Below are 57,671 nucleotides of genomic sequence, written 5' to 3' on the forward strand. Positions count from 1 at the left end.
CGGGCCGTCCGACAGCCCCTGGCCGCCGGTGGGTCCGTCCGGCAGAGCGCCCGAGGGCGGGCCCCCGCACCGGCTCGCCGCGCCAGCACGCCCGCACCGCCTCCCCCGCACCGGCCCGCGGCAGCACGACGCCGCCCCTCCGTGCCGCCGCGGACGGGCGGCGGCAGCGGAAGAGGCGGCGGGGCGGCGGGCGCCGTGACGGCGGCACCCGACGGGTGTGCGGGCGTGCACTGCACGCAGGGCGTGGGGCGGGCGCTGCACGCGTGACGTGTGGGCGTGCACTGCGCGCGTGAGGTGCAGAAGTGCACTGCCTGCGGGGCGGCGGACGCCCGGCGGCCGGACGCCGTCCGGTCAGGACTTCGGCGACTCCGCGGACTCCGGCGCGTCCAGCGGCTCCGGGGACTCCAGAGTGATGCGCTGGCCGGGCAGGATCAGGTCGGGGTCACTGCCGACCACCGACTCGTTGGTCGCGTAGAGGGCACGCCAGCCGCCGTCCACGGCGTGCTGGACGGCGATCGCGGTGAGCGACTCGCCCTTGGCGACCACGTGGTCGCCGCCCGCCGGCGCGGTCCGCTCGGCGCCACGGCCCGCGCCGCGCTCGGCCGTCTCCCGCTCGTCCTGCTGCGCACCGGTACCGCGGTCCTGGCCCACGGACCGCTCCCCGGACGTGCGTCCGCCGTCGGAGTCGCGGCTGGCGGCGTCCCCGCCAGCCGAGGGGTCGGCGGCGGCGCCGGCCGCCGGGCTGCCGGTGGCGCTGGAGGGCACCTCGCCGGGCGAGCTGCTGGCCTGCGGCCGGGGCGAACGGTCGCCGGTGCCCGTGCCGCCGGAGTCGGAGTCGAGGGGGGTGGGAACAGCCGACGCGCCGGGCACGTCACCGGGGTCGACGTCCGGGACCGCGGTCGGGTCCTCGTGCAGTCCGCTGGTGACGGCGCAGCCGGGCCACGCGTCGGGGCCCTCGGTGGTGAGGATCTGCTCGGCGACGGCTATCTGCTGGCTGCGACTTGCCAGGTCGGGCCGTTCCGCGTAGGCGGTGCCGCCGAACTTCTTCCAGGTGCTGAGCGTCAACTGGAGGCCGCCGTAGTAGCCGTTGTTGGCGTTGGCACTCCACATACCGCCGCTCTCGCACTCGGCCACGCGGTCCCAGGTGGCGGTCTCCGCGGCCGACGCGCCGGAGGCGGCCAGCAGGGGCATCGCGAAGCCGGCTCCGGTCACCCCCGCGGTGACGAAGACGGCAGGGGCCTGACGGGGTCGACGGTGTCGGCCTGTCCCGGAGAGCATGCAGTTGCCTTTCTTATGGCAGTCCTGTGGCGGTGGTTCTGCTGCCGCTGCCTGGCGGGCGGCGGCAGCTGCCCTGACTGACGGCTGAACGTAGCCTCGAACAGCCGTCCATCACAACCCAGTGTCGTGCAGATCACGTAAAGGTCACGGGCGTGAATCGCACCGGCAGTGTTCGCAGTCCGCGCATGATCAGGCCGCCCCGCCAGCGCAGATCAGCCGGATCACCCGCGGCGCTCAGATCCGGCAGCCGGGTCAGCAGTGTGCCCAGCGCGGTCTGCGCCTCCAGCCGCGCCAGCGGCGCCCCCAGGCAGTAGTGGATACCGTGCCCGTAGCCGAGGTGCTGGTTGTCGCGGCGGGCGAGGTCGACGGTGTCGGGACGGTCGAACTTCGCCGGGTCGCGGTCGGCGGCGGCCAGCACCACCAGCACCGGGTCACCCGGCGCGATGTCCTGGCCGCCCAACGTCAGCGGCCTGGTCGCGAACCGCCAGGTGGCCATCTCCACCGGGCCGTCGTAGCGCAGCAGTTCCTCCACGCCGGTGGCGAGCAGCCCGGTGTCCCCGGCTGCCAGCGCGGCCTGGAGCCGCTCGCGCTGGTCCGGGGTGCGCAGCAGGGTGTGCACCCCGTTGCCGATGAGGTTCACCGTCGTCTCGAACCCGGCGAAGAGCAGGATGAAGGCCATGGCTGCGGCCTCGTTCTCGCTCAGGTGCTCCCCGTGGTCGCTGGCCCGGATGAGCCCGGAGATGAGGTCGTCACCGGGCGCGTCCCGCTTGCGGTGGATCAGGTCGGCCAGGTAGCCGCGCATCTTCTTCACCGCCCGGCCCACACCGCCGCGCGGCCCGCCGCCGTGCCGGATCATCATGCCGGCCCAGTCCCGGAAGTCCTCCTGGTCCTCCGCGGGCACGCCGAGCAGGTCGCAGATCGCGTAGATGGGGAGCGGGAACGCGAACTCGTGGATGAGGTCGGCCTCCCCGCGGCCCGCGAAGTCGTCGATGAGCCGGTCCGTCAGCTCCTGGACCCGCGGCGCGAACTCCGCGACGCGGCGCGGGGTGAACGCCTGCGAGACCAGGCGGCGCAGCCGGGTGTGGTCCGGCGGGTCGATGTTGAGCAGGTGGGTCATCAGGTTGGCGCTGCGCTCGCCGGGGATGCCCACTTTGCCCTTGCCGTGCGCCCGTTCGCTGTGGTGGCCCGGGTTCTTGCTGAGCCGCTGGTCGGCGAGCGCCTGCCGGGCGTCGGCGTAGCGGGTGACGAGCCAGGCGTCGACGCCGCTGGGCAGCGTGGTGCGGTGCACGGGTGCGTGCTCGCGCAGCCAGGCGTAGGCGGGGTAGGGGTCGGCGGCGAACTCCCAGTCGAAGAGCGTCGGCGCCGGCGGGCGGGCGGCCGGGCAGGCGGGCGCGGTGTCGTTCACCCTCCGAAGCTAACCCGGCCGCGGCCCGGCTCCCGACCGCGGCCGGGCCCGGGGCGGGCTCAGGCCGTCGCCGCGTCCGCGGCGGCCAGGTCGAGCCAGCCGGTGGTGATGAGGTACTGGCCGAGCAGGTAGCCGGCCATGATCAGCGTCTCCTGCGAGGGGAAGGCCAGGCCCGCCTGCTGGAGGCCGATCAGCAGGTCCGAGCCGAGGAACGCGGCGGCTCCCGCGCCGACGGCGCCGCCCACGCCTAGCGCGGCGACGCCCATCACGGTCAACGCCAGGCTGTACCCGGCGACCGGGAGCCGCAGCTGCCTGTCGAGGGCCGGGCTGAGGGCCGCGTTCACGGCCGCCCAGCCGGCCAGGCAGCCCGCAGCGGCCAGCGGTCGGCGGCGCAGGCCGTCGAGCGCGCCCAGCCGCAGGTAGCCGGCGGTGTAGCTGAGCTGGGTGCCGAGGAAGGCGGCCATACCGAGCAGGAACGCCGGCCGGTGGCGGTCGGCGAGCAGCGCGGTGTCGCCGACGGTGGCGCAGGCCAGCCCGGCGAGCAGCGGCTTGGGGGCCCGCGGGTCGCGGCGGAGCGCGTGCACGGCGAGCGCGGGCATGAGCAGCGGTTTGGCCGCCCGCCGCAGACCGCGCGGGCTGCCTGGACCGCGCGAGCCACGCGGGCCGGCGGCGGTGGCGAGCAGGTCGGCGGCGGCGAGCGCGCCGAATGCGGCAAGTGCGCCGCGGCCGTGTCCGTCGGTGCGGGTCAGCCGTCCGGCTGCCGCCCGCAGCATGGAGCGCGTGCCGCGCCCGGTGATCACCATGCCGGGCAGTCTCGCGACCGGGCGTCCCCCCGTCAATGGCGCTTCTCACGCCGGCGCCGCACCGCCGCGGGGGGATGCGGCGGTGCGGCGGTGCGGGCGGCCTCTCGGCCGACCCGCTGGGGGCTGCTGCGGGAGCCCGGTCCGGGTCAGGTCAGGTCACGTCAGTGGCCTGGGTCGCGCCGCTCGGGCATGCCCTCGCCCGCGGAGCCGTGGTCCCCCAGACCGTGGGGCGAGCGGCGCTGGCCGTCCCGGGGCACCTCGACGTCGTCGGTGGGCCCGGTCTCGTAGCCGACGGGCCGGGACGGGGGCGGGTCGGCGGCCGGGCGGCTGATCCGCCGGCCGCGCCTGACCTGCCGTACACCGAGCCACACGGCAAGGATGAGGACCGTGACCACGCCGATACCGGCGAGGAACGGGCCGATGCCGACGAGCAGGTCTCGCTCCTGCGCAAGGATCTCGTTCATGTCCTCCGGGTACCCGGAAGCGCCCCGCTCAGTCAGCCCGGCCCCTGACCTTTTGGTCCGCCTTGCCCGGTTCACCCCGCGCGAGTCCGTCCGTTCCACCGCACGGGCACGTCCGTTCCGCCCCCACGGGCCCGTCGGTCAGGTGTGTTCGGCGAGGCGTATGGCGTCCCGGTAGCCGCGGGCGGCGGCGCGCAGCGCGGTCTCGGGGTCGACGCCCTCGGCCTCGGCCCGGACGGCGAGGTCCAGCAGCGCGTAGCCGACACCTTCTCCGGCCGGCAGCGGCACGTCCAACCCGGCGGTCCTGGCCCGGCCGGCGAGCTTCGCGGCGAGCGCCAGCGCGGGCTGGCCCAGCGGCACGCCCTCGGTGACGGAGTCCCGCTGCTTCTCCTCGGCCTTGGTGCGCAGCCAGTGCGCCTTCACGTCCTCGGCGGTCTCGGCGGCCTCGTCGCCGAAGACGTGCGGGTGGCGGTGGATGAGCTTGGCGACGATGCCCGCGGCCACGTCGTCCACCGAGAACGGCTCCTCGGCGTCGTCCTCGGCGATGCGGGAGTGGAACACGACCTGGAGCAGCACGTCGCCCAGTTCCTCGCGCAGCGCCTGCCGGTCGCCCTCCTCGATGGCCTCGACCAGTTCGTACGCCTCCTCCAGCCCGTACTTGACCAGGTCGGCGCTGGTCCGCTCCCGGCTCCACGGGCATGCCAGGCGGATGCGGTCCATGACCTGGACCAGGTCGAGCAGACGGGCGCCGGGCAGGTCGTACGAACCGGGCAGCAGTTCCAGGTCGGGCATCTGCTCGCGGCCCGACCCGGCCAGCCGGGCCAGCTGGTCGGTGAGCCGCGGCTCACCCTCGGCACCGGCGACGACCACCGCGGTACGGCCGCCGGCGCAGGCGTCCACCAGGGCGCGCGCCTCGCGCTCCCCCACGCTCACTTCCACGCCGGCCTCCCGCAGGTACGGCAGCTGCGGGTGCCGGGCGTCGCCGCACAGGACCAGGTCCGCGCCGCGCAGGGCCTGCCACGCGGGCCAGCTGAGCAGGCCGGGCGCCACCCGGTGCGTGGTGGTGAGCAGGACGAGGCGGCCGGGGCCGCCGGCGGGCTGGGATGCGGTCACGGGACGAATGTAACGCGACCGGTCCCCGGCTCCTTCGGCGGCCGGACGGGCTGCCCGGGAACGGCCGGCTGCGGACGGGGACGGAACAGCCACGGCAGCCGCGGGTGCACCACCGGGCGGACGAGCCGTCGCACCGGCGGCGCCCCCAGAACCGCCGCCAGCGCCACGGCCAGCAGGACCAGCGCGATCTGCTCGTACCAGGACCGCACCCAGTCGGTGCCGCCGTGGAAGAGGAACAGCCGCAGCACCAGCGGGTGCATCAGGTAGATGGTCAGGCCGCCCGCGCCGAGGGCGGTGAGCACCGGCAGGTGCGTGCGCGGCACGAGGCGCAGGAAGGCCAGCGCGATGACCATGCCGCAGGCCAGCACCGCGCCGCGCACCGCCCAGCCGGCGACCGGGCCGTAGGGCACCTCGTCGCCGTACGGCTCCCGCATGGACAGCCAGGTCAGGTGCACGTCGTGCCGGAACACCCAGGTCGCCGCGCAGGTGGCCGCCAGCACCCCGGCGGCGGCCGGTGCGGTCCAGCGTGCCCGCAGCAGCCCGCGGCCGGTGCCCTGGCCGAGTTTCCAGCCGAGCAGGAAGAACGGCAGGAACGTGACCGTGCGGGAGGCGGAGAAGGCGGAGCCGAACTCCTCGAAGTAGCCGACGGCGAGCGCCGCCGCCACCGACAGCAGCAGCGGGTACCGCAGCGCCGCCAGGTAGGGCAGCGCGACGCGCCAGGCGAGCAGCGACAGCAGGAACCACATCGCCCAGGGCGGCTCGCCGGCGAAGAACGTCCAGTCGCCGTACAGCCAGCGCAGCTGGAGGGTGTGCAGCAGGCCGACCAGCAGGTAGGGCAGTGCGATGGACTCGGTCAGCCGCCGCACCTCGCGGGCGTCCAGCGGGCCCGCGGAGCTGAAGTAGCCCGCGACCATGACGAAGACCGGCACCCGCAGCGCCCAGCTCGCCACGTAGAGCCAGCGCAGGCCGTTGAGTTCGCTGAGCGACTCGATGGTGTGGCCGACCACCACCAGCGCGCCCGAGAGGAACCGCACGTTGTCCCAGTGCGGGTCCCGGGAGGCTGCCCGGCCCTTGCGGGCCTGCGGGTGATCGCCTTCGCGGCCCTGCCGCCGCTGTGCCTCGGGCACCGCCACTGGGTTCGCTCCCCGGGATCGTGATCAGCAACCCGGGGGACGGTAGTGACGGCGGTGCCGGGCCCGGCGTCCACCGGGAGAAGCCGGGGTGAACGCCGGGCGGCGACTCGGGGTCGGCTCACTCCCGGCAGGATCGGGCCGGCGGGCTCACTCCCGGCAGGAGAGCGGGATCAGGCGGGCTGCTGCTCCTCCGGGGCGGCCTTGAGCCACGGCTCCTGCGAACCGGTGAGCGAGACCTGCTCGTTGCTCCACTCGCCGAACCGCGGGCTGATGTCGATGCCCATGTCCTCGGCCGTGGCGACGAAGGTCCGGTCCATGACCTCGCCCGCGTCCGGGCTGTTGAGGTCCACGCCCAGCGACTCGGCGATCTTGAGCACCATCAGGTCCATCCGCAGCACCTCGTCGATCTGGCCGGGGGCGACGGCACGCTCCTGGAGCATGCGGGCGCGGAACGACGCCGGATCGCCCGCCTCCTTGACGCGCTCGGCGCGGAACTCCTGCACGTCGCGGCGGGTCACGCGCACGCCCTCCTCCTCGGCGGCGCGCTCGACGACCTTCTGCCGGATCATGCCGTTGAGCGTGTAGCGGGCCAGCGGGCCGGTGCTCTGGATCAGCTGGGCGCTCTCCGGCTCGGCACGCTGGGCGTCGCGGACCTCCTCCGCCCGGGACTGCACCTGGCCGACCGTGATCCGCTGCCCGTCGACGACGGCCGCCGCTCCCGGGTGGGCCGCCTCACCGCAGCCGGTGAGCAGCGGTGCGCCCAGCAGCAGTGCGGCGACGGCGGAGACGGAGAGCGCGGACCTGTGGCGGTGCATGGGGCCTCCCGGCGGCGGCGAGGGTCGCGCGGCGGTGCAGCGACCTGGCGGTGTTCGATCTTAGGCAGAGCCCCCTGCGGTCTCCACCACTTCGGCACCATCGATTCGCCCCGTCGGCCACCGCGGGCCGGGACTCGCAGGGCCGCGGGTGAGGTGGCGGGACGGCCCACGTGGCCGCTCACGGGCCCTCGCGACGACTCGGCGAGGCCGCCGCGACGGCTCGACGAGGCCGCCGACGGGGAGTTGGCCCGCTGTTACCGCGCCGTACACCCGGTTGCCCCAGAGTGTGCGCCGTGTCCCACGAAGCAGCCGTGCACCCTCCGCATCCGCAGCCGCCCGGCGGTGGCGCCGACACCTCGGCCCGTCCCGCCGGACGCGCCGCGCCCCCGGACGGCACCCCCGCCGGTGCCGCGCCGCCGGACGCGGGCGCCGCTGCGCCCGTGGCGAGCGGCCCGCCGCCGTCCGAGCGGGCCGTGCCGCGCAGGGAGCACCGGTACGACATCGACCTGATGCGGCTGATCTGCTCCTGCGCGGTGATGCTCGGGCACGTGGGCGCGGTGTTCATCGGCGCGGTGGAGCGCGCGGAGAGCGCCGGTCCGGCCGTCTACTGGGTGGGTCATGTCGCCGACTCCGCAAACGAGTTCGCGGTGCCGATGTACTTCGCGATGGCCGGCTGGGCGGTGCTGGTCGGCGCGCCGCCGCGGGACAGCGCGCAGATATGGCAGCGCATCGTCCGCAACGGCGTGCCGCTGTTCCTGTGGACGGGCGCCTACCTCGCCTGGGCCCGGCTGCGGTCCCGCACCGAGGGCCCGGTCAGCTCGCTGGCGCTGGACGCGGTGTTCGGCTCGGTGCGCCCGGCCTACCACCTGTGGTTCATGTACGCCTACATCCCGATCATCGCGGTGCTGGCCGTCGCCGTCCTGGTGCGTGCCGGGCAGCGGCCCTGGGGCCTGGCCGCGGCACTGCTGGCGGTGGCCTGCGCGCCCAGCGCGCTGAAGACCGCGGGCGCGCTCACCGGCTGGGACACCCCGGACGTCGGCTGGGGCTTCGGCACCTACTCCCTGGTCTACGCCGTCGTCGGGGCCATGCTGTTCGCGCTGCCCGGACTGGCGCCGGGGCGGCGGTGGTGGCTGGTGCCGGTGCTGCTCGCCGCGTTCGCCGGGTGCCTCTGGTACAACACGCAGGTCCGGTACGTGATCCCGAACGCCCACCTGTTCGTCGCCGCGATGACGGGGTGCGTGCTGCTGGCGGTGAGCCGGCTGCGGGTCCCGGAGCGGCTGCGTCCGCTGGTCGCGAAGCTGGCCGGCGCGGCGCTCGGCGCGTACATGGTGCACGTCTTCTTCGTGGAGGAACTGGTCCGGCCCCTGGTCACGCCGGGCCTGAGTGCCCCGGCCGCCGCGCTGCTGCTGGTGCTGCTGCTGGCGTTGACGGTGGTTCTGTCCTACGCGGCCAGCCTGCTGTGGGGACGGCTCCGGCTCCGCCGCTGGCTGGGCTGACCCGGGGGCGTCCCGCCGGGGTCAGCCGGTCCCGCCGGTCCGGGTGGCGGAGGACGCGGGCGTCAGCGGTCGGCGGGTGGAGTCGCGGCCGGGCGGGGAGTGGGCAGGTCGCCGGTGGGGGCCGGGGCGGTGCCGACGGCCTGCGCCAGCAGGCCGAGGTTGCGCCGCGTGAGGTCCCACAGCAGCTGCTGCCGGCCGTGCACGTCGGCGACGGCGGCCTCGTGGTCGTCGAGCAGCGCCACGGCCCGCTCGGCGAGTGTGTCGCCCAGGTGCGGGTCGTGCACCGGGACACCCCAGTCGGGGCGTTCGATGTCGGCGAGGAAGTACGCCAGTTTGGGGTGGGACACCAGGCTCAGGATGGGCGTGCCGCACCCGAACGGGATCATGCCGGCGTGCCCGCGCATGCCGATCACCAGGCGGGTCCGCCGGTAGACGTCGCGGATCGAGTCGTTGGACAGGTCGTACAGCGGCTCCACCGGCAGGGTGAGGCCGTGCTCGCGGCGCAGGTCGTGCACCACCTGCTCGTCGGCGGGCGTGTGGGCGGCGCAGCGCACCTCGGTGTGCTTGCGCAGCACCCGTGTCGCGCGGGCCAGTTCGGCGAGGAAGTGGCCGTACCCCTGGCCGAAGCGCAGCGCCGCCCGGTCGTAGGCGCAGTTGAGCAGCACGGTGTCGTCGCGCCGTACCGGGTCCTGCCAGCCGGGCGTGATGTGCCGGGTGACGGTGGTGGGGCAGGGCTGGTGGATCACCCGGTCGCGCAGCTCGGCCGGGAGCAGGTCCCGGACGCGTGCGACGGAGCCGCGGTTGCGCAGCCCGAAGAACGCCGACCGCTCCACCAGCGTTCGCAGCGCGGCGGTGAACCGGTCGCGTTCGTAGCCCTGACCGGCGAAGACGTTGTAGCCGACGGCGAAGACGGCCAGTGGCACGCTGATCCGGCGCAGGGCCGCGTCGGGCACGTTCCACTGCCAGCCGCTGTTGCCGTTGGGCCAGGTGTCCGGCAGGAACAGCCCGCCGCCGCCGACGACGAGCGCACGGCGGCTGTTGACCTGCTCCAGCGCGGCGTCGTCGAACAGCCGGTGCACGGGGACGGCGTGCCAGCGCCCGGAGTCGGGCGGGCCGCCCGCCTGCTCCGCCAGGCAGGCCCGCACCGCCTCCGGCAGCACCTTGTCCCCGGCGTTCTCCTGCCCGCTCGCGTACAGCGCGACGTGCGCCCACTGCTCCCCCGGCGCCACGGCCGCCGCCGCGTCCGCTTCCGGGGCCTGCTCGGCGGCCAGGTGCAGGGTGCGGCAGGTGCGGTTGACGGGTTCGGCGTCGAGGCCGAGGCCGGCCCTGACGCGGGAGGTCTCCTCGTCGCCGCGCAGCCAGGCCAGCCGGGCGAGGCGGCTGAACGCCTTGGCCGCGACCTGCGGGGAGGCGGTGGCCAGCAGCAGGTGGGTCTCGGCCTCGTCGTAGCGGGACACCGCCATCAGGGCGCTGCCCAGCGTCTCGTGGAAGCGCGGCTGGTCGGCCCGCGCGGTGACCGAGGTGAGGACGCGCACCGCCTCGCGGTAGCGGCCCTGCGCGCTGTGCACCAGGCCGACGGCCCGCGCCAGGTCCACGGTGGGCCGTCGTTCCAGCAGCGGGACGGCGAGGTGCAGCAGCAGGTCGGGGTGCTTGTCGCCGGGCAGTGCGCAGTACGCGGAGCGGAACTCGTCGTCGGTGAGCCGGTGGCGCTCGACGGCGGCCCGGTTCGGTTCACGCTGCACGGCGAGGCCGGGCAGGACCAGCCACCCGGGTTCCAGGGTGATCACCGAGCGGTACCCGGCGGTCGGGCCGCCGCCGTCACCCTCGGCGTCGCCCTCGCCGCCGCCGTCGCCGGGGAGCGGGTGGTCGTGCAGGCGCGGGTGGAGGCGGCGGGCGGCGGCCAGCACGTCGGCGGGCAACCCGCCCTGGGGGTTGCCGCCGGGGCCGCCGGGCGGGCCGCCGTGCAACAGGAGGAAGTCCTCGCAGACGGCCGGGTTGCTGAGGGCGAGGCTGCGCAGCAGCGTCAGCAGGGCCGGCCCGTCGTCTGCGGCGGCCCGGCACACGAAGGCGGTCCGCGGCGGCCCGACGACGGGGGACGCGGCGGGCTGGTCGGCGGCAGGCTCCGCAGGCCGGGCGGCGGGGGTGCGGGGAGCGGTCATCGCAGCGCGGTCCTCGTCTCGGTGCTGTGCGTCGCGCGGGAGGTGACCCAGTCCCGCTCCGCCGGGCGCAGCGCCGCGAAGCCGAAGAGGTCGATGCGGGGGTTGACGTCGAGGAAGTCGAGCAGCCGCAGCACGGTGAACACGGTGGTGGCGGAGCCGGTCCCGGTCTCGCCGAGCAGCGCGGGGTCGGTGAGCGGGCGGCGCAGCGAGTCGTCGCCCAGGTACTCCTGCGCGCCGGGCACGGCCTGGCGGACCGCCCGCAGCCACCGCTCGGCGGGGTCGCCGAAGACCAGGCGCACCGGCACGCGGTGCTGCCGTCCGGCGGTGGTCCCGGCGGTGTGGGCGTGCACGTCGGCGCGTTCCCCCGCGCGGAACGCGTCGCAGCGCACCACCAGTTCGTAGCCGTCGAGTGCGCCGGAGGGGGCCCGGCCGTGCACGACGCAGGCCGTCCTCCCGGCGATCCGGTTGCGCAGGTCCCACACGCCGAGCGGGACGACGCCGCCCAGCAGCGGGTCGGGCAGCGGGGGCTGGTCCTGCTCGCGGCAGTGGTCGGCGTACAGCTCGGCGAGCCGGCAGACCCGCGGGTCGGCCGCGCCCGGGTCGCGCAGCGCTGCGGTGACGTGGGCGGTGAAGGCGGCCCGCACCTGCTGCGGCGGGTGCTCGGCGGTGACGGCGGTGGCGAACGCGCGGGCGGTGTCGGTGTCGGCGGGCAGCAGGGCGGCGGCCTCGGTCAGCCGGCCGCGCACCTGGCGGAGCCGGGCCGGCAGCAGCGCGGCGGCCTCGTCGCCGCCGGCCAGTTCGGCGTGCCTCCCGGCGGCCTCGGCGGCGGACGCGGCGCGGCCCAGGCCGTGCAGGGCGAGGGCGCGCAGCCGCCAGGCACCGCGCGAGTTGCGGCGCACTTCCAGTCCGCCGTCTGCGAGGGACAGGGCCAGTTCCAGTTCGGCGGGGCCGCCCAGCTCGACGGCGGCGTTCCCGGCGGCGAGCAGCGCGTCGAACAGCTCCCGGCCGACCGGTCCGGGACGGCCGGAACGGCCGGGGTGCGCGGAGTACGCGGTGTGTGCGGTGAGCAGCGCACCCAGGGCGGCGACGAGCCGCTGACGCGCGGGCTCGGGACGGGTGCCGCCGAGCCCTCCCGTGACGACCGGCCCGACCGGCCCGTCCGGGTACGCGTCCAGCCCCGCCAGGTACGCGGCGCAGTGCCGTACGCGGTCAGTGAGCGGACCAGCGGGTTCCGCTCTGAAGGGCCACTTCGTCATTGAGACTCCACGGTTGGGCGTCGACAGGCGCACGGTGCCCGCGTCACGGGGGGCCGCGGTGGCGGCCGGGGGCCGCTCGGGTGAACTCCGCGGGAAGTGTCAGCGCAGCCTGCGTTTCACCCGTCGGGCCGCCCGGAGCGCGGCGGTGCTGCCTGGCAGCCGCCGGACCACCCCGGGCGTGAAACCGCCGGGGAGTTGCAGCGCGGTGAGGCGGCGCCGCCGGAAGTAGCGCTGGGTCTGCTCGTCCAGGTGCGCGGTGAGCCACTGCTCGGCCTCGGCGCGCAGTTCCGGGTGCCGGGCGGACTGCATGCAGTAGCCGACGGCCCGCACCAGCGGCGCCACCCGCGCCACCGCGTCCGGCTGCTCGGTGACGACCTGCCCGCCGGACTCCACCGGCGGCACCAGGGCGTCCACCACGGTCAGCGGCACCCGGTTGCTGTTCTGGTAGGGCGTCAGGCGGGCCATGACCTCCTCGGTGCCGACCCGGGCGATGGGGATGCCGTAGCAGGCGGCGGCGGTGAGCATCGCGGTGGAGAAGCAGCCGACGACCAGGGTCGGCCGCAGCCGCTCGAAGACGGTCTCCGCGAGCATCGGCCGGTCCAGCACGGTCAGCGTGACGCCCAGGTCGGCGGCGGCCTTGTCGAGCACCTTGGAGTACCGGGCGGGCGCGGTCGGGTGCGGCTTGAACAGCACCGCGCGGTGCCCGGCGGCGGCGGCCCCGCGCAGCATGCGCGCGTGCAGGGCCTCCTCCTCGTCGACGGTGAGGATGTTCAGCGCGGCCAGGTACTGGCCGAGCAGGACCGCGGTCGGGCGGGGCTCGACGACCAGCTCCTCACCGCGGGCCAGCTCCTCCAGCACCGCGCGGAACGCGGCGGTCGGCACGAGTTCGCCGGGCACCTCGTACTCCGACAGCAGCAGCGGGCGCAGCCCCGGCACCAGGTCCAGGTGCAGCAGCCGCTGGATGCGGCAGGCGACGGCCTGCGGCAGCTTCTCCCGGGTGGGGCCGTAGCTCATCAGGCCGTCCGCGTAGACGTGCACCGAGGCGTCCGCGAAGATCGTGCACAGCGCGCGGGCCGGACTGACGTGGACGGACTCCACCACCAGGTCGATCGGCCCGGAACCCAGTCCCCAGGCGGCGCGGAACATGCGCTGCCACAGCGGGCTGTCGGCGGCGGCGGGCGTCCAGCCGCTGGGGTGGTGCGGGCGGATGGTGTGGTTCCAGTCGACGACCGCGTCGAAGCGGGACGCGACGCGGGCCCAGCCGGACATGTCCTGGAGGCGGGCGGCGGTCTCCGGTGTGCCGGAGTTGCCGGACACCAGCAGCACCCGGTGCGCGTCGGCGGCGGGGCCGAACTGCCCGGCGTCCAGCGACGCGGCGAGCGTGGCGGCGCCGTAGAGGGTGGAGACCTCGAAGATCTGCGCCCGGGTCCGGACGCCGGTGTGCTCTCCCATGGGTCAGGCCGCCTTCCGTGCCCCGCCCAGCAACCGGCGCAGCACCTTTCTGCGTTCGTGGTCGAGTTCGGAGAGGGTCCGCTCCAGCGCCTCCGGCGGCATGCGGCGCAGTGCCGCCGCCGAGTCGCGCTTCAACAGGCGTGCGGCGGACGGCTCGTAGCGATCCGCGCCGGCCGCGTGGAAGGCGAGCATCGCGCAGTAGGTGCGGACGATCTTGGGCAGGAAGCGCTCGGCCTCACGGTCGGCCACCACCTCCGCCAGCACCCGGTCGTGGGCGGGGATGAAGTCCAGCTGGCGTGCGTCGCGGATCTGCGTGAGCGAGGTGGTGACACCTCGACGGTAGAACACACCGAGCAGGCCCACCGTCGCGAACGACTGTGCCCGCAGGTGGAGTTGCCAGGTGAGCACCCGGTCCTCGGCGGTGCGCAGCTCGGTGGCGAAGCGCAGCGGCGGCGGGCCGGCGGCCGGGTCCGCGGCCTCGCCGGGCGCGCCGAACAGCTCCCTGCGGTAGATGCCGGCCCAGACGAAGGGGTAGTCCACCATCGTCTCCATGGACGCCGGGGCGATGGCGTCCCGCGGGTCGAGCACCGCGTCCCGGCGGCGGGCGGGCGCGCGCCGCACCACCCGGTCGGTGCCGGTGGCCTGGACGTGGTCGGTGCGCACGAAGTCGCACCCCAGGTCCTCGGCGGTCGCCGCCAGTTCGTCCAGGTAGCCCGGCGCGTACCAGTCGTCGCCGTCGAGAAAGGTCAGGTACTCGCCTGTCGCCGCGTCGATACCGGTGTTGCGCGCCTGCGAGATGCCCAGGTTGCGCTCGTGCCGCAGCACCCGCGCCCCGGGCACCAGGTCGCGCGCCGCCCGGTCGAGCAGTTCACCCGTGCCGTCCGTCGAGCAGTCGTCGACGAGCAGGAACTCCGTCCCCGGGCCCGCGTTCAGCGCGAGACTGCGCAGCGTGTCGGGCACGAACTGCCGCACGTTGTGGCAGGGGACGATGACAGAGAGCTTGGGCACGTGGTTTCCAGACGCCGACGACACATCGGAGGACCAGCCCGGCACCAGGCCCCTGACCAGGAGCGTAATCAGCGGGCGGTGAGCGCGGATGCCCACCCGGGGACGCCCGGGTGAACTTCACGCGTACGGTCGGCGAACCGGCGTGCGTCCCCTTGCCCGTCCACTGCCGTCACGCCCGCGCCTCGCGTCTCACCTGCCTTCGGTCTGCAGGCTCACGAACCACTCCACGCTCTTCGGCGCCCTGACCCGGATCGGCCCGCTCCCAGCGGAGGCAGCACCCAGCTGGTGCTGGCTGTATCCGGCCTCCTCGCTCGGGCAGGTCGCGGTGAACGATCCGGCGTCGTACACCACCGTCAGCGAGGGTGTGCCCGAGTCGGCCATGCAGCTCACCAGCAGCCAGGGCGCTTCTGACGTCGAGGGCCCCGGGTCGAACGTCCCGTCGCCCCGCCGGGGACCGAGCCAGGCGATCTCGCGGTGACCGGTGAGGACTTCGGGGCCGGCGAGCACCGGCTCGGGGTCCGGGGCGGGGGACACCAGGGTCGCGCCGGACGTCGGTTCGGCCCCCCGCCCGTCACCGCCACCCCCGGTGCACGCCGCAGCCGCCAGGGCCAGCAGCACCACCACCGGTACCGCCCGCAGGCGGTACCTCCGCTCTCCGCACATGCGCTGCGGCACGCTTCCCCCTACCGGTCAGCACCACGGCGATACCGGCCGCCCGTCGGCGCCGTCCGCCCGTCCCTCGCACCGTACGTGCCCGCGGCCCTCGTCGCAGCCGGTTCAGCGGCCGGCGAGGCGGGCGCGGCAGAACGCCTCGTCCTCCCGCAGTTGCAGCACCGACGGGTCGTACGGGCCGAGTTCGGCGGCCAGTTCCTGGAGCAGCCGGCTGATCTCGGGCAGCGCCCTGGCGTACTGCCCGGTGTCCACCAACGTGGAGGCGTACTGCCGCCGCAGGGTGCGCACCACCGGCGAGCCCTCGCCGTGCTCGGCGATGGCGGCCGGCAGCGCCTGGCCCAGCAGGTCGGCGACCTGCGTGTACTGCCCGGCCTCCAGCAGCCGGCGGACCTGCGCGAGCTTGCCCGGCAGCGACGGCGGCGAGGACGCGCCCGGGTACGGACGCGGCGGCACACCGGGCGGCGGCCCGTATCCGGCCGGCCCGGCCAGGGGCGGCGGCCACGGCAAGGGCCCCGGGGCGGGCGAGCGGGCCGGGCGGCGCGGCGGCCAGGGGGCCAGCGGCTCCCGGAACGGGCGGGTCGGGTCCATGGGCAGCTCCGGGCCGGAGCGGCCGACGGGGCTGGGCAGCAGCGGGGCGAGCGCCGCGTGCACCTCGTGGGCGTCCGCCGGGCGGGCGGCGACGTCCTTGTCCATCAGCGCGTGCACCAGCGCGGCGAGCGGGACGGGGGTTTCCGGGCGGAGCACCGCGATCGGGTCGGGCTGCTCGTGCAGCTTCATGTAGAGCAGCCCGGCGGGCTCGGGTGCGGTGAACGGCGGGCGTCCGGCGAGGAGTTCGTAGAGCACCACACCCAGCGCGTACAGGTCGGCCGCCGGACCGACGGGCGTGCCGCCCAGTGCCTGCTCGGGCGCCATGTAGACGGGCGTGCCGATCAGCGCGCCGGTGCGGGTGAGGCGGCTGGTGTCGCCCACCGAGCCGACGGCGGCGATGCCGAGGTCCACCACGACGACCCGGCCGTCGGGCCGGACCATGATGTTGCCCGGCTTGAGGTCCCGGTGGACGATGCGGGCGCTGTGCACCGCGGCCAGCGCCGAGCACAGCTGCGCCGCGACGGACACCGCCCAGCGCATCGGGTAGGGGCGGTGCGCGGCCAGGTGGTCGCTGAGGTCGGTGCCGTCCACGCGCTGCATGACGAGGAACAGTTCCCGGTCGTCCTGCCCGGCGTCGAAGACGGTGACCAGGCCCGGGTGGTCGATCTGCGCGGTGACCCGGCACTCCCGCTCGAACCGCTCCCGCAGCTCGTCCGCGGGTGAGCTGTCCGACAGGCCGGCCATGGAGGCCACCCGGCCCGGGTGCATGAGCTTCACGGCGACCGGCCGTCCGCCCAGCCCGCGGTCGTGGCCGCCCCACACCTGGCCCATCGCGCCCTTGCCGAGCTGCTCGGCCAGTTCGTACCGGCCCGCCACGAGGCGGCCTCTCACTCCTTCTCCCGCTTGCGCAGCAGGGCGTCCAGCTCGTCCAGCTCGGAGGCGACCCGCCGCATGCGCGGGGAGCCGGGCTGCTGCCCGGCGCCGGCCTGCCCGCCGGGCCCGTACGGTCCTGCGGGCGCGCCACCGGCGTAGGGGCCGGCCGGGGCACCCCCGGGCGCCTGAGGGTGCGGCCCCGCCTGCGGCTGCCCCCAGGCGGGGCCGGCGGCACCGGGGCCGGCGGGTCCGTGCGGGACTGCGTACGCGCCGGGCGGGCCCGCCGGCCAGCCGCTGCGCCGTTCGCGGGGGAAGCGGTCGCCGAGGAACCCGTACACGGTCGCCGCCACGCCGTACACCAGCATGTAGAAGATGGCCCTGTTGGTCTCAGGACTGTTGTCGTCCGGGGCGTCCGCCGGAATCTCCAACAGCAGCCAGCAGAAGCCCAGCGTCAGTCCCACGCTGAGGAAGAACAGCCACCAGTCGAGCGAACGGCGGCGCAGCACGGCGAAGCGCAGCAGCGGAACCCAGGCCAGCAGCGTGAGGGAGAGCAGCGGCAGCAGGGCGAAGAACGTGCGCACGATCAGCGCCCAGGTACCCGGGCCGTGCTGCGGGGCCCGGGACGGGGGTGGCGTGGCCGGGCCGTACATCGGCTCTCCCTCATCGGCGAAACGTCTGCGGTCAGGCACGGCCTGCGCGCAGCGTGGGTGCCTGCAGCGTGGGTGCCCGGTGGGGGGAGCGTATCCAGTCGTGTCGGACGGCGCCCCCGCGACCGGCGAACAGCAGGGTACCCAACAGGTCTTGTCTGTTGCGTGTCCGCGGACGGACGGCCGGCCGGTTCGGCTGCCCGGCCGGTCGTCCGCGGCCTGCCGTCCGCGGTCCGTCAGGAACCGACGACGGTGGCGAGGAACTCGCCCGTCCAGGCCAGCAGGTCCCGGCCCACCACCGGCTTGCCGCCGATGCCGCCGGGCTTGGGACGCGGCACCAGCACCTGGCGTGCGTTCTGCTTGATCTGCGAGCCGGGGTAGACCCGCATCAGGCGCAGCTCCTGCGACTCGCGCAGCTCCACCGGCCCGAAGCGCACCTTGCCGCCCTGGAGGGTGATGTCGGTGACGCCGCAGGCACGGGCCAGCATGCGCAGCCCTGCGACCAGCAGCAGGTTCTCCACCGGCTCGGGCAGCTTGCCGTAGCGGTCGACCAGTTCCTCGCGGACCGCCTTGACGTCCTGCTCGGTGCTGGCCGAGGCGATGGCCCGGTACGCCTGGAGCCGCAGCTGCTCGGCAGGTGCGAAGTCGTGCGGCACGTGGGCGTCCACCGGCAGCTCGATCTTCACCTCCAGCGGGGCCGCCTCCTCGCTGCCGCCGCCGTCCAGCGCGGCCCGGTAGTCGGCGACGGCCTCGCCGACCATGCGGATGTACAGGTCGAAGCCGACACCGGCGATGTGCCCGGACTGCTCGCCGCCCAGCAGGTTGCCCGCGCCGCGGATCTCCAGGTCCTTCATCGCCACGTACATGCCCGCGCCCATCTCGGTGTGCTGCGCGATGGTCGCCAGCCGCTCGTGCGCGGTCTCGGTGAGCGGCTTCTCCGGCGGGTACAGGAAGTACGCGTAGCCGCGGTCCCGGCCGCGCCCCACCCGGCCGCGCAGCTGGTGCAGCTGGGACAGCCCGAAGTTGTCGCCGCGCTCCACGATCAGGGTGTTGGCGTTGGAGATGTCGATGCCGGACTCGACGATGGTGGTGGACACCAGCACGTCGAACTTCTTCTCCCAGAAGTCGACGACGACCTGCTCCAGCGCGCTCTCGCCCATCTGCCCGTGCGCGGTGGCGATGCGCGCCTCGGGCACGATCTCGCGCAGCCGGGCCGTCGCCCGGTCGATGGACTCCACCCGGTTGTGGATGTAGAACACCTGGCCCTCGCGCAGCAGTTCACGGCGGATCGCCGCACCGATCTGCCGCTGGTCGTAGGGGCCGACGAAGGTCAGCACCGGGTGCCGCTCCTCGGGCGGGGTGGTGATGGTGGACATCTCGCGGATGCCGGTGACGGCCATCTCCAGGGTGCGCGGGATCGGCGTCGCCGACATCGTCAGCACGTCCACGTTGGCCCGCAGCTTCTTCAGCTGCTCCTTGTGCTCGACGCCGAAGCGCTGCTCCTCGTCGACGATGACCAGGCCGAGGTCCTTGAACTTCGTCTGCGAGGAGAACAGCCGGTGGGTGCCGATGACGATGTCCACCGAGCCCTCGCGCAGGCCCTCCAGGACGTCCTGCGCCTCGCTCTCGCTCTGGAACCGCGACAGCGCCCGCACCTTCACCGGGAACTGGCCGTACCGCTCGGTGAACGTGCCGAAGTGCTGCTGCACCAGCAGCGTGGTGGGCACCAGCACCGCGACCTGCTTGCCGTCCTGCACCGCCTTGAACGCGGCACGCACGGCGATCTCCGTCTTGCCGTAGCCGACGTCGCCGCAGACCAGGCGGTCCATGGGGACGGACTTCTCCATGTCCTCCTTGACCTCGGCGATCGTCGTCAGCTGGTCGGGCGTCTCCACGTACGGGAAGGCGTCCTCCAGCTCGCGCTGCCAGGGGCTGTCCGGGCCGAAGGCGTGGCCGGGCGCGGCCATGCGGGCCGAGTACAGCTTGATCAGGTCGGCGGCGATCTCCTTGACGGCCTTCTTGGCGCGGGCCTTCGTCTTCGTCCAGTCCGCGCCGCCCAGGCGGTGCAGCGACGGCTGCTCGCCGCCGACGTACTTGGTGACCTGCTCCAGCTGGTCGGTGGGCACGAACAGCCGGTCGCCGGGCTGGCCGCGCTTGGCCGGGGCGTACTCCACGAGCAGGTACTCGCGGGTGGCACCCTGCACGGTGCGCTGCACCATCTCCACGTACCGGCCGACGCCGTGCTGCTCGTGCACGATGTAGTCGCCCGGCTGGAGCGTCAGCGGGTCGATGGTCTTGCGGCGGCGGGCGGGCATGCGCGCCGCGTCCCGCCCGGCGGCCTTCTGCCCGGACAGGTCGGTCTCGGTGAGCACCGCCAGGTTCAGCCCCGGCGCGACGAAGCCGTGGTCGAGCGAGCCGCAGGACACCTGGACCACCGACGGTTCCAGCGCGGTCAGCTCGCCGTCGAGCCGCGCGGCGATGTTCTCGCCGCCCAGCACCTCGACGGTCCGGGCCGCCGGGCCGTGCCCCTCGGTGAGGTAGACGCAGTTCCAGCCGCCGGACAGCCACCCGCGGGTGTCGGCCAGTGCCCGGGCGGTGTCGCCCCGGTAGGACTCGGCGGCGTGCAGGCCGAGCCGCAGCGTGTCGGCGTCCCGCGCCACCGCGTCGTCCGCGCCGGGCGCGTCGTCGGCACCGGGCGCGTCGTCGGCGAGGTTCCCGCCGTCGTCGAGGGCGTCCGCCGCGAAGGGGCTGACCGACCACCACAGCATGTCCAGCTCGCGGGCCCGCTCACGCACCTCGGCCAGCCGGCGCAGCGAGGCGGCGCCCACGTCGATGGGGGCGTCGCCGCCGCCCGCGCTGGCGGCCCAGGATGCCTGCAGGAACTCCTGGCTGGTCGCCACCAGGTCCGCGGCCCTGGTCCGCACCCGCTCCGGGTCGCACACCACCGTCATGGTGCCGGCCGGCAGCACGTCGAGCAGCAGTTCCATCTCGTCCACCAGCACCGGAGCCAGGGACTCCATGCCCTCCACGGCGATGCCCTCGGCGATCTTGCCGAGCAGTTCGTCCAGCTCGGGGTGGTCCGCGGCCAGCTCGGCGGCCCGCGCCCGCACCTCGTCGGTGAGCAGCAGCTCCCGGCAGGGCGGCGCCCACAGGCCGTGCTCGGCGACCTCCAGGGACCGCTGGTCGGCGACCTTGAAGTAGCGGACCTCCTCGACCTCGTCGCCCCAGAACTCCACCCGCAGCGGGTGCTCCTCGGTGGGCGGGAACACGTCGAGGATGCCGCCGCGCACGGCGAACTCGCCGCGCTTCTCCACCAGCTCCACGCGGGCGTAGGCGGCTGCCGCGAGGCCGTCCACGACCTCGTCCAGCTCAGCCGTCTCCCCGCTGCGCAGGCTCACCGGTTCCAGCTCGCCCAGCCCCTTGACCTGCGGCTGGAGCACGGACCTGACAGGCGCGACGACCACCCGCACCGGCCCGGCGGACGGGTCGTCGGCCCGGGGGTGGGTGAGGCGGCGCAGCACGGCCAGCCGACGGCCGACAGTGTCGCTGCGCGGCGACAGCCGCTCGTGCGGCAGCGTCTCCCAGGCCGGGTACTCCACGACCGTGTCGTCCTGCCCGGCGGGCATCAGCGAGCGCAGCGCGGCGGCGAGGTCCTCGGCCTCCCTGCCGGTGGCGGTCACCGCCAGCACCGTGCGGCCGGCGTCCCGGGCGAGCGCGGCGAGCGCGAGCGGACGGGCGGCGGGCGGGCCGACGAGGTCGACGTGGTGCCGGTTGCCGTCGGAGGCGGCCCGGACAGCCTCGGCCAGGGCCGGGTCCCGTACGACGGCGTCGAGCAGACCGGTCAGACTCATGGGGGTTTTCCGTCTCCGCAGCAGCAGCGTGGACAACACGAACGGCCCGACAGGCGAGCCGACCGGGGTTCTCCAGCGTACGCCGTCCGTCCGACACCGCCCGGCCACCGGCGCGGGGCGGTCGAGCGGAGGGTGCCGCGCCACGGGTCCTCAGCGTTGTGGGGCGCGCGTGACGGTGATCAGGAGCGGCGTTCGCACCCCGAGGCGGGCGGCGGAGTCGGCGATCACCTCGCCGAGCCAGCCGACCACGTCCACCGTCCACCGTCCACTGTTGATGTCGACCTCCACCCGGGTCCCTGCTACCGGGGCGCAGTGCGCGAACCAGTCCACGCTGAGCATCGCAGGTAGCTGGTCGCGGTTCTCTCGTAACAGGTGGCAATGCTGGACCGCTGCTTCGTCGGCCGCCGACTGCGGCCCGTGCCACCCCGGCAGCGACTCGTGAGGGGGAAGGTGCTCAGGGGGTCGTCGTCCCCTGTGCTGAGGGCGCTGGTGAGGCTGTCCACGTGTCGATCGTGCCCTCCCCTGACGCTGCGGTGGCCGTGTCCGGGCTGCGGGTGTGCGCGACGAGGGCGTGGGCGGCGGTGGGGTGGGCGGGTAGCAGGGTGCTGAGGCCGGTGAGTTCCAGCAGCCGCTCCACGCGGTCGGGGACGGCGGCGAGGACCAGGGTGCCGTCGGCGGTCTTGGCGCAGCGGTAGATGCCGATGAGGGCGTTGAGGCCGGAGGAGTCGCAGAAGGTGACGGCTGCGAGGTCGAGGATCAGATGGCGGTGGCCCTGTTCGATGAGGGCCAGTGCCTGGGTGCGCAGGTGGGGGGCGGTGGCTAGGTCGAGGTCGCCGGCGATGTCGGCCAGGGCGAGGTCGCCGTCGGTGTGCTGTGCGGTGAGACGGAAGTCGGTCACGGTCGGCTCCCCGGCGTCCCGCCGGCGGGGGCGATGGTGTGGGCGGTGGCGGTCGCGGTGAGGCCGTCTGTGGCGTCGGCAAGGGGGACGGACAGGGCCAGCAGGGCGACGTCGTCACCGGCCCCCTGGGGTGTGGCGTCGATGAGGTCGACGGTGTCCCCTATGACCGCGGTCGCACCGCTGGGCCCGGTGCGTGCGGAGAGGAAGCGGGTCAGGCCCTCTTCTCCGATCATTTCTCCGCCCAGGGTGCGGGCCTCGGTCAGTCCGTCGGTGTAGAAAAGCAGTCCTTCGCCCGGGGCGAGGTGGATGGTGTGGGAGGCGAAGCGCGCCTCGGCGAGGGCGCCGATGAGCATGCCGCCCTTGGGGCGCACCGCTTCCAGCGTCCCCTGCCCGCGCAGGTGGTAGGCCGGGGGGTGCCCGCCGGTGGCCACCGTGACAGTGAACCCGTCCTTCTCGTGGGGTTCCAGGGTGCCGAAGACGGCGGTGCAGAACCGGGTACCGACGGCCGGGTCGAGGAGCAGCACCGTGTTCAGGGAGGTGAGGACCTTGTCGGGGTCGGGGTCGATCAGGGCGGCGGCGCGCAGGGTGTAGCGGGTCAGGGAGGTGACGGCGGCCGCTTCGGGACCCTTGCCGCACACGTCTCCGAGGAAGAACGCCCACCTCGTGCCGTCGAGGGGGAAGACGTCGTAGAAGTCCCCGCCCACGTCCTGCGGGGAGGCGGTGGCGTAGTGGCAGGCCAGTTCCAGCCCCGGTACCACGGGCAGTGCCGGCGGGAGCAGGGTGCGCTGGAGAGTGGAGGCGAACGCCTGGATGGCGGCCGTGTCGCGCTCCGCGCGCTCGCGGGCCTCCTCCTGCTCGATGCGCCGCTCCTGCTCGGTGCGCAGGGCGGCCAAGGCCGCAAGGCGCATCTCCAGCTCATCGAGCACGATCGCGGCCAGGTCCGTGAGGGTGGCGGTGTCGTCCTCGGTGATCAGGCGCGGTTTGGTGTCGAGGATGTTGACGGTGCCCAGCCGGTGCCCGTCTCCGGTGATGATCGGGGCGGCGGCGTAGAAACGGACCGCCATCGGTCCGGCGACCAGGCCGTTGCTGACGGCGACGGGGTCGGTGAGAGTGTCCGGGATCACCAGCGCCTCGTCGGAGAGAATCGCCGAACCGCATAGGCCCGGCTCCCGGCTGATCTCGCTTACGCCCTCCAGGCCGTACGCGGCCTTGAACCAGATCCGGTCCTCGTCCACGATCGTCACGCTCGCCACCGGCACCTTGAACAGCCGGGCCGCCATCGCCGCAACACGGTCGAACGCGCCGTCGGGCGGGGTGTCGAGGATGTTGTAGCGTCGCACCGCGTCCATCCGGGCCGCTTCTTCCACCGCGCTGAGCGTTCGCCGGCCTGGCGTGCCCACCGGGCCGGTCGCGTGTCGCGCTTGCGGCATCGTCTGCCTTCCTTTGCCGCGCCAGCCTCGGTGGCCAACGACTGTCGCAGCCTAGACCGGCCTCCCGGCGTCAAGAAACCAACGTTCTCTGAGGATCGGCCGCCGATCACCGAGAGTGGCTCCAGGTGGTGAAGTCGGCCCGGGGCGCGGTGGGCGGAAGAAGCGCCTTCGTAGCGGCAGTCACCCCGGCACGGAGGGTCCCAGCGGGCCGTCGGGACGCCGGACGCACGCACCCTCCCGGGCCGGTGACTGCCCCGGCCCCTCCACCGCACCGCACCGCACGAACGCGCCCCGCCCCCGGCGGACCGGGGGCGGGGCGGGTGACGGGCGGGCGGGGGTGGGCGGCCGGGAAGGCCGCCCACCCGCGGCCACCCCGGCCTACTCGGTCGCGATGGCGTTCAGGACGTTCATGCGACCTGCCCGGAAGGCCGGCACCAGGGCGGCGACCAGTCCGACGAGCGCGGACCCGGCGAACACGGTGAGGATCGTCGGCCAGGGGATCTCCAGCGTGGTGAAGCCCTCCAGCGCCAGCAGCTGCTGGGCGGCGGTGCCCCAGCCCATGCCCAGGCCGAGACCGAGCAGGGCGCCGAAGAGCGCGATGACGACCGACTCCAGCCGGATCATGCGCCGCAGCTGGCGGCGGGACAGGCCGATGGCGCGTATCAGGCCGATCTCGCGGGTCCGTTCGACGACGGACAGCGCCAGCGTGTTGACCACGCCGAGCACCGCCACCACGATGGCCAGCGCCAGCAGGCCGTAGACCATGTTCAGCAGGCCGCCGATCTGGTCCTGGAGCAGCTGCTTGTAGTCGGCCTGGTCCCGCACGGTGTACTGCGGGTAGGGCTCCAGCTCGGCCTTGAGTGCCGCGTAGGCGGCCTCCTCCTGGCCCTCCTCCGCCTTGCCGAACATCATCACGTTGAGCGGCATCCGGTCGTCGGGCACGTACTTCGCCGCGGTGTCGATGCTGGTGAACATCGCGCCGCCCTCCAGGCTGGAGGAGGACGTGGTGATCGCGCCGACGGTGAGCTGTGCGGGCTCACCGCCGGGGAAGCCGACTCCGACGGTGTCGCCGACCGAGAGGCCGTGCTCCTTCGCGAAGTCCTCGTGGACGGAGAAGCTGTCCGGGCGGTAGGCGTCCGCGAGGGCGCCCTCGACGGTCTCCACCCGCACGTCCTCGGCGTACGACGGGGACGCGGCGACGAGGTCGACGGTCTCCTTCGCGTCGGCGGGCAGGGAGAGCTTCACGCCCTGGAACCACCGGTACTCGGTGACGTGCGCCAGTCCGGGCGTCTCCTTCAGCGCGTCGGCCACCTGCGGGGTGATGGGCTGCATGGTGTCGCCGGCGACGATGAAGTCCGCGCCGACGGACTTGTCCAGCTCGTCGGAGGCGGAGGCCACCAGCGAGGAACCGACCACGGACAGCCCGGCCACCAGGGCCAGACCGATCATCAGCGCGGCACCGGTGGCCCCGGTGCGACGCGGGTTGCGCAGCGCGTTGCGCTCCGCGAGGCGGCCCACAGGGCCCCACATGCGCAGCACGACGAGGCTGAGCCCCTTGACGACCAGCTGCGACAGCAGCGGGCCGATCAGGATGAACCCGACCAGGGTGAGCACGATGCCCAGCCCGAGCAGCATCGAGCCGGGCCCGGCCTCCTCGCTGCGGGTGACGGCGAACAGGGCGCCCGCCCCGGCGAGCGTCAGCACGCCGCCGATGACGCCCCGCACCCAGCCGGCGCTGCCGTCGGAGCTGGTCCCGGCGTCGCGCAGCGCCGCCATCGGCGGCACCCGGCCCGCCCGGCGGGCCGGCAGGTACGCGGCCAGCACGGTGACGAGCACGCCCAGCACCACGCCGACCACCGGGGTGGTCCAGGCGATCGTCAGGTCGTCGGTGCTGAGGTTCATGCCGACGAGGCCCATCAGTTCCATCAGACCGACGGCCAGTCCGACGCCCGCACCCACGCCGAGCGCCGAACCGATGAGGCCCAGCAGCAGCGCCTCGATGAGCACCGAGCGGTTGACCTGCCCGCGTCCGGCGCCGATGGCCCGCATCAGGCCGATCTCCCGGGTGCGCTGGGCCACGAGCATGGAGAAGGTGTTGACGATGAGGAAGACGCCGACGAGCAGGGCGATGCCGGCGAAGCCGAGCAGCGCGTACTTCATGACGTCGAGGAAGCCGCCGATGTCGTTCATACCCTCGGCGCTGAACTCCTCCTTCGTCTGCACCTTCCAGTCGCCACCGATGGCCTCCGACACGTTGCGCTTGAGCAGGTCGTCGGTGACGCCGTCAGCGGCGAGCACCGCGACGTGGGTGTAGACGCCGGAGGAACCGAGCAGTTTCTCCTGCGCGGTCCGCTCGTCGTAGTAGAGGACGGCCGCGCCGGGGTTGGTCATCTGGAAGGTGGCTATGCCGGAGATGCGGGAGGTGAAGTCGCCGTCGGTGGTGATGGTCCGCAGTTCGTCGCCGAGCTTGAGGTTCTTCTTGTCGGCGGTGTCGGCGTCGACCATCACCTCGGTCGGGCCGCGCGGCGGGTGGCCGGAGGTGACCTTCATCGTCTTCAGGTCGAGGTCGGTCCAGTTGGAGGCGACCGTGGGCGCGCCCGTGGTCGGTCCGACGTTGTTGTTCTCCGCGTCGACGACCGTCACCGACAGGCTGACGGTGAGGCCGAAGGCCTTGCCGACGCCGTCGGCCGCGGCCACCTCGTCGACGACGTCGGCCGGCAGGGTCTGCGGGCGGCCAGTCATGGGCTGCTCGGCGTTGTGCCCCTCCTCCTCGGGTGCGCTGACGGTGACGTCGGCGGAGGAGTCGGCGAACAGCTTGTCGAACGTGGTGTTCATGGTGTCGGTGAACACCAGGGTGCCGCAGACGAAGGCCACGGACAGCACCACGGCGAAGCCGGAGAGCAGCATGCGGCCCTTGTGCGCGAAGAAGTTGCGCAACGAGGTTCTGACGACGGTCATGACACCCGCCCGAAGGTGTCGAAGGCCTTCATGCGGTCGAGCACGGCCTCGGCGGTCGGGCGGGACATCTCGTCGACGATCCGCCCGTCCGCCAGGTACAGCACCCGGTCGGCGAAGGAGGCGGCGACGGGGTCGTGGGTGACCATGACCATGGTCTGGCCGAGGTCGTCCACCGACCGGCGCAGGAAGCCCAGCACCTCGGCGCCCGCACGGGAGTCGAGGTTGCCGGTCGGCTCGTCGCCGAAGATGATCTCCGGCCGGGCCGCCAGCGCCCGCGCCACGGCGACGCGCTGCTGCTGCCCGCCGGAGAGTTCGCTGGGGCGGTGCCGCAGCCGGTCACGCAGGCCGACGGTCTCGATCACGCGGTCCAGCCACTCCTGGTCGGGCTTTCGGCCGGCGATGTCCATCGGCAGGGTGATGTTCTCCAGCCCGTTCAGGGTGGGCAGGAGGTTGTATGCCTGGAAGATGAAGCCGATGCTGTCCCGTCGCAGCCGGGTCAGCTTCTTGTCCTTCAGCCCGGTGATCTCGGTCTCGCCGACCCAGATCTGGCCGGACGTCACCGCGTCCAGGCCCGCCAGGCAGTGCATCAGGGTGGACTTGCCGGAACCCGAGGGGCCCATGATCGCGGTGAACGCCCCCCGGGCGATCTCCACGTCCACGTGGTCCAGCGCGACGACCTCGGTCTCACCGCTGCCGTATGCCTTGACGACCTGCCGCGCTCGCGCCGCGACGGCCGTGCTTCCTCCGCTGCCCCCGGTCCTGGGATTTGCTACAGCCGTTGTCACGGTGCCTCTCCTTCGTAGATGTGGGTTCGCCCCCGGTGCCGCCTCCCGATGCGGGTGCGGTGGCTCGTTGAGCCTCCCGCACCCGCCCCGGCCGCCGCGATGGAGTTTCTCGGTGTACTCACCCGGGGGCTGTCCCCACCCCCGCGGCCGACAGCCCCCGGGTTCACGACTCACGCTAGACACCGACGGCCGATCCCTCGTCCTGCGCCAGAACGAGCACGCCACGGACCAACCCCCGTGCTGCCCCCTAGGGGTCATGGCCTCCGGCGGCCCCGCTCCCCCTACGTGGGCCGGTCTCCTCGCTGGTCCGGGCCGGGGTTTCCGGGAGTCCGAGCTGGGGCGGCGGCACGCGGCGGTGCCCGTTCTGCGCCCGTTCTGCGCCCGTCCGACGCGTCCGGCGGACCCGGCGCGGAGCGGGACGGGCGTGACGCCGGTGCCTTACCGGGCGTACCGGGGGGTTACCGGGCGTCATCGGTCCCAGTTCACACGCGAAACGGTAACGAGCCTTCCGCTTTTTTGCTACTTGTGAGTAACGTGCCCTCCTCCCCCACAGCGCCCGTGCCCACCCGCAGCGGAAGAGCCGCACCATGTCCTTCAGCGATCCACCGCGCCACCGCGGTTTCCCCCCACCACCGCCGTCGCGCCTGCCGGAACCACCCGCCACCCACCGCTGGCACGCCGCCCCTCTGGACGGCCAGTCGTTCGGTGCCGGCCGGCCCGACACCGCCTGGGCGGACGCGGCCCGGCCGGACGCCGACCGACCGGCTGCCACCAGGCCGGGCGACGGGCTGCCGGGCGGCGGACCGGGGGACGACGGGCTGCCGCGACTGCGGTCCGCGTACCGGCTGCTGCGGCGCGCGACGACGCTCACCGCGCTCGGCTACTTCGTGCTGTTCCTGCTGCTGTCCGCGTACGCGCCCGACCTGATGGCGACCTCGCTGCCCGGCGGCACCAACCTCGGACTGCTGATGGGCTTCCTGCAACTACCCGTCGCCATGGTCGCCGTCGTCCACTACGAGCGGCTGGCCCGCCGCAACGTGGACCCGCTCGCCGACCACGTCCGCGCCGCCGCCACCCCGGCCGACCCGGTGCCGTCCGCCGGCAGCCGGACCGCTCCCTGGGGAGGCGTCAGGTGAACACCCTCGACAGCTCGGCCCAGTCGCTCTCGCTGGCCATCTTCTGCACCGTCGTGAGCATCAGCCTGCTGCTGTGCATCATGACCAGCGCCGAGCGGGAGGACCTCGGCGAGTTCTACACCGGCTACCGCAGCCTCTCCCCCGTGCGCAACGGGCTCGCCATCGCGGGCGACTACATCTCCGCGGCGACCGTGCTCAACACCATCGGCATCATCGCGCTCACCGGCTACGACGGCCTGACCCTGGCCCTCAGCACCGCACTGTCCCTGCTGCTGCTGATGTTCCTGCTGGCCGAGCCGCTGCGCAACGCCGGCCGCTACACCATGGGCGACGCGCTTGCGCGGCGCTTCAACAGCCGCGCGGTACGGGTCACCACCACCGCCGTCACCCTGCTCGCCCTCGTCCCGATGATCGTCGTGCAGCTGGCCGGCGCCGGGCACCTGGTCAGCCTCATCCTCGGGTTCTCCGGGCAGGGCGTCCGCACCGGCTGCATCATCGTGTTCGGCGTGCTGATGGTCGCCTACGCCACCATCGGCGGCATGCGCGGCACCGCCCTGATCCAGATCATCAAGATCGTCGTCCTGGTCGGGGCCGCCACCACCGTCGCGGTACTCGTCATGAACCGCGTCGGCTGGAGCCCCGGCAGCCTGTTCCGGCTCGCCGAACAGGGCAGCCAGGCCGGCCCCGCGTACCTGCGCTCGGGCATCCAGTTCGGCACCGACACCGTCGGGCGCCTGGACACCATCAGCGGCATGCTCACCGTCATCGCCGGCGCCGCCGTCCTGCCGCACATCACCATGCGCCTGTACACCGCGACGAGCGCGGCGGCCGTGCGCCGCGCGATGTCCGTGGCCATCGGCACCGTCAGCTACGTGGTGGTGCTCATCGCCGTGATCGGCGTCGGCGCCACCGCGCTCATCGGCAGCCGCGCCATCGCCGCCGGCAGCCCGCAGGGCAGCAACGCCATCCTGCAGATCGGCCAGAGCGTCGTCGAGGGCACCGGCATCCTCTCCACGCTTGTCTTCACCGCCGTGGCCACCGCCGTCTTCCTGACCCTGCTGTCGTCGGTGGCGGGCATGACGCTCGCCTGCGCGTCCTCCCTCGCCCACGACCTGTTCGCGCAGGGCGTCCACCGCGGCACCCTGTCACCGGCACGCGAACTGGTCACCGCCCGCCTCGCCGGGCTGGGCGTCGGACTGCCCGCCGTCGCGCTGGCCATCGTCGTCCAGGACTGGTCGCTCCAGGCCCTCATCACGCTGTCCTTCTGCGTCGGCGCGAGCGCCCTGTCGCCGGCCCTGGTCTACAGCCTGTTCTGGCGGCGCTTCACCCGCACCGGACTGCTGGCCACGCTCATCGGCGGCAGCGCCACCGCGCTGCTGCTGCTGGTCTTCTCCACCGTCACCTCCGGCGGCCCGCACGCGCTGCTCAGCGACCGGGACTTCAGCTGGTTCCCGCTGCACACCACGGGCCTGGTCTCCATTCCCGCCGGATTCCTCTTCGGCTGGCTCGGCACCGTCCTCAGCGGACGCCGCGACCAGCACGGCGAGGTCCAGCGCTACGAGGCCGTGGAGGCCCGCATCCTCGCCGGAGCGGGCGCCACGCGCCTGTGAACGGCGGGTTCGGGTAGGGGTGGGGCTAATCCCGTGCGACGTCGGCCCTCGGGGCTCCCGGTCGGGGGTCGTGAGGGCCGACGTCGTCGTTCGGGGCGGGCTGAGGTGGTGGGTGCGGTTCCGAACACCTGGCACAGCTGAAAGCGGAGAGCGACTTCCCCGAGTACCGGCCGAAGAGATGACCAGGACCCGGTACCGGGAACCTGCGGCCCGTCACAACGGCGGGCCCTGTTGGGGGGCGACGACGCACAGACGTACGGTCGCGGCTTCGACAGCGATCCCAACGGCGCAAGGGCAGCACCGCGATGACGGTTCAACCCCACCGACCGGGCGAGCGCACCGACGATCAGGGGTGTCCGCGCTGGATTCTCGCTGTGCCGCTCACCCTGTTCAAGAGCCTGACGGGCCGGGATGGCTCCAGCAGTGGTCCAGCAGTCCCCGGATAGTCGGTCAGGTGGCGAACTTCGCAATCCGATGTACAAAGAGCCCCGAGATGTCGTATCGTGGTCAGGCTTCTGCGCCGGAGGTCTCGGCAGCAGCGCCCGATTTCCTGTTCCTTCTGCGTCGATCTTGAGGTGACGTCCTATCAACCAGGCCATGTAGTCGTCCGTGTTCCCCACGTGCTGTCTTGTCGCACGTGTCCGGGGGCGGACGTCGCGCTGGCCTGAGTTGCGTCACCCTTCCCCGCAGTCTTCCTTCCCGGGTGCAGCTCTGCCGTCTGCCCCGGGTTCTGCGCTTTCCGGCCCCGGTGCGGCTGTCGGCAGGGCTCCCCGATTCCTTTGGATCAGGAGTTCCCGTCGTGTCTTCCTCCGCGCTCGACAGCGAGCCAGAGCACACCACCCAGACCTCGAACCACCCAGCACCCCACCACCCGAGAATGGCCTTGGCGGCCCGGATCGCCCTCCTGGTGCTGCTGACCGCCGAGCTCATGGACATCCTCGACCAGTCGGTCGTGCTGACCGCCCTGCCCGCGATCCAGGAGTCGACCGGCGCCGGACCGGCCGCATTGCAGTGGCTGACCACCGGCTACTCGCTGCCCGTCGCCATCGGGCTGATCACCGGCGGGCGCCTCGGCGACCTCTACGGCCGTCGCAGGCTCCTCCTCATCGGCACCGTCGTGTTCACCACGGCCTCACTGCTGTGCGGCCTCGCCGCCGGCCCGGGCGTGCTGATCGGAGCCCGCGCGCTCCAGGGCGTGGGAGTGGCCCTGATGATCCCGCAGATCCTGGCCACCCTCCACGTCACCTTCGAAGGTCGGAACCGCAGCAAAGCGTTCGGCCTCTACGGGGCGGTCCTCTCGATTGCCAACGTCCTGGGCCCGGTGATGGGCGGCCTGCTCACCGAGGCCGACCTGTTCGGGCTGTCCTGGCGGCCGATCTTCCTGGTCAACGTGCCCGTCGGTCTCGCCGTGCTCGTCCTGGGACGCAAGTTCGTCCCCGAGTCGACCGAGAAGAAGGCCAACCGGCCCGACCTCACCGGCATGGCGCTGTCCGCACTGGCCATCGTCCTGATCATCTTCCCGCTCACCGAGGGGCACCTCCACGACTGGCCGCTGTGGTGCTTCGCCCTGCTTGGTGCAGGTCTCCTCGTCCTGGCCGTGTTCCTGCGCCACCAGCGGCGCAAGCAGGGCAACGCCCCGCTCGTGCCCCTGTCCCTCTTCCAGGGGCGGCAGTTCCCCGGCGGCACTGCCGCGCAGCTGATGCACGGCCTGCTGTGCGGGCTGTTCTTCATGACCTGGACGCTGTACCTCCAGCGGGCACTGGGCATGAGCCCCTTCCAGGCGGCCCTGGCCTTCGTCCTGCTCTCCGTTGGAGAGCTGGCCGGCGCGACGATCGCGGCGAAGAGTGCGGGGCGCTTCGCCCGACGCCTTCCCCAGACGGGAGCCCTCATCACGATCGCTGCGACGGTCGGCTACGGACTCCAGATCGCCGCAGGCCAGGCGGACCTGACCCTGCTGGGGATGACCGTTCCGGTGGTACTGATCGGCTTCGGCCTCGGCATGGTCAGCGGCCCGCTCGCCGACATGTCGCTCGCCAAGGTTCCGCACGACGATGCCGGGGCCGCCTCGGGTCTGTTCAACACCGCCATGCACCTGGGCATCGCCCTGGGCACCGCGCTGACCGCCCTGGTGTTCTTCGCCACCACCGACGGCTCGCCCGACGCCGACCTCAACCGCGACGCGTTCATCACCGTGCTGTGGTGGGTCGGCAGCCTCCTCGCCCTGATGTGGGCCCTGATGTTCTGCCTGCCCAAGAAGGCCGACAACCAGACCGACTGAGCCACTCCCGGGTCCCGGCCGCGACGTCGGCCGGGACCCGGGCCCTCAGCCTTCCTCGACCTCGCCGTCCTCGGCGGCATCGGGGTACCGGCAGGCAACCGCCTTCCGTCCGCCCCGCCACAGAGCCTCCGTCCCTTGGCCGCACGGGGGGCCGTGCCACGCTCTGTGGCACGCCCACGAGAGCTTGCGAGATTTCCGTGGGTGTGGAGGAACAGTCGATAGGGCCCCGGGTCCCTGGCAGGCGAACGTGTCTATGCGTCGCGCAGCACTCTGTCGGGCGGGAGGCGTCGTGCGTAGTACAGCGGGAGCAGGGCGCCGACCACCAGGGCCACACCCGGTAGGGGAAGCAGCATGGCAGCGGTGGGCAGGTGGATGGCGGCCGGTCCGGTCGACACGGTGACGGCAGCCAGGCCGAGCACGATGCCGGTGAGGGCAGCGATGGTGCCGATGATGAACAGTTCGAGGGCGAGAAGGCAGAAGATCCGGGTCTCGCTGAACCCGAGTGCTTTCAGCAGGCCGATCTCGTTCATACGGGAGCGCACGCGCTGTGTGCCCATGGCGAGTCCGAACAGGGCGGCCAGGACGGTCACCGCCCACAGTGCGGTCGTGCCGGCGGTCTCCAGCAGCGACAGTGTGGGCGACAGGGCCTGCATCTGGGCGGCGACGCTCGCGGCGTAGAACCCGGCTTGGCGCAACTGCTGCTGCACCTCGCGCACTTTGCTGGCCGAGGCGACCTCTACGTGGGCGTTTTCGAATCCTTCGGTGGCGAAGAGCTCTTTCACGGTCATTGCCTGGGACTCGGCGTGCAGCGTGGCGGCGACGTCGGGGTGGACGTAGGAGGTGCCCGGGCCGTCCAGGTTTCCCATGGAGTCGTCGTGTACGGCGGTGACGGTGAAGCGGAGCTCTACGGGCTCCCCACCGTGCAGATCCTCGTTGCCGTCCTTGTCGGTCTCGATACGGTCGACAGGGGTGTGCAGGACGACGATGTCGCGCCCGAGTAGCCGGGCGGCGGACAGCCCGGCGAATCCGTCAGGCAACACGATCTGATCGGGCTTGAGAGAGGAGGGCGCCTCGGTGTCCTGCTGGGTCACCAGCGGCGGGTGTGCGGCGGTCCAGGGCAGCAAGGTGAGCATACGAGGGTCGTCCCGCTGCTGATCATCCGCCAGATAGACCTCTGCGCCGCCCCCGTCGTACGGGGTGACCTTGGTGACGCCAGGAATGGCGGCGATCTCGTCGATGCGCTCACGGGTGAGCGGGGTGCGGCCTTCGGGCGTGGTGGCCCACACACTGATCGTGCGGAGCCTGCCGTCGCCGGTGTCCAGGTCTGTGGCAGTAGCGCGTGCCTCGTGTACGGGGCCGCGGGCCAGAACGACGAATCCGACCAGGAGGGCGAGGAACAACGGCATCGCCCAGTGGCGGCGCAGGGAACGCAGCACCTCGCCGCGAATCAAGGGCGCTTCGGTCACGACAGTTCACCTTCCCGCAGTTCGATGGTGCGCGTCGCGATCGTCCCGAAGGCGCCGTCATGGGAGGCCACAAGGACCCCTCGCCCTTCGGCCGCCATCTGTGCCAAGTGCTTGCGTACCAGGTCGCCGGTTTTGTCATCGAGTCCGGCTGTGGGTTCATCGGCCAGGAGCAGCTGGGGGTCGTTGATCAGTGCCCGCGCCAAGGCAACGCGCTGCGCCTCGCCCCCTGACAGCAATGCGGTGCGGTGTACTGCCCTGTTGGCCACTCCGAAACGGTCGAGCAGCTCCGCGGCAGCGGTGAGTGCCTCGGCACGGTGGGCCAGCGAAGGCAGCGCCACGTTCTCGACCGTGTTCAGTGCGGGGAAGAACACCGGCTTCTGGAAGACGAACCCGATGCGTTCGCGCCGGGTACGCGCTGCCTGGGCGTCTGCCAGGCTACTGCTGCCGCATACCCGCACAGCGCCGCTGGTGGGTTCCGCCAGCAGTCCGGCTAGCGAAAGCAGCGTGGTCTTGCCAGTGCCGGAGGGTCCGCGCAGCCACACCACCTCACCGGTTGTCACAGTGAGTGAGATGTCCCGCAGCACGGTCAGCGGGCCTGGGAACTCCTTGGTCACGGAGTCGAGCTCCAGCAGATTCACTACGGGCTCACCAGCCCGCTTGAGAAACCTGCCCATGTCTCTTTCAGAGCACACACGTCAGCAGAGGGAAAGGGTCGGTAGAACTCTTTGATGCCGTCACATCCGCGTGAATCGTCGAGCCAGGACCTAAGCTTTTCCGGCACCTCGTTCGCACCGATCCCGTTTCCCGGCACCTGGCTTGCCGCAACAACCTCGCCGAATTGGGTGCCGCTGTCCGGAGACTTCAGAAATTTCCCGGATTCCGACACCTGTTTCTCGAAGTGCTTGAGCACCTCGTCCTTGTTCGCCAAGTAGGGGGCGAGGGCCAGCGTCTGCCAGGCGTGATAGCGATCTGTTCGGTTCTCGACCTCGAAAAGGTCGGCTTTCAGTGGCGGGATTTCGTCGGCGTATCCGAGCCGCTCCAACATCTGAAGCGCAAGAGCTGCACCCTCAGCGTTCATCTGTGTGACGCCTTCGGCAGCCAGACGCTTGAGAGTGCACGAGGCAGATTTCTTCTCCAGCGCCTTGTCGCGCTCATCGGCGATACGGAGGATCGCTGCAGAGAAGAGCTCACCGTCGCAACCCGGCCGCGTGGCGGCGTACCTTCGCACCTTCTCGACCGAGATTACCTCGCTTCCCCGTCGAGACGAGTCCGCCAGCGCGGCGGCGAAGTACATCGCGGTCACGTCATGGACCACTCCGTCGTCCTCATCCCGGTCGACAGGAGCTACGGGCGAGTAGACGCCGTCCGCGACGCGGAACCGATCAAGCTCGTCCACCACACGCTCCCAGTCGGACGTTGTGGCACAGCCGCTCAGAAACACTGCGGCAGTCGTAACGAGAACAGCTGCTATACGCCCCGGTTGGGCGCCGAAGCGCCCAACCGGCAGCAGCGCCCCCTTCCGGGTCGCGCTCTTCTCCTTCAACTGGCGGACACGTTGCGGAGAGCCACCCGCGTGAGCGGTGGGGGAAGCCGTCAGCACGAGGGCTCCTGCCGTGACAACCGTGGCGGCTGCCCCAGTGAGGAGACGTGCAAGCGTGCCTTTCCTGATCACTCAGTGATCTCTCCGTGAGATATCGAGCTCCATCGACGCGGGACTGGATTCTGCCAGGCCGTCATTTCGGGAGCGATCCGCCTTGGCCGCCGGCAGAGGTGGCCGTCCCCTGCCTCGGCGTACTCTTTCTCCCTTTGCGACCTGAGACCATCAACAGTCGGACATACACACGCATCAGCGTCGTGCGTAAGGTCAGGTCCACCCTGCCAGGTGCTACAGGCCGTCAGGTCCGACCCGGGGAGGAGCTTCCACCTCCTACTTGAGGCCGCGTTCTTGAAATCGCAACAATTTTTCGGAGGAGAGGAGGGGGCCGAGGTGATTCGGGTACTTGTCGTGGACGACGAGGAGTTGGTGCGGGAGGCGTTGCAGCGACTGCTGGATGTCGAGGACGGCATCCGGGTCCAAGTCCGGGAAAGCAGCGGGGCGCTGGACGCCGTGCGGTACACGGCCCCCGATGTCGTCCTCCTCGACGTCGTGATGCCCGCGCCCGACGGGCTCACCCTGCTGGCTTCGATACGTGAGCTGCCCGACCCGCCGCCCGTCGCGATGCTGACCACCTTCGACGCCTCCGACCAGCTGGAGCTTGCGTTGCTCGGCGGCGCGGCCGGTTTTCTGCTCAAGGACAGTGCGCCCGCGCTGCTGGCCCAGGCGGTGCGGGTGCTCGCCGCCGGCGGGGTGATCTGCACTCCCGGCGGCAGCCACGCCGTCCTCGCCCGTCACCTCACCGGCCGGCCCGTACCGGCACCCGTGTCCGCACTCGCTGAGCCGCCGCTTCCCGAGCTCACCCGGCGGGAACGTGAGGTGCTCACCCTCATCGCCATCGGCCTACCCAACGCCGACATTGCCGAACAGCTGGCCATCGGTGTCACCACCGTGAAGACCCACATCACCGCGCTGAAGCGAAAACTACGCGCGTCGAACCGAGTCGCCCTCGCCACCGTCGCCCAGCGGGCCGGGCTGGCGTGAGCGCCCTCTGGTGAAGGCGGATGACCGACAGCCGTTCCCGTAACCGCCGTCGCAGAAGCCGTCGCCGCACGGGAATGGGCCCCGTCATGGACGTTCGTAACGAGGACTGCCCTCCGGCGTTCAGCCCGGCAACGTGACGAGCCTCGACGTCGCCCCCTTCCCGGGCGGTGCGGCGGGGGAACGGCTGGGCGGGCCCTGAACCGCCGCACGGCGCCCGCGGGGCCCATGGCCGGACATGCGGAAGGGCCCCGGTCGTCGCAGACCAGGGCCCTTCCTCGTACTCGCTCCCGAGGCAGGAATCGAACCTGCGAAGACCAGATTCAAAGTCTGGCTGCCCATGCCAGCAGAGCAACTCGGGATGGCGGAAACAGCCTACGCGTTTCGGCGATCAGCCTCCAACATCCGGTGCGCGGCAGGTATCCCGCGCTCCCGCTGAGCGCGGTGCGCGCCCGTCGGGAACGCGGTGGCGGCCGGTCGTAGTCTGGTGGCCATGACCGAGACGGGGGAAGTCGATCGCGGCCGGGAGCGGCGGGCGGTGCTGTGGTGGCCGCGCCGCCGCAGCGTGGTGCTCGACGTGGCCCTGGCAGCGGTGTCCGCGCTGGAGTGCGCCGCGCAGGGCGTTCCGTTCGCGCAGGAGGCGGGCATCCCGACGGCTGCGGGGGTGCTGCTGGGGGTGCTGGTCGGCAGCACGCTGGTGCTGCGGCGGCGGGTGCCGATCGCGGTGGTGCTCGTCGCCATCGCCGTCATCCCCGCGCAGATGGGTTATGTGCTGGCGACCGTCGGCCTCTACACCCTCGCCGCGTCCGAGGTACCGCGGCGCATCATCACGCTGCTCGCCGGGATGGAGATCACCGGCATCTTCGTGATCGCCTTCATCCGGATGCGGCAGAGTAGCGGGCAGGAGGAGCTGCCCGGCCCGATGTGGTTCCTGGTGCTGGTCGCGGCTCTGCTCGCGCTGGTGGCGACGGTCCCGCCCGTGCTGCTGGGCCTGTACGCGGGGGCCCGGCGGCGGCTGGTGGACGCACTGCGCGAGCGCGCCGACGGGCTGGAACGGGAGCTGTCGCTGCTCGCCGACCGGGCCGAGGAGCGAGCCGAGTGGGCGCGCAACGAGGAGCGCACCCGCATCGCGCGGGAGATGCACGACGTGGTGGCGCACCGGGTCAGCCTGATGGTGGTGCACGCCGCCGCCCTCCAGGCCGTCGCGCTGAAGGACCCGGAGAAGGCGGCGCGCAACGCGGAGCTGGTCGGTGACATGGGCCGGCAGGCGCTGACCGAGCTGCGCACCATGCTGGGCGTGCTGCGCGCGCACGAGACGACCACCGTGCCGACGCCGCCGGACAGCGGCGGACGCCCGCTGGAGCGGGTCGCGCAGGTCGCCGCTGCCGCCGCCCGGCGGGAGGCGGCGGAGGGGCCGGGCCTGGCGGGGGTTCCGCGCCTGGTCGAGGAGTCGCGGGCGGCCGGCACGCCGGTGGAGCTGTCCGTGGAGGGCGGCACCCGGCCGTATCAGGCGGCGGTGGAACGCACCGCGTACCGGGTGGTGCAGGAGGCCCTTACCAACGTGCACAAGCACGCGGCGGGCGCGGAGGTGCGGGTGCGGGTGGCGCACCGGCCCGCCGAGGTGGCGGTCCTGGTGGAGAACGGGGTGCCCGCGGCGGGCGGCGCGGACGCCGGGCTGCCCAGTGGCGGCAACGGGCTGGTGGGGATGCGGGAGCGGGTGACGGCCCTCGGCGGCGGCTTCGTCTCCGGGCCGACGGCCACCGGGGGCTTCCGGGTGTCGGCCGTCATCCCCGACCGCGGCTGAGCGGTCCCGCCGCCCGCCACCCGCTGCCCGCCACCCGCCGCACAAGCCGTCGGCCGCACAAGCCGTCGGCCGTCCCGCGTCACCCCGGCCGTGCCGGGCGTGCTCGCCCCCAGCCGTAGCGGGCGACCTCAGCCGCGGCCGTACCGGATGCGGGTGGGCAGGGTGCCGGTGACGAGTGTGGTGAGGGCCGCGTCGAAGTGCGGGCCCACGTACCAGTCGCCGCTGTGGTCGATGCTGTAGACGCGCCCCTCCGCGTCGATGGCGAGCAGCGCGGCGCTGTCGCCCTCCTCGCCGAGCGGGGCGATCTCCGTCCCCAGGGCGCGGCCGAGGTCGGTGAGGGTCCGGGCCCAGTGCAGTCCGTGCACCGGGTCGATGCGCAGCTCGGCCGGGGTGAGGTGCCGGCCGGGTTCGGTGGGTGTGAGGTGCAGCGCGCCGAACTCCGCCCAGGCCTCGACGGCGGCGGGGAAGACCGCGTGCCGGTGGCCGGTGGGCGAGACGTGGGCGCGCAGGCTGTCCGCCCAGACCTCGGCCTGCCTGATGTCCCAGCGGCCGGGCTGCCAGCCGGCGGAACGCAGGACCGCCTCGACGGGTGCGGCGAAGCGAGCGCTCATCGGGTGGCGTCGGGGTCGACGGTCCGCACCCCGAAGTGGGCGAGCAGCGCGGTGCAGGACCGGCAGGGCGGTGCGAAGGTGCCGTGCAGCGGGTCGCCGTCCTCGCGGAGGCGGCGGGTGGTGATCTTGGCGTGCTTCAGGGCCCGGCGGGCGTCCCCGCCGGTGAGGGGTTTTCGTGCCGCGCGTTTGGAGCGGCCGGCCTCGGCGTCGGCGAGGTGCCGGGAGAGCAGCAGCGCCTCGGGGCAGCGGCCGGTGTGGCGCTCGCGGCGGTCGGTGGTGAGCGTGTCGAGGAAGTCCTGCACCAGGGGGTGCAGCTGCGGTGGCTGGTCGGACTTGCCCGCGGTACAGGTGAGCGTCTTCCCCCGTACGGAGAGGGCGGCGGCGACGGTCGGCATGATGCCGTCGCGTCGGTGCTGCGCCAGCGGCGCGCTGCCGTCGGCGGTGGCGAACCAGTCGACGCGGGGGTCTCCCGAGTGTTGAGCGGTGTGCATGGTGGTGCTTCCTCCCCGTACATCCCCCGTGTGCGAGATCAGACTTTGCCAAACATTGCGGGTGTTGTGGAAGTCGGCTGGCCCGTGGGGCATCTCGCAGTGCCGGGAACGCGGCGTTCCGCCGGGTCCCGGACGTAACCGGAACGGGTGGTTCGGGACGGGTTCGGCAGGGCCTGCGCAGGGGTGCCAGGCGGTGCGGACAGCCGTGCGGACGGGGGTGCGGGCGGCGGTGTCCGGGCGGGTGGGGAACGGGGCCGCCCGGGGCGGGTGGGGTGGTGGGGGTCTCGCTTAGGCTGTGCGGAACAGCCAGATGCACCCAGGGAGCACCGTCATGACTACAGGTCGGCTCGGGCAGCAAGCCGCGCCGCCGAACACGGCCTACGCCGGGCAGGTCGTGCACTTCCCGGACCCGGTCCGGGCGGCTCGCTACCCCGGTGGGCTGCGGATGGACGGCAGCGGCTTCCCCGACTTCTCCCCCTACGCGCGGGCCGCGGCGGAGATCGCGGAGCCCCCGGAGGGCTTCGGCGTCGACGAGTTGCGGCTCACCGACTACGTGTCGGCGAACGCGGCCCTGCACGCGTCCGGGCACGAGCTGTGGGCGGAGCTGCCGCCGGTGGCGACGCCGCACGGCTGGACGTGGCACCACGTGCCCGGCGGCCGGCGGCTGGAACTGGTCCCGGTCGAGGTGAAGGCGCTGCTGCGGCACCACGGCGGGCTGGCCACGGCGGCCGTGGAGCACGGCAAGCGCGGCACCCGGCCGCTCCAGGAGACGCGCCCGGTGCACTTCGAGGTGCCGCACGGCGTGGCGGTCGCCGAGGAGCACGTACTGCACGTGGAGGAGGCCCTGGGCTACCGGCTGCCGGGCGCCTACCGGGCGTTCCTGAAGGCGGCGGGCGGCTGCGCGCCGGTCGGGGTGGCGCTGGACGCCGAGCTGGGCCTGCTGGTGGACCAGCCGTTCCTCACCGTCCGCGACGAACCGGCGGTGAACGACCTCGTCTACGTCAACAAGTGCCTGCGGGACCACCTGACGAAGGACTTCCTCGGCGTGGGCTTCGTACAGGGCGGCCTGGTCGCGGTGCGGGTGCGCGGTGCGGACGCCGGCTCGGTGTGGTTCTGCGCCTACGACGACGCCCGGGACCGCGACGGTCTGGGTGTGGAGGAGCGCATGTCGGAACTGCTGATGCCGTGCGGCGAGGACTTCGACGCGTTCCTGCTGCGGCTGGCGGGCAATCCGCCGGAGCTGGAGACCGTGGCCAATCTGATGGTGGACGGCGGATTCGCCCGCGCCGTCCCGGTGGAGGGGTGACGGCGATGGTGACGTTCGCACAGGCGCAGGAGCGCGCCGAGCGCTGGGTCAACGGCGGCGTGCCCGCCTACCAGCACCGCGAGGTGCGGGTCCGCGAGTTCGACCTGGGGTTCGTGGCCTGGGCCGAGGACCGTCCCGACGGTCCTCGGTCCGACGGCGGCCGGACGCGGCTGGTCATCGCCCGCGACAGCGGCGAGTCGACGCTGTGGCCGGGGCTGCCGGTGGGCGAGGTGATCCGCCGGTACCAGGAGGAGTACGCCGTCAGGGCGCCCTCGGACGCCCCGCCGCCGCCCGCGCAGCCGGTGGACCTGGAGGCGACGTCGTTCCTGCTGACGCCGCCGGAGTGGCTGCAGGCGGCAGCGGACCGCATGGGCGTGCCCGACCACCGCCGCACGTCCGGAGCCTCCGGCACGTCCGGAGCCTCCGGCACGTCCGGTGCGTCCGCCGCGCCTGCTGCCTCCGCCGCGGCCGGTGATCCCGAGCCGTCCGCTCCGTCCGGCGGCCCCGCTCCCGTCCCCTCCCCCGGCCCGTCCGGTGGCCACACGCAGCCCGACGGTTCCGCGACGCCGCCGGCCGCGCCGGGGACCCCGTCGGGCGTCCCGCAGGACGCGCGGCCCGGTGACACACCGCCGCCTCCGGGGCCCGGCGGCACGTCCGGCGGCTGGCCCGCAGCCGGAGGCTCCTCCGGAGGCCCGGCACCGGCCGACCGCTCGGCGGGCGGCTCACCCTGGGCGGACACCTCCGGTTCGGACGCGGGCGGCTCGGTGGCTCCCCCGGCGACGGTGTTCGCGCCGCCGCTGAGCGGCAGCGACGACGAGGGCACGCCGCCGCCCAGCAGCGGCGAGGCCCGCACCGAGCTGATGCCGGACGGCAGTTCGCTGCCCAGTACCCGCATCACCCCGGCCCTGGACGACCCGTCGTCCGGCCCGCTCGGACCGCCGTCCGCGCCGGGCGGCTCGACGCCGCCCCCGGCGCCTGGCACGCCGGGCGCGGCCGACATCGCGGACGCGGCGACCAGCCGCGCGCCGCGCGGCTCCGTGCCGTCCCGCCCCTCGCGGAGCGGCGGCCCGTCCGTGCCGCCGCCGCCCGGCGCGCCGGGCACCCCGGGCGCCCGCCCCCGGCCGGGCGGCCCCGGCCCGCAGGGCGACGGCAGCGGCGCGGGCGGCAGCGGCGGTGACGGAGGCAGCGGTGACGGCTACGTGCCGACGCGGATGGTGCCGGCCGACGAGCTGGCCGCGCAGGCGCGCGGCGAGCGCACCCCGCCGCCCGGCGGGGACGGCAACTCCGGCGGCGTGCACCACGCCGCGACGGTGCTTTCCGGGCCCGGCGGGCCCGGAAGCGGACAGCGCCCGCCGTCCGCCCCGGCCGCACCGCACGCCCCCGGCGCACCGGGCACGCCGGGCGCGCCCGCAGCAGGCGTGCACCAGGCGGCGACCGTGCTGTCGGGGCCCAGCGGCCCCCCGGCCGGCCCGCACCCGCCCGGCCCGGCCCCGCACGCCCCGGGCCCGGCCCCGCACACCCCCGGCCATCCCCCGCAGGGCGGCATGCCCCCGCAGGGGTACGGCTATCCGCAGCAGCCCACCGGGCTGCCGACCGTCGGCCCCGGCTACATGGCGGTGCTGCGCTACCGGGCCCCGGACGGTTCGGAGCAGCAGCTCATCCGGCGCTCGGCGCCGGGCACGCCCCACCCGGAGTGGCAGATCATGTACGAGCTGCGGCAGATGAACGTGCCGCCGCAGCAGGTACTGGAGCTGCACACCGAGTTGGAGTCCTGCGAGCTGCCCGGCGGCTACTGCGCCCGCATGGTCCGGGAGACCTGGCCGCAGGTGCGGGTCAGCCACACCGCGCCCTACGGCCGCGACCACGCGTCCCGGCAGCAGGGCATGCGTCACCTCGTCGAGCACCAGGGCGAGTTGCACCAGGTGGCGGACGGCCCGGCGCGGCCCGCGCCGGTGCGGGCTCCACTGCAGCAGGTGCCGCCCGCCCCGCCGGTGCCGCCGGACGCGATCGGCCACGAGCTGGCCCAGGCGTTCGGGCCGCAGGGCGTGTTCCGCTTCGACCAGCGCGCGGTCTCCCGGCAGGGTGTGCCCGAGGTGGTCGCCCACACGCTGGTCTGGGCGGGCCTGCCGGTCGACTTCGGGCCGTTCTTCTGGGCGCAGGCCCAGCCGGGCCGCCCGGTGCCCACGCTGGCCGAACTCGCCCAGGAGCGCGGCGTGCAGCCGGCGTCCGACGCCGGCTCCTACCTGGTGATGGGCAGCGACTTCGGCCGTCAGCTGTGTGTGCAGTACGGCACCGCGCACATCGTGGCGGTGCCGATGGAGGCGGACGCGAGCGGTCGTCCGGCGGTGCCGCAGTTCGTGAACAGCGGTCTGCCGGAGTTCGCCCGCTGTCTGGGCCTGCTGGGACGCATGTGGCGGCTGCGCTACGGGCTGACGCAGGAGCAGGCGGGGCGCTGGACGGTCGACTTCCAGAACCAGCTGGCCGCACTGGACCCGGCGGCGCTGTCCGGCCCGGAGAACTGGTGGTCGGTGCTGCTGGAGCAGATGTGGGACGGCCTGCTCTGATCCGAGCCGCCGAAGGGGACCGGCAGGGCGCGCGCCGCACGGCGCGACCGCCAGGCCGGTCCCCTTCTGTGCTCCTCCCCTTCAGCGGTGCTCCCCTTCGGCGTCGTTCTCCCGCCGGCGTGCCTCCGCAGGAGTGCGGACGGCGGCGGACGGGCAGGGTGTCGCTGCGGGGCGCGGCACGTTGGCCGCGGGCGGGCCCGGGCGGTGCCGTCCGCGGGTCGGGACGCGTCCGCCGGGTCCGTGGGAACGGACAGGAAGCCGCACGACCGGACAGTTCCGAAAAAGGCCGAATACCCCGGAACACCGGCATCCGCACGGATGCAGCATGCTTGGGGACGACAGCCGCCGAAGTGGCACGCTTCGGGCGGATCGCGCAGAAGGAGGGGCTCGCCATTTCTTTCACGGGTGCCAGCAGGGGTGCCGGCGGGCCGGGGGGTCGGACCGGGCCGGACCGTGCCGGGTTCGCGACCGCGCGACGCGGCTACCGGCCGGAGCAGGTGGACGCCCGCCTGGCCGCGCTGGACGAGGAGCAGCGCCTCGCCCTGGAACGGGTCGGGGAGTTGGAGCGGGCGAGTGAGGGGCTGGCCGCCGAGGCCGAGCGGCTGCGGCTGGTGGTGGAGTCGCTGTCGCCGCCGGCCTTCGAGACGCTGGGCGAGCGGGCGGCCCTGATCCTCACCGAGGCCGAGCAGGCCGCCGGTGAGCTGCGGCAGGACGTGGACGCCGAGGTGGCCGCGCTGCACGAGGAGGCGGAGGCCGCGGCGACCGCCCGCCGCGAGGCGGCACGCGCCGAGGCCGCCCGGATCAGGGGGGCGGCCGAGGAGGCCGCGCGCGGCACGCTGGACGCGGCGGGGCGGCAGGCGGCCGAGGTGCGCGCGAGCGCGACCGCCGAAGCCGGGCAGGTCCGCGACGAGGCGCGGCAGAAGCTGGCCGGGGCCGAGCAGAGCTGCGCCGAACTCCTGGCCGGCCAGGAGCAGGAGCACAAGTCGGGGCTGGAGGCGCTGGACCGCGAACTGGCCCGGCACGAGGCGGAGTCGGACGCCCGCATCAACAAGCTGGAGCAGGCCGGGGAGGCCGCGCGCACCGCGTCCAAGCGGGCCTACGCGGAGGCCGAGCAGGCCGCTCGGCAGGAGAACGAGCGGGCCGAGCGGCAGGCGGAGGAGCTGCTCGTGCAGGCGCGGACACGTGCCGAGCGGATCGAGTGGGAGACCCAGCGGGTGCTGCGCGAGCAGGACGGGCGCAAGGAGGAGCTGCGCGACCACCTGGACCACGTCCGCGCCAGCCTGGCCGCCCTGACCGGCCGCGGCCACGAGGAACCCCAGGACGAGCCGCCGCAGGACGAGCCGCCGCCCGGGACCGGCGGTGGGACCGGTGACGGGACCGGCGGTTCAGGGGGACCTCGGGGGTAGAGCTACGGCCCGGTATCCTTCCGGTGACATTCACCCGAAGCCGAAGGGCACACCCGTGAGCGCCAACCGCCCGGCAGCCGTCGTCGTTCTCGCAGCGGGTGAGGGCACCCGTATGAAGTCGTCGACGCCGAAGGTCCTGCACGACATCTGCGGCCGGACGCTGGTCGGCCATGTGGTCGCCGCGTCCCGCGAACTGGACCCCGAGCACCTGGTGGTGGTCGTCGGGCACGGCCGGGAGCGGGTCGCCGCGCACCTCGCCGAGGTGGACGCCGCCGCCCGGACCGCCGTGCAGGCCGAGCAGAACGGCACCGGGCACGCGGTCCGGATGGGCCTGGAGGCGCTGCGCGCCGAGGGTGTGCGACTCTCCGGCACGGTCCTGGTGACCTGCGGCGACACGCCGCTGCTGACCGGCGACACGCTCCAGGCACTGGCCGACGTGCACGCCGCCGACGGCAACGCGGTGACGGTGCTGTCCGCGGAGGTGCCGGACGCCACCGGGTACGGGCGCATCATGCGCGGCGAGGACGGCGCGGTGACCGCGATCGTCGAGCACAAGGACGCCACCGACGCGCAGCGCGCGGTGCGCGAGATCAACTCCGGCGTGTTCGCGTTCGACGGCGAGCTGCTGGCCGACGCGCTGGGCAAGGTCAGCACCGACAACAGCCAGGGCGAGGAGTACCTGACCGACGTCCTGGGCATCCTGCGCACGGCCGGGCACCGGGTGGGCGCGGCCGTCGCCGCCGACCACCGGGAGATCCTGGGCATCAACAACCGGGTGCAGCTCGCCGAGGCGCGGCGGCTGCTGAACCTGCGGCTGGTGGAGCGGGCGATGCTGGCCGGTGTGACGGTCGTGGACCCGGCCACCACGTGGCTGGACGCGGCGGTCACCGTGGAGCCGGACGCGCTGGTGCTGCCCGGCACCCAGCTGCTGGGGGCGACGCACCTGGCCGCCGGCTGCGAGGTCGGCCCGAACACCCGCCTCACCGACACCCACGTGGGCGCCGGTGCACAGGTCAGCAACACGGTGGCGGTGTCGGCCCGGGTCGGCGAGGGCGCCTCGGTGGGCCCGTACGCCTACCTGCGGCCGGGTACCGAGCTGGGGCCGAAGGCGAAGGCCGGCACGTACGTAGAGATGAAGAACGCCCGGATCGGCGAGGGCAGCAAGGTCCCGCACCTGTCGTACGTGGGCGACGCGACGATCGGCGAGTACACCAACATCGGCGCGGCGAGCGTCTTCGTGAACTACGACGGCGAGGCCAAGCACCACACCACCATCGGCTCGCACTGCAAGACCGGCTCGGACAACATGTTTGTGGCTCCCGTCACGATCGGGGACGGCGCCTACACCGCCGCCGGGTCCGTGATCACCCGGGACGTGCCGCCCGGCTCCCTGGCCGTGGCACGCGGTCAGCAGCGCAACATCGAGGGCTGGGTGGCCCGCAAGCGCCCCGGCAGCGCCGCCGCGCAGGCGGCGAGGTCCGCCGGCGGGCAGGACTCCGGCGACCAGGTCTGACCCGTCTCCGGCCCACCGGCCGGAGCGGTCGAGTTCGGCGAAGGGCGTACGGTGAGAGACGCACATCTGGCAGATTCCAAGGAGACGGTGCAGTGACCGGGATCAAGACGACCAGCGAGAAGAAGCTGATGCTCTTCTCCGGCCGCGCCCACCCGAAGCTGGCGGAGGAGGTGGCCAGCGAGCTGGGAGTGGACCTGGTCCCCACGAAGGCGATCGACTTCGCCAACGGCGAGATCTACGTGCGTTTCGAGGAGTCGGTGCGCGGCGCCGACTGCTTCCTGATCCAGAGCCACACCGCGCCCATCAACAAGTGGATCATGGAACAGCTCATCATGATCGACGCGTTGAAGCGGGCCTCGGCCCGCAGCATCTCGGTGGTCATCCCCTTCTACGGCTACGCGCGGCAGGACAAGAAGCACCGCGGCCGGGAGCCGATCTCGGCCCGGCTGATGGCCGACCTGCTGCAGGCCGCGGGCGCGGACCGCGTGGTCAGCGTCGACCTGCACGCCGACCAGGTGCAGGGCTACTTCGACGGCCCCGTGGACCACCTGTTCGCGCTGCCGCTGCTCACGGACTACATCGCCAACCGGGTCGACCGCGAGAAGCTGACCGTGGTCTCGCCGGACGCCGGCCGGGTGCGGGTCGCCGACCGCTGGGCGGACCGCCTCGGCGCTCCGCTGGCCATCGTGCACAAGCGCCGCGACCCGGACGTCGCCAACCAGGTCACCGTGCACGAGGTGGTCGGCGACGTGCGCGGCCGGGTGTGTGTGCTGGTGGACGACATGGTCGACACCGGCGGCACCATCTGCGCCGCCGCGGAGGCGCTGTACGCCAACGGGGCCGAGGACGTCATCGTGACCGCCACCCACGGCATCCTGTCCCACCCCGCGCCGGACCGGCTGAAGAACTCCAAGGTCAGCGAGTTCGTCTTCACCAACACCCTGCCCACGCCGGAGGATCTGGCGCTGGACAAGGTGACGGTGCTCTCCATGGCCCCGATGATCGCCCGCGCGGTCCGCGAGGTCTTCGAGGACGGGTCCGTCACCAGCCTCTTCGAGGACGAGCAGGGTTGACTGCCCATGGCCACCGGTGAGCGGTTCACCCACCGGTGATCGATTTCTGTTGCGGCCTCCCCGCCGGGTAGCATCGCGATGTTGCTCGGCGAGGGAGGCCGTACCTGTTCGGTGCGGCTGTCCGTTATCGACGTGCTCTTCGTAGCAGGCCTGTCGTGGGCCGGGTGACGGTCCGATCCGTCCCAGTACGAGGAGCCACCATGGCCGACGTCAACATCTCCGCCACCATCCGCCGCGAGTTCGGCAAGGGCGCCGCGCGCCGCCTGCGCCGCGAGCAGAAGGTCCCCGCGGTGGTCTACGGCCACGGTGCCGAGACCGTGCACATCGAGCTGCCCAGCTACGACCTGATGATGGCCCTGAAGAAGTCGAACGTCCTGATCACCCTGGACATCGAGGGCCGCAAGGAGCTCGTCATCCCCAAGGCCGTGCAGCGTGAGGCCATCCGCGGCTTCCTGGTCCACCTGGACCTGCTCACGGTGAAGAAGGGCGAGACGGTCCAGGTGGACGTGCCCGTCATCGCCGACGGCGACCTGGGCCCGGGCCAGCACATCCTGGAGCACGTGCTCAACGCGCTGCCGGTCGAGGCCGAGGCCACCCACATCCCCGAGTCCTTCCACGTGTCCGTCGAGGGCCTCGTCTCCGGTGACACCGTCCTGGCGAAGGACGTGCCGCTGCCCAAGGGCACCACGCTGAACGTCGAGGACGACACCGTCGTGCTCCAGGTCCTCGCCGCGCAGGCCGAGGAGCCCGCCGCCGAGGGCGCCGAGACCGACGAGTCCGCCGCGTAACACCCGCTGTCACCGCCGGGCCGGGCCCGCCACCGCACCACCGGTGGCGGGCCCGGCCCGGCGCGCGGCTGCCCGCCGAGCCGGCGGCGCCCGGGTACGGCACCGTCGTGCGACACCGTTCGTGCGACACCGCCCGCTCGGCACCGCCCGTCCGACACCGCCCGTCCGACACCGTCCGTTCGACGCCTTTCGGGAGCACACCGATGAGCGACACCGCCAGCGACCTGTGGATCGTGGCCGGCCTGGGCAACCCGGGCCCCGAGTACGCCGGCAACCGGCACAACGCGGGGTTCCTCGTCGCCGACCTGCTCGCCTCGCGCATGGGCGCCCGGTTCAAGACCCACAGGTCCCGCGCCCAGGTCGCCGAGGGCCGCGTCGGAGCGCCGGGCCCGGACAGCCGCCGGGTGGTGGTGGCCAAGCCGATGTCGTACATGAACCTGTCCGGCGGACCGGTCACCGCGCTGCGCGACTTCTACAAGGTGCACGTCGAGCGCATCGTGGTCGTCCACGACGAGCTGGACATCGGCTACGGCCAGCTGCGGCTGAAGAAGGGCGGCGGTGACAACGGCCACAACGGCCTGAAGTCCCTCACCAAGTCGCTCGGACCGGACTACCACCGGGTCCGCTTCGGCGTGGGCCGCCCGCCGGGGCGCATGCCTGTCGCCGACTACGTGCTCAAGGACTTCTCGTCCGCCGAGCGCAAGGAACTCGACTACCTCGTCGACCGGGCCACCGACGCGGTGGAGACGCTGCTGGTGGACGGGCTGGAACGGGCCCAGACCACCTACAACTCCTGACGGCCCGCAGCCGTCCCGCTGAGCCGGGGGCCGCCGGCCGCGGTCAGGAGCGGCGGTGGCCGATGAGCCGGGGCTTCTGCTCCAGGCCGTCCAGGCCGTGCCAGGCCAGGTTGACCAGGTGCGCGGCGACCTCGGCCTTCTTCGGACGGCGCACGTTGAGCCACCACTGGCCGGTCAGCGCGACCATGCCGACCAGCGCCTGCGCGTAGAGCGGCGCCAGTTTCGGGTCGAAGCCGCGGGCCTTGAACTCATGCCCGAGGATGTCCTCGACCTGGGTGGCGATGTCGCTGATCAGCGACGCGAAGGTACCGGTGGACTGGGCCACGGGCGAGTCCCTGACCAGGATGCGGAAGCCGTCGGTGTACTGGTCGATGTAGTCGAGCAGTGCGAACGCGGCCTGTTCCAGCAGCTCCCGCGGATGGCCGGCGGTCAGCCCGTCGGTGACCATGTCGAGCAGCTGCCGCATCTCGCGGTCGACCACGACCGCGTACAGGCCCTCCTTGCCGCCGAAGTGCTCGTAGACCACCGGCTTGGAAACCCCGGCCTTGGCCGCGATCTCCTCCACCGACGTCCCCTCGAACCCCCGTTCGGCGAACAGCCGCCGTCCGATGTCCAGCAGCTGTTCCCTCCGTTCCTTGCCCGTCATGCGCCGGCGTGCCCGCCGGGTGGGGCCGGCGGGCTTGGTCTGGTTGCTCGTCTCGTCGGTCGCCACAGGCTCCATCATGCCGCGTCGGCCGGTTCGGCCTTGCGCCGGGAAGGACTTTCCGGTACACGCCGGGCGTCCAGCCGGCTCTGCTGCGGCCAGCGCACGTCGTACGCCCATCCGGCCTTCTCGAACCAGCGGATCAGCCGGGCGCTGGAGTCGATCTGGCCGCGCTGCACACCGTGGCGGGCGCAGGTGGGATCCGCGTGGTGCAGGTTGTGCCAGGACTCGCCGCAGGACAGCACGGCCAGCCACCACACGTTGCCCGACCGGTCGCGGGACCGGTAGGGGCGGTTGCCGACGGCGTGGCAGATGGAGTTGATCGACCAGGTGACGTGGTGCAGCAGCGACACCCGCACCAGCGAGCCCCAGAAGAACGCGGTCAGCGCACCCTGCCAGGACCAGGTGACCAGTCCGCCGACGAGCGGCGGGATCATCAGCGACACGACCGTCCACAGCAGGAACTGGCGGGAGATGCGCCGGATGGCCGGGTCCTTGACCAGGTCGGGCGCGTAGGTGTGCTGCGGCGTCTTCTCGGTGTCGAACATCCAGCCGATGTGGGCCCACCACAGGCCCTTCATCAGCGCCGGCACGGTCTCGCCGTAGCGCCACGGCGAGTGCGGGTCGCCCTCGGCGTCGGAGAACTTGTGGTGCTTGCGGTGGTCGGCCACCCAGCGCACCACGGGCCCCTCGACGGCCAGCGAGCCGGCCACTGCGAGGGCGAGGCGCAGCGGGCGCTTCGCCTTGAAGGAGCCGTGCGTGAAGTAGCGGTGGAAGCCGATGGTGATGCCGTGGCAGCCGATGAAGTACATCGCGACGAGCAGGCCCAGGTCCAGCCAGCTCACGCCCCAGCCCCAGGCGAGCGGGACGGCCGCGACGAGCGCGGCGAACGGAACGGCGATGAACAGCAGCAGGGTGACCTGCTCCAGCGTGCCGCGGCCGTCACCGCTCAGTGTCCCGTCGGGGGCCGCCCCTGCGCTTGCAGGGGCTGTGGCGCCTGCGGGGGCGGGGATGCCCTTGGTGGCGGGGGTGCTGGTGGCGGCGTCGGGCGCCAGGTCGGGTGTGGCGGTCATACTGCGTCCTCGGAATGCTTCAGCGACTCGGGTACTCAGAAGGCTCATGTCACGCGGGTCACTGGGGTAACTCCGGTAACGCGTTCGGGGGCTGACGGCCGGGTTCGTCGACCCGGCCCCTTACGCCACCGTAACCTACGGTTTCGTAGGTACGGAAGCCCCTCTTCCGCGCACCCCGCCGAGACGCGGCCCCCGGAAGCACCCGCTGACCGTTGGGTGGACATCCACGACCCGGCCTCGGGGCAGCCGCATATCCTGAGGCGGTCGGACAGCGCGGTCCGTGACCTGCCAGAAGCGAAATGCCGCCGAGATTGCTGCAAGGAGCCGCCCCTCATGAGCAGTGCCGACGCCCGCCCGGTGAACCCGCAGACCCCGCAGACCCCGCAGAGCGCCGAGGGCTCCGATACCGGCAGCGCCCTGCGCGCCGACATCCGCCGCCTGGGGGACCTGCTGGGCGAGACCCTGGTACGGCAGGAGGGCCCGGAGACGCTGGAGCTGGTCGAACGCGTCCGGGCGCTGACCCGCAGTGACGGCGAAGCCGCCGCCGAGCTGCTCGGTGACACCGACCTGGAGACGGCCGCCAAGCTGGTCCGCGCCTTCTCCACCTACTTCCACCTGGCCAACGTCACCGAGCAGGTGCACCGCGGCCGGGAACTGCGCGCCCGCCGGGCGGCCGAGGGCGGCAGCCTCGCCCGCACCGCCGACATGCTCAAGGACGCCGACCCCGAGCACCTGCGGCAGACCGCCGGGAACCTCGGCGTGCGTCCCGTCTTCACCGCGCACCCCACCGAGGCCGCACGCCGCTCGGTGCTGACCAAGCTGCGGAAGATCGCCGAACTGCTCGACACGGTGGACGACGCCGAGCGGCGCCGCACCGACCTGCGGCTGGCGGAGAACATCGACCTCATCTGGCAGACCGACGAGCTGCGCGTCGCCCGGCCCGAGCCCACCGACGAGGCCCGCAACGCCGTCTACTACCTGGACGAGCTGCACCGCGGCGCGGTCGGCGACCTGCTGGAGGACCTGTCCGCCGAGCTGGAGCGGGCCGGCGCGCCGCTGCCCCCCGGCAGCCGCCCGCTGACCTTCGGCACCTGGATCGGCGGCGACCGCGACGGCAACCCCAACGTCACCCCGCAGGTGACGTGGGACGTACTGCTGCTCCAGCACGAGCACGGCATCAGCCAGGCGCTGGAGCACATCGACGAGCTGCGCGGCGCGCTGTCCAACTCCATCCGCAACTGCGGCGCCACCCAGGAGCTGCTGGACTCGCTCGCCGCCGACCTGGAGCAGCTGCCGGAGATCACCCCCCGCTACAAGCGGCTGAACTCCGAGGAGCCGTACCGGCTCAAGGTGACCTGCGTCCGGCAGAAGCTGCTCAACACCCGTGAGCGGCTGGCGAACAGCACCGCTCACGTCCCCGGCCGCGACTACCTGGGAACCGGCGAGCTGCTGGACGACCTGTCCGTGGTGCAGCAGTCACTGCGCGAGCACCGCGGCGCGCTGGTCGCCGACGGCCGGCTGGAGCGCGTGCTGCGCACCCTGGCCGCGTTCGGCCTCCAGCTCGCCACCATGGACGTGCGCGAGCACGCCGACGCGCACCACCACGCGCTGGGCCAGCTGTTCGACCGGCTCGGCGAGGAGTCCTGGCGCTACGAGGACATGCCGCGCGACTACCGGCACCGGCTGCTCGCCAAGGAACTGCGCTCGCGTCGGCCACTGGCCCCGGCGCCGGCCCCGCTGGACGCGGCGGGCACCAAGACGCTCGGCGTGTTCGAGACGGTCCGCAAGGCGCTGGACACCTTCGGCCCCGAGGTCATCGAGTCGTACATCATCTCCATGTGCCAGGGCGCGGACGACGTCTTCGCCGCCGCCGTGCTGGCCCGCGAGGCCGGTCTGATCGACCTGCACGCCGACTGGGCCCGCATCGGCATCGTGCCGCTGCTGGAGACCACCGACGAGCTGAAGATCGCCGACGAACTGCTCGACGCGATGCTGTCCGACCCCTCCTACCGCAAGCTGGTGGCGCTGCGCGGCGACCTCCAGGAGGTCATGCTCGGCTACTCCGACTCCTCGAAGTTCGGCGGCATCACCACCTCGCAGTGGGAGATCCACCGCGCCCAGCGCCGGCTGCGGGACGTCGCCCACCGGCACGGTGTGCGGCTGCGGCTGTTCCACGGCCGCGGCGGCACGGTCGGCCGCGGCGGCGGCCCCACTCACGACGCGATCCTCGCCCAGCCCTACGGCACGCTGGAGGGCGAGATCAAGGTCACCGAGCAGGGCGAGGTCATCTCCGACAAGTACCTGGTGTCGTCGCTGGCCCGGGAGAACCTGGAGCTGACGGTCTCGGCCACCCTCCAGGCGTCCGCACTGCACACCGCCCCCCGCCAGTCCGACGAGGCGCTGGCCCGCTGGGACGCGGCGATGGACACCGTCTCCGACGCGGCGCACGGCGCCTACCGGCGGCTTGTGGACGACCCGGACCTGCCGGCGTACTTCTTCGCCGCCACCCCCGTCGACCAGCTCGCCGAGCTGCACCTGGGATCGCGCCCCTCGCGGCGGCCGGACAGCGGCGCCGGGCTCGACGGGCTGCGGGCCATCCCGTGGGTCTTCGGCTGGACCCAGTCCCGGCAGATCGTGCCGGGCTGGTTCGGTGTGGGCACCGGCCTGAAGGCGGCCCGCGAGGCGGGCCTGGACGGGGTGCTGGAGGAGGCCTACGGCAAGTGGCACTTCTTCCAGAACTTCCTGTCCAACGTCGAGATGACGCTGGCCAAGACCGACCTGCGGATCGCCCGGCACTACGTGGACACGCTGGTGCCCGAGGAGCTGCGGCACGTCTTCGCCACCATCGAGGCCGAACACGAGCTGACCGTGCGGGAGGTTCTGCGCATCACCGGCGAGGACGCGCTGCTCGACGCCAACCCGGTGCTGAAGCAGACGCTGAAGATCCGGGACGCCTACCTGGACCCGATCTCCTACCTCCAGGTCGCCCTGCTGGACCGGCAGCGCAAGGCCGCCGAGCGCGGCGAGGCCCCGGACCAGGTGCTGTCCCGCGCGCTGCTGCTCACCGTCAACGGCGTCGCGGCCGGCCTGCGCAACACCGGCTGATCGCCAACACCGGCTGACCCGCACCGGGCCGTCCCTTCGGGCCGGTCACCCCCGCACAGGTGCGGGGGTGACCGGCCCGCTCGGGTCCGGGGAGCGGCCCGCTCGGGCTCGGGCGGGCGTCAGAGCTGCAGGGCGGCGAAGGCGGCGCCCATGAGGGCGCCGCCGAGCAGGCCCAGCGTCCAGGCGGTGCGGCGCATGCGCAGGCCGCCCGCCACCACCAGGGCGGCCAGCAGCAGGGCGCCGGCCAGCGGCGTCCAGGAGTGCAGGATGCCGGCCGGGCCGGTGCGCAGTGCGTCGTCGGTGCCGGGGCGCAGCACCACCGACAGCCGCTCCCCCGTGCTGCGGGCCAGCAACTCGTCGAGCGTGACCTCGGCGCGCACGCTGCCCCGGCCCTGGGTGGGGGCGAACGGGCCGGTGCAGGTCCCGTCGTCGCAGTTCTCGACCGTCATGGTGCCCTGTTCGCGGCCGGTGGTGAGCATGGTGTGCTGGGCGCTGTCCCAGGACGTCCACACTCCCGCGGCGAGCAGCAGCAGCGCCACCAGGCCCATCACGGTGTTCCTGGCGAGCAGCAGCAGTCCGCGGCCCCTGGAGGGCCGCCGGACGTGCCTGCGCTTGGCGGTGCTGGTCGGCATGGCCGCGATACTTGGCCATCACGGCCCCGCTGGTCAACCTGCGATTGACGTTGCCCCGGTTTGCGGAAGTCCACCGCGTCCGGCCCCTTTCCTGCCGGAACCTGCGGTTCCGCGAGCCGGGGCAACCGGGCTCAGTCGCGCTTCCTGGCCACCGTGAAGATGCGGCGGAACGGGAAGACCGTGCCGTGCGGGCCGGGCGGGTAGGCGAGCCGCAGCCGGTCCCGGTACTCGGCCACGAACGCGTCGCCGGCCTGCGGGTCGTCAGCGAGCGCGGTCAGCACCGGCCGCAGCGCCGTGCCCCGCACCCAGTCCAGCACCGGGTCCTCGCCCTGGAGGAGCTGCACGTAGGTCGTCTCCCAGGCGTCCACCGCGCAGCCCGCGTCGGTGAGGCGCTGGAGGTACTCGTACGGTTCGAGGATGTGCACGTAGCGGCGGCCCTGCTCGCCCAGCCGGTCGCGCCAGCGCGGCGAGTCGCACAGCTCGCCCAGCAGGGCGTGGCTGGGCGCGACGAAGTTGCCTGGCACCTGGAAGGCGAGCACACCGCCCGGCGGCAGCGCCTCCAGCCAGCCCTTGAACAGTTCGGCGTGGCCGCGCACCCACTGCAGGGCGGCGTTGGAGACGATCAGGTCGAAGGCCCCCGGCGGGTCCCAGTGCGCTATGTCACCGGGAGCGAAGTCGAGCCGCCCACCGCCCGGGGTGGGGCCGGCGTGCCTGCGGGCGGCCCGCAGCATGTCCGGGGAGCTGTCGAAACCGGTGATCAGGGCGTCCGGCCAGCGGTCGGCGAGCAGCGCCGTGACGTTGCCGGGCCCGCACCCCAGGTCGGCGATGCGGGGCGGACGGCCGCCGGTGGGCAGCCGGGGTATCCGGGCGAGCAGGTCGTGGAAGGGCCGGGTGCGGTGGTCGGCGTGCCGGAGGTACTGCTGCGGGTCCCAGACAGGAGCGGCTGGCATCGGACGTGGCCTCCTTGCGGGCGTCTTGCGTGTGCGTGTCGCGCTCGGAGCCTTCCACCGGCGGAGGGCGGGCATCCACGGGATTTTGTCTTGATGTCAAGAAACTTCATGCCGACAGAACTACTACACTGATGACCATGGAGGACGAGGTCGACAGACTGGTCGCAGCATGGCGGCGCGAACGCCCCGATCTCGACGTGGAACCGCTGGAGGTTCTCAGCCGGGTGAGCCGCCTCGCCCGCCACCTCGACCGGGCCCGGCGGATCGCCTTCGCCGAACACCAACTCGAGCCGTGGGAGTTCGACGTGCTCACCTCGCTGCGCCGGGCAGGTGATCCCTATCAGCTCTCCCCCGGCCAGCTGCTCACGCAGACCCTGGTGACGTCCGGCACCATGACCAACCGCATCGACCGGCTGGTCAAGAAGGACCTGGTGGCCCGGCTGCCCGACCCCAGCGACCGGCGCGGCGTGCTGGTGCGGCTCACCCCGGAGGGCCGGGACCGCGCCGACCAGGCTCTCGCCGGACTGCTCGCCCAGGAGCGGGCCATCCTGGTGGAGCTGTCGCCCGGTCAGCGCATGGAACTCGCCGGACTGCTGCGGCAGCTCACCGCCCCGTTCGACAACATCCCCGGCTGACTCCGGCTGATCGCGGCGGCCCCGCCGGGATCAGCCCGGGCCAGCCGGGGATGTCTGACGGCAGCCGGCTGCCGTCAGACGGCTGCCTGCTCCAGGTCGACCGGGCCGATACCGGCCCGCCGGGCGAGCGCCACCGCTGCCAGGGTCGAGTGCACTCCCAACTTGCCCAGCACGTTCTGCATGTGGGTCCGCACGGTGTGCGGGGACAGGAACAGCCGTTCCGCCACCGCCTTGCGGCCCAGCCCGGCGACCATGCAGCGCAGCACCTCGTGCTCGCGCGGGGTGAGCGAGGCGACCAGCCGCTCGCTCTCCGAACGGTGCTTGCGGCTCGCCGTCAGCTCCCGCAGCACCCCGGTGAGCAGCGCGGGCGGCAGATGCGTCTCCTCCCGCAGCACTCCGCGGATCACCTGGAGCAGCCGCGACAGCGAGCAGTCCTTCGCCACCCAGCCGGACGCCCCGGCCTGCAGCGCCACCGCCGCCAGCCGCGGCTCGTCCCGCTCGGCCAGCACCACCGTGCGCAGCTCAGGATGCAGCCCGCGCAGCCGCACCACCAGCGGCGGCGCACCGTCACCGGCCCCGCCCGCCTCGGCGGTGAGCGCGCCGCTCAGATCCGCGTCGATCAGCAGCACGTCGAACCGCCGGCCCTCGGCCGCCGCCCGTTCCAGGCAGCGCAGTGCCACCGGACCGCTGCCGGCCGCCATCACCTCCACGTCCTGCTCCGCGGCGAGCGCCGCGGCCAGCGACTCGGCAAAAATACGATGGTCGTCGACCACCAGAACCCGGATACGTTGCACATCCACCCCCTGCGCCCAAGAGGGACGAGCTGCCCGCCGGCCAGAACCGCGAGCGCGCCCCGGACCGACCGCCCGGCCGCCGCCGTGCCCGTCGTACCGCTGCCGCTCCCGGGTCCGCAGCCGACCCGCCCGCCCCCAAAAAAGGCACCGGCCCCCACCGATGCCGTTCCTCAGCGTAAGGGCGGTACCGGGGAGCGGAAGGGGATTGGCCAAACTGACAGCTCGGGCCCGCTTATGGTGAGGTGCGTGTGGCAACTTGATACGGAAGTCAGCCCCGAACGCCGCAGAATGATCGAGGCGCGCCTCTCCGACACCAACTCGCTGCGCTCGCCGGTCATGAGCGCCCTGCGCGGCACCACGGCCGACGAGGAAGTGCCGGTGCAGGTCTGCGCTTTCACCGATGACGGCCGGCTCGCGGCCGGGCTGATCGGCTACGCCTGGGGGCGCTGGCTGCACGTGGAACTGCTCTGGGTCGCCGAGGGCCTGCGCGGCGGCGGCCTCGGCAGCCACCTGGTGCACCGGGCCGAGGAACTGGCCCGCACCGAGCACGGCTGCCTGCACTCCCGCGTGGAGACGTGGGACTTCCAGGCCCCCGGCTTCTACCTCAAGCTCGGCTACCGGCTGATCGGCACCGTCCCGGACTACCCGCCCGGCTGCACCGACCACCTGCTGGTGAAAGCGCTCTCCTGACTGCCGGTGGCACTCCTGCGGCAGGTCCGATGCCCCCTCGCGCAGCGCACGCACCCCCCGCGCCCGCGCACCCGGACACACGGGGGCGCGCCCGAGGCCCCGCACCACCCAGGGGTCGTCGGGCCACCCGGCGCGTCACGCCGACGCGACCCGGCGGTGACGGTCGGGGTGGCGTCAGCCCCGGGAGGTGCGGTCCAGCAGGCCGGTGCGGGCGGCCAGTGCGGCGGCCTCCAGGCGGGAGCCGACGCCGAGCTTCACCAGCACCCGCTGCACATGGGTGCGAGCGGTGCTGGGGGCGATGCCCATGCCGACGGCGATCAGGCGGGTGTCCTCACCCTCGGCGACCCGGGTGAGCACCTCCACCTCACGCGGCGTCAGCAGGCGCAGCAGGCGCCCCGCCTCGTCGTCGGGTTCCGCCACCGGGTTGAGGAGCTGGCCGAACGCCTCCCTCAGCAGCTGCGGCGCCACCGCCGCCTCCCCCGCCCTGGCCTTGACCATCGCCCGTTCCACGCCCTCTATGCGCTCGTCGT

At 73.2% G+C, this 57,671-nt stretch carries 47 protein-coding genes and 1 tRNA gene (1 of these 48 running past the window's edge); 16 read left to right on the forward strand and 32 right to left on the reverse strand.

From position 1 onward, the window contains the following. Positions 1-351: 351 nt before the first annotated feature. The 7 genes from QNO07_RS21540 to QNO07_RS21570 all read right to left on the reverse strand — a co-directional run bounded on the left by QNO07_RS21540 (position 352) and on the right by QNO07_RS21570 (position 7,008). A complete protein-coding gene (locus tag QNO07_RS21540; protein WP_283993870.1) occupies positions 352-1,191 on the reverse strand; it encodes a LysM peptidoglycan-binding domain-containing protein in 840 nt (279 codons plus the stop codon). A 220-nt stretch (positions 1,192-1,411) separates the two neighbouring features. Then, positions 1,412-2,683: a cytochrome P450 family protein gene (locus QNO07_RS21545; protein ID WP_283993871.1), complete on the reverse strand. Its 1,272-nt coding sequence runs from the start codon at positions 2,681-2,683 to the stop codon at positions 1,412-1,414. A gap of 59 nt (positions 2,684-2,742) precedes the next feature. Next, the gene (locus tag QNO07_RS21550; protein ID WP_283993872.1) at positions 2,743-3,486 is read right to left on the reverse strand and encodes a lysoplasmalogenase; all 744 of its coding nucleotides are present in this window, start codon (positions 3,484-3,486) and stop codon (positions 2,743-2,745) included. A 161-nt stretch (positions 3,487-3,647) separates the two neighbouring features. Then, complete coding sequence (locus tag QNO07_RS21555; protein WP_283993873.1) at positions 3,648-3,950, reverse strand: DUF6479 family protein; 303 nt, start codon at positions 3,948-3,950, stop codon at positions 3,648-3,650. A gap of 138 nt (positions 3,951-4,088) precedes the next feature. Further along, positions 4,089-5,060 carry a nucleoside triphosphate pyrophosphohydrolase gene (locus tag QNO07_RS21560; RefSeq protein WP_283993874.1) on the reverse strand — a complete coding sequence of 324 codons (972 nt, stop codon included), beginning with the start codon at positions 5,058-5,060 and terminating at the stop codon, positions 4,089-4,091. Then, the gene (locus QNO07_RS21565; protein ID WP_283993875.1) at positions 5,057-6,193 is read right to left on the reverse strand and encodes an acyltransferase family protein; all 1,137 of its coding nucleotides are present in this window, start codon (positions 6,191-6,193) and stop codon (positions 5,057-5,059) included. Before QNO07_RS21565 ends, QNO07_RS21560 begins: the two co-directional genes overlap by 4 nt. Before the next feature lie 170 nt (positions 6,194-6,363). Continuing rightward, complete coding sequence (locus QNO07_RS21570; protein WP_283993876.1) at positions 6,364-7,008, reverse strand: SurA N-terminal domain-containing protein; 645 nt, start codon at positions 7,006-7,008, stop codon at positions 6,364-6,366. A 440-nt stretch (positions 7,009-7,448) separates the two neighbouring features. Between QNO07_RS21570 and QNO07_RS21575 the strand changes: the two genes are divergently transcribed. Beyond that, positions 7,449-8,504 carry an acyltransferase gene (locus tag QNO07_RS21575; protein WP_502961906.1) on the forward strand — a complete coding sequence of 352 codons (1,056 nt, stop codon included), beginning with the start codon at positions 7,449-7,451 and terminating at the stop codon, positions 8,502-8,504. 62 nt (positions 8,505-8,566) lie between these two features. Here the strand turns inward: QNO07_RS21575 and QNO07_RS21580 are convergent, their stop codons facing one another. The 13 genes from QNO07_RS21580 to QNO07_RS21640 form a co-directional block, all read right to left on the reverse strand. Continuing rightward, positions 8,567-10,663 (reverse strand): polysaccharide pyruvyl transferase family protein, encoded by a 2,097-nt coding sequence (locus QNO07_RS21580; RefSeq protein WP_283993878.1) that lies wholly within the window; start codon positions 10,661-10,663, stop codon positions 8,567-8,569. Further along, entirely contained in the window at positions 10,660-11,919 is a 1,260-nt protein-coding gene (locus QNO07_RS21585) for a hypothetical protein (protein WP_283993879.1), read from the reverse strand. Before QNO07_RS21585 ends, QNO07_RS21580 begins: the two co-directional genes overlap by 4 nt. Positions 11,920-12,018: 99 nt before the next feature. Beyond that, positions 12,019-13,371, reverse strand: a complete 1,353-nt coding sequence (locus QNO07_RS21590; RefSeq protein WP_283993880.1) for a polysialyltransferase family glycosyltransferase — start codon at positions 13,369-13,371, stop codon at positions 12,019-12,021. 3 nt (positions 13,372-13,374) lie between these two features. Beyond that, positions 13,375-14,379 carry a glycosyltransferase family 2 protein gene (locus QNO07_RS21595; protein WP_283993881.1) on the reverse strand — a complete coding sequence of 335 codons (1,005 nt, stop codon included), beginning with the start codon at positions 14,377-14,379 and terminating at the stop codon, positions 13,375-13,377. Positions 14,380-14,568: 189 nt separating this feature from the next. After that, positions 14,569-15,054 carry a hypothetical protein gene (locus QNO07_RS21600; protein ID WP_283993882.1) on the reverse strand — a complete coding sequence of 162 codons (486 nt, stop codon included), beginning with the start codon at positions 15,052-15,054 and terminating at the stop codon, positions 14,569-14,571. Positions 15,055-15,156: 102 nt separating this feature from the next. Then, positions 15,157-16,530 (reverse strand): serine/threonine-protein kinase, encoded by a 1,374-nt coding sequence (locus QNO07_RS21605; protein ID WP_283993883.1) that lies wholly within the window; start codon positions 16,528-16,530, stop codon positions 15,157-15,159. Beyond that, entirely contained in the window at positions 16,527-17,162 is a 636-nt protein-coding gene (locus tag QNO07_RS21610; RefSeq protein WP_283993885.1) for a hypothetical protein, read from the reverse strand. Before QNO07_RS21610 ends, QNO07_RS21605 begins: the two co-directional genes overlap by 4 nt. A gap of 233 nt (positions 17,163-17,395) precedes the next feature. Continuing rightward, positions 17,396-21,010, reverse strand: a complete 3,615-nt coding sequence (mfd, locus tag QNO07_RS21615; RefSeq protein ID WP_283993886.1) for a transcription-repair coupling factor — start codon at positions 21,008-21,010, stop codon at positions 17,396-17,398. 150 nt (positions 21,011-21,160) lie between these two features. Next, positions 21,161-21,340 carry a hypothetical protein gene (locus QNO07_RS21620; RefSeq protein WP_283993887.1) on the reverse strand — a complete coding sequence of 60 codons (180 nt, stop codon included), beginning with the start codon at positions 21,338-21,340 and terminating at the stop codon, positions 21,161-21,163. A 124-nt stretch (positions 21,341-21,464) separates the two neighbouring features. Further along, positions 21,465-21,908, reverse strand: a complete 444-nt coding sequence (locus QNO07_RS21625; RefSeq protein ID WP_283993888.1) for an STAS domain-containing protein — start codon at positions 21,906-21,908, stop codon at positions 21,465-21,467. Then, complete coding sequence (locus QNO07_RS21630) at positions 21,905-23,257, reverse strand: PP2C family protein-serine/threonine phosphatase (protein WP_283993889.1); 1,353 nt, start codon at positions 23,255-23,257, stop codon at positions 21,905-21,907. The genes QNO07_RS21625 and QNO07_RS21630 overlap by 4 nt, the downstream gene beginning before the upstream one ends. 459 nt (positions 23,258-23,716) lie before the next feature. Continuing rightward, complete coding sequence (locus QNO07_RS21635) at positions 23,717-26,296, reverse strand: ABC transporter permease (protein WP_283993890.1); 2,580 nt, start codon at positions 26,294-26,296, stop codon at positions 23,717-23,719. Then, positions 26,293-27,081 (reverse strand): ABC transporter ATP-binding protein, encoded by a 789-nt coding sequence (locus tag QNO07_RS21640; RefSeq protein ID WP_283993891.1) that lies wholly within the window; start codon positions 27,079-27,081, stop codon positions 26,293-26,295. The genes QNO07_RS21635 and QNO07_RS21640 overlap by 4 nt, the downstream gene beginning before the upstream one ends. 587 nt (positions 27,082-27,668) lie before the next feature. On the opposite strand from QNO07_RS21640, the gene QNO07_RS21645 reads away from it, so the two are divergent. The 3 genes from QNO07_RS21645 to QNO07_RS21655 all read left to right on the forward strand — a co-directional run bounded on the left by QNO07_RS21645 (position 27,669) and on the right by QNO07_RS21655 (position 32,105). Beyond that, positions 27,669-28,217 (forward strand): DUF485 domain-containing protein, encoded by a 549-nt coding sequence (locus QNO07_RS21645; protein ID WP_283993892.1) that lies wholly within the window; start codon positions 27,669-27,671, stop codon positions 28,215-28,217. Continuing rightward, on the forward strand, positions 28,214-29,827 hold the full coding sequence (locus QNO07_RS21650) for a sodium/solute symporter (RefSeq protein WP_283993893.1): 1,614 nt from the start codon (positions 28,214-28,216) through the stop codon (positions 29,825-29,827). Before QNO07_RS21645 ends, QNO07_RS21650 begins: the two co-directional genes overlap by 4 nt. A gap of 799 nt (positions 29,828-30,626) precedes the next feature. Then, positions 30,627-32,105, forward strand: a complete 1,479-nt coding sequence (locus QNO07_RS21655; protein WP_283993894.1) for an MFS transporter — start codon at positions 30,627-30,629, stop codon at positions 32,103-32,105. A 251-nt stretch (positions 32,106-32,356) separates the two neighbouring features. Here the strand turns inward: QNO07_RS21655 and QNO07_RS21660 are convergent, their stop codons facing one another. Genes QNO07_RS21660 through QNO07_RS21670 form a run of 3 tightly spaced genes read right to left on the reverse strand, consistent with a single transcriptional unit; the run spans position 32,357 to position 34,967 of the window. Further along, positions 32,357-33,571 (reverse strand): ABC transporter permease, encoded by a 1,215-nt coding sequence (locus QNO07_RS21660; protein WP_283993895.1) that lies wholly within the window; start codon positions 33,569-33,571, stop codon positions 32,357-32,359. Further along, on the reverse strand, positions 33,568-34,209 hold the full coding sequence (locus QNO07_RS21665; protein WP_283993896.1) for an ABC transporter ATP-binding protein: 642 nt from the start codon (positions 34,207-34,209) through the stop codon (positions 33,568-33,570). The genes QNO07_RS21660 and QNO07_RS21665 overlap by 4 nt, the downstream gene beginning before the upstream one ends. Then, positions 34,209-34,967, reverse strand: coding sequence for a hypothetical protein (locus tag QNO07_RS21670; RefSeq protein WP_283993897.1), 759 nt, complete (start codon positions 34,965-34,967; stop codon positions 34,209-34,211). Before QNO07_RS21670 ends, QNO07_RS21665 begins: the two co-directional genes overlap by 1 nt. Before the next feature lie 591 nt (positions 34,968-35,558). Here QNO07_RS21670 and QNO07_RS21675 point away from each other — a divergent pair. Beyond that, complete coding sequence (locus QNO07_RS21675) at positions 35,559-36,209, forward strand: response regulator (protein WP_283993898.1); 651 nt, start codon at positions 35,559-35,561, stop codon at positions 36,207-36,209. 284 nt (positions 36,210-36,493) lie between these two features. Here QNO07_RS21675 and QNO07_RS21680 read toward each other — a convergent pair. Further along, positions 36,494-36,568: transfer RNA gene (locus tag QNO07_RS21680), tRNA-Gln, on the reverse strand. Between the two features lie 131 nt (positions 36,569-36,699). On the opposite strand from QNO07_RS21680, the gene QNO07_RS21685 reads away from it, so the two are divergent. Beyond that, positions 36,700-38,010: a sensor histidine kinase gene (locus QNO07_RS21685; RefSeq protein WP_283993899.1), complete on the forward strand. Its 1,311-nt coding sequence runs from the start codon at positions 36,700-36,702 to the stop codon at positions 38,008-38,010. Between the two features lie 128 nt (positions 38,011-38,138). Here QNO07_RS21685 and QNO07_RS21690 read toward each other — a convergent pair whose 3' ends face one another. Together QNO07_RS21690 and QNO07_RS21695 are read right to left on the reverse strand one after the other, a co-directional pair. Continuing rightward, a complete protein-coding gene (locus QNO07_RS21690; RefSeq protein WP_283993901.1) occupies positions 38,139-38,621 on the reverse strand; it encodes an SUKH-3 domain-containing protein in 483 nt (160 codons plus the stop codon). After that, positions 38,618-39,112: a YwqJ-related putative deaminase gene (locus QNO07_RS21695; RefSeq protein ID WP_283993902.1), complete on the reverse strand. Its 495-nt coding sequence runs from the start codon at positions 39,110-39,112 to the stop codon at positions 38,618-38,620. Before QNO07_RS21695 ends, QNO07_RS21690 begins: the two co-directional genes overlap by 4 nt. Positions 39,113-39,443: 331 nt before the next feature. Here QNO07_RS21695 and QNO07_RS21700 point away from each other — a divergent pair, with 331 nt between their 5' ends. The 7 genes from QNO07_RS21700 (at position 39,444) to pth (ending at position 48,559) form a co-directional block, all read left to right on the forward strand. After that, positions 39,444-40,418 carry an SMI1/KNR4 family protein gene (locus QNO07_RS21700; RefSeq protein WP_283993903.1) on the forward strand — a complete coding sequence of 325 codons (975 nt, stop codon included), beginning with the start codon at positions 39,444-39,446 and terminating at the stop codon, positions 40,416-40,418. Between the two features lie 5 nt (positions 40,419-40,423). Continuing rightward, positions 40,424-42,982, forward strand: coding sequence for an SUKH-4 family immunity protein (locus QNO07_RS21705; RefSeq protein WP_283993904.1), 2,559 nt, complete (start codon positions 40,424-40,426; stop codon positions 42,980-42,982). Between the two features lie 497 nt (positions 42,983-43,479). Further along, positions 43,480-44,388, forward strand: a complete 909-nt coding sequence (locus QNO07_RS21710) for a coiled-coil domain-containing protein (RefSeq protein WP_283993905.1) — start codon at positions 43,480-43,482, stop codon at positions 44,386-44,388. A gap of 55 nt (positions 44,389-44,443) precedes the next feature. Continuing rightward, the gene (gene glmU / locus QNO07_RS21715; RefSeq protein WP_283993906.1) at positions 44,444-45,901 is read left to right on the forward strand and encodes a bifunctional UDP-N-acetylglucosamine diphosphorylase/glucosamine-1-phosphate N-acetyltransferase GlmU; all 1,458 of its coding nucleotides are present in this window, start codon (positions 44,444-44,446) and stop codon (positions 45,899-45,901) included. A 92-nt stretch (positions 45,902-45,993) separates the two neighbouring features. Next, on the forward strand, positions 45,994-46,974 hold the full coding sequence (locus tag QNO07_RS21720; protein WP_283993907.1) for a ribose-phosphate diphosphokinase: 981 nt from the start codon (positions 45,994-45,996) through the stop codon (positions 46,972-46,974). Between the two features lie 200 nt (positions 46,975-47,174). Then, on the forward strand, positions 47,175-47,762 hold the full coding sequence (locus tag QNO07_RS21725) for a 50S ribosomal protein L25/general stress protein Ctc (RefSeq protein ID WP_283993908.1): 588 nt from the start codon (positions 47,175-47,177) through the stop codon (positions 47,760-47,762). Between the two features lie 203 nt (positions 47,763-47,965). Next, positions 47,966-48,559: an aminoacyl-tRNA hydrolase gene (pth, locus tag QNO07_RS21730; RefSeq protein ID WP_283993909.1), complete on the forward strand. Its 594-nt coding sequence runs from the start codon at positions 47,966-47,968 to the stop codon at positions 48,557-48,559. A 43-nt stretch (positions 48,560-48,602) separates the two neighbouring features. Here the strand turns inward: pth and QNO07_RS21735 are convergent, their stop codons facing one another. Then, complete coding sequence (locus QNO07_RS21735) at positions 48,603-49,280, reverse strand: TetR family transcriptional regulator (protein WP_283993945.1); 678 nt, start codon at positions 49,278-49,280, stop codon at positions 48,603-48,605. After that, positions 49,280-50,335 (reverse strand): acyl-CoA desaturase, encoded by a 1,056-nt coding sequence (locus QNO07_RS21740; protein ID WP_283993911.1) that lies wholly within the window; start codon positions 50,333-50,335, stop codon positions 49,280-49,282. Before QNO07_RS21740 ends, QNO07_RS21735 begins: the two co-directional genes overlap by 1 nt. 333 nt (positions 50,336-50,668) lie before the next feature. Here QNO07_RS21740 and ppc point away from each other — a divergent pair, with 333 nt between their 5' ends. Further along, positions 50,669-53,440 (forward strand): phosphoenolpyruvate carboxylase, encoded by a 2,772-nt coding sequence (gene ppc / locus QNO07_RS21745; RefSeq protein ID WP_283993912.1) that lies wholly within the window; start codon positions 50,669-50,671, stop codon positions 53,438-53,440. A 119-nt stretch (positions 53,441-53,559) separates the two neighbouring features. Here ppc and QNO07_RS21750 read toward each other — a convergent pair whose 3' ends face one another. Next, positions 53,560-54,072: a hypothetical protein gene (locus QNO07_RS21750; protein ID WP_283993913.1), complete on the reverse strand. Its 513-nt coding sequence runs from the start codon at positions 54,070-54,072 to the stop codon at positions 53,560-53,562. Between the two features lie 131 nt (positions 54,073-54,203). Further along, on the reverse strand, positions 54,204-55,022 hold the full coding sequence (locus QNO07_RS21755; protein ID WP_283993915.1) for a trans-aconitate 2-methyltransferase: 819 nt from the start codon (positions 55,020-55,022) through the stop codon (positions 54,204-54,206). A gap of 137 nt (positions 55,023-55,159) precedes the next feature. On the opposite strand from QNO07_RS21755, the gene QNO07_RS21760 reads away from it, so the two are divergent. Next, entirely contained in the window at positions 55,160-55,657 is a 498-nt protein-coding gene (locus tag QNO07_RS21760; RefSeq protein ID WP_283993916.1) for a MarR family winged helix-turn-helix transcriptional regulator, read from the forward strand. Between the two features lie 74 nt (positions 55,658-55,731). Here the strand turns inward: QNO07_RS21760 and QNO07_RS21765 are convergent, their stop codons facing one another. Beyond that, positions 55,732-56,451, reverse strand: a complete 720-nt coding sequence (locus QNO07_RS21765; protein ID WP_283993917.1) for a LuxR C-terminal-related transcriptional regulator — start codon at positions 56,449-56,451, stop codon at positions 55,732-55,734. A gap of 246 nt (positions 56,452-56,697) precedes the next feature. Here QNO07_RS21765 and QNO07_RS21770 point away from each other — a divergent pair, with 246 nt between their 5' ends. Continuing rightward, a complete protein-coding gene (locus QNO07_RS21770) occupies positions 56,698-57,141 on the forward strand; it encodes a GNAT family N-acetyltransferase (RefSeq protein WP_349636862.1) in 444 nt (147 codons plus the stop codon). A gap of 174 nt (positions 57,142-57,315) precedes the next feature. On the opposite strand, the gene QNO07_RS21775 is transcribed toward QNO07_RS21770, so the two are convergent. After that, positions 57,316-57,671: the 3' portion of a response regulator transcription factor gene (locus QNO07_RS21775; RefSeq protein ID WP_283993919.1), read on the reverse strand. The gene runs 313 nt beyond the window's last position; only the last 356 of its 669 coding nucleotides appear in the window; its start codon lies beyond the right edge, outside the window; the stop codon is at positions 57,316-57,318.

Source organism: Streptomyces sp. 549 (genome assembly GCF_030124175.1).
Lineage (GTDB): Bacteria > Actinomycetota > Actinomycetes > Streptomycetales > Streptomycetaceae > Streptomyces.

Bases quoted from the DNA above. Each gene is read 5' to 3' on its own strand.
- mfd (WP_283993886.1), bottom strand. From the start codon at position 21,010: ATGAGTCTGACCGGTCTGCTCGACGCCGTCGTACGGGACCCGGCCCTG.
- QNO07_RS21550 (WP_283993872.1), bottom strand. From the start codon at position 3,486: ATGGTGATCACCGGGCGCGGCACGCGCTCCATGCTGCGGGCGGCAGCC.
- pth (WP_283993909.1), top strand. From the start codon at position 47,966: ATGAGCGACACCGCCAGCGACCTGTGGATCGTGGCCGGCCTGGGCAAC.
- QNO07_RS21635 (WP_283993890.1), bottom strand. From the start codon at position 26,296: ATGACCGTCGTCAGAACCTCGTTGCGCAACTTCTTCGCGCACAAGGGC.
- QNO07_RS21585 (WP_283993879.1), bottom strand. From the start codon at position 11,919: ATGACGAAGTGGCCCTTCAGAGCGGAACCCGCTGGTCCGCTCACTGAC.
- ppc (WP_283993912.1), top strand. From the start codon at position 50,669: ATGAGCAGTGCCGACGCCCGCCCGGTGAACCCGCAGACCCCGCAGACC.
- QNO07_RS21570 (WP_283993876.1), bottom strand. From the start codon at position 7,008: ATGCACCGCCACAGGTCCGCGCTCTCCGTCTCCGCCGTCGCCGCACTG.
- QNO07_RS21590 (WP_283993880.1), bottom strand. From the start codon at position 13,371: ATGGGAGAGCACACCGGCGTCCGGACCCGGGCGCAGATCTTCGAGGTC.
- QNO07_RS21580 (WP_283993878.1), bottom strand. From the start codon at position 10,663: ATGACCGCTCCCCGCACCCCCGCCGCCCGGCCTGCGGAGCCTGCCGCC.
- QNO07_RS21685 (WP_283993899.1), top strand. From the start codon at position 36,700: ATGACCGAGACGGGGGAAGTCGATCGCGGCCGGGAGCGGCGGGCGGTG.
- QNO07_RS21705 (WP_283993904.1), top strand. From the start codon at position 40,424: ATGGTGACGTTCGCACAGGCGCAGGAGCGCGCCGAGCGCTGGGTCAAC.
- QNO07_RS21755 (WP_283993915.1), bottom strand. From the start codon at position 55,022: ATGCCAGCCGCTCCTGTCTGGGACCCGCAGCAGTACCTCCGGCACGCC.
- QNO07_RS21725 (WP_283993908.1), top strand. From the start codon at position 47,175: ATGGCCGACGTCAACATCTCCGCCACCATCCGCCGCGAGTTCGGCAAG.
- QNO07_RS21760 (WP_283993916.1), top strand. From the start codon at position 55,160: ATGGAGGACGAGGTCGACAGACTGGTCGCAGCATGGCGGCGCGAACGC.
- QNO07_RS21540 (WP_283993870.1), bottom strand. From the start codon at position 1,191: ATGCCCCTGCTGGCCGCCTCCGGCGCGTCGGCCGCGGAGACCGCCACC.
- QNO07_RS21690 (WP_283993901.1), bottom strand. From the start codon at position 38,621: ATGAGCGCTCGCTTCGCCGCACCCGTCGAGGCGGTCCTGCGTTCCGCC.
- QNO07_RS21750 (WP_283993913.1), bottom strand. From the start codon at position 54,072: ATGCCGACCAGCACCGCCAAGCGCAGGCACGTCCGGCGGCCCTCCAGG.
- QNO07_RS21735 (WP_283993945.1), bottom strand. From the start codon at position 49,280: ATGGAGCCTGTGGCGACCGACGAGACGAGCAACCAGACCAAGCCCGCC.
- QNO07_RS21555 (WP_283993873.1), bottom strand. From the start codon at position 3,950: ATGAACGAGATCCTTGCGCAGGAGCGAGACCTGCTCGTCGGCATCGGC.
- QNO07_RS21695 (WP_283993902.1), bottom strand. From the start codon at position 39,112: ATGCACACCGCTCAACACTCGGGAGACCCCCGCGTCGACTGGTTCGCC.
- QNO07_RS21630 (WP_283993889.1), bottom strand. From the start codon at position 23,257: ATGGACGCGGTGCGACGCTACAACATCCTCGACACCCCGCCCGACGGC.
- QNO07_RS21740 (WP_283993911.1), bottom strand. From the start codon at position 50,335: ATGACCGCCACACCCGACCTGGCGCCCGACGCCGCCACCAGCACCCCC.
- QNO07_RS21700 (WP_283993903.1), top strand. From the start codon at position 39,444: ATGACTACAGGTCGGCTCGGGCAGCAAGCCGCGCCGCCGAACACGGCC.
- QNO07_RS21645 (WP_283993892.1), top strand. From the start codon at position 27,669: ATGTCCTTCAGCGATCCACCGCGCCACCGCGGTTTCCCCCCACCACCG.
- QNO07_RS21610 (WP_283993885.1), bottom strand. From the start codon at position 17,162: ATGTACGGCCCGGCCACGCCACCCCCGTCCCGGGCCCCGCAGCACGGC.